Source organism: Paenarthrobacter sp. NPDC089307 (assembly GCF_040685055.1).
Taxonomy (GTDB): Bacteria; Actinomycetota; Actinomycetes; order Actinomycetales; family Micrococcaceae; genus Arthrobacter.
This window is the reverse complement of sequence record NZ_JBFBHE010000008.1, coordinates 1-57,671: the sequence shown is the minus strand read 5'-3', so window position 1 is coordinate 57,671 and position 57,671 is coordinate 1. Positions and strand designations below refer to the sequence as shown.

General features: G+C 59.6%; 48 protein-coding genes and 3 pseudogenes. 30 read left to right on the top strand and 21 right to left on the bottom strand.

What is annotated here, in order from left to right:
* Positions 1–799: 799 nt before the first annotated feature.
* Positions 800–1,612 carry a hypothetical protein gene (locus AB0N72_RS18870; RefSeq protein ID WP_363933935.1) on the bottom strand — a complete coding sequence of 271 codons (813 nt, stop codon included), beginning with the start codon at positions 1,610–1,612 and terminating at the stop codon, positions 800–802.
* Positions 1,613–2,057: 445 nt separating this feature from the next.
* Here AB0N72_RS18870 and AB0N72_RS18865 point away from each other — a divergent pair, with 445 nt between their 5' ends.
* The 4 genes from AB0N72_RS18865 (at position 2,058) to AB0N72_RS18850 (ending at position 5,692) form a co-directional block, all read left to right on the top strand.
* Entirely contained in the window at positions 2,058–3,407 is a 1,350-nt protein-coding gene (locus AB0N72_RS18865) for a ParB/RepB/Spo0J family partition protein (RefSeq protein ID WP_363933933.1), read from the top strand.
* An 856-nt stretch (positions 3,408–4,263) separates the two neighbouring features.
* On the top strand, positions 4,264–4,521 hold the full coding sequence (locus tag AB0N72_RS18860) for a glutaredoxin family protein (RefSeq protein ID WP_363933931.1): 258 nt from the start codon (positions 4,264–4,266) through the stop codon (positions 4,519–4,521).
* Positions 4,522–4,526: 5 nt separating this feature from the next.
* Positions 4,527–5,381: a single-stranded DNA-binding protein gene (locus AB0N72_RS18855; RefSeq protein ID WP_363933929.1), complete on the top strand. Its 855-nt coding sequence runs from the start codon at positions 4,527–4,529 to the stop codon at positions 5,379–5,381.
* A gap of 47 nt (positions 5,382–5,428) precedes the next feature.
* Positions 5,429–5,692, top strand: a complete 264-nt coding sequence (locus AB0N72_RS18850; RefSeq protein ID WP_363933927.1) for a hypothetical protein — start codon at positions 5,429–5,431, stop codon at positions 5,690–5,692.
* Positions 5,693–6,363: 671 nt separating this feature from the next.
* Here AB0N72_RS18850 and AB0N72_RS18845 read toward each other — a convergent pair.
* Complete coding sequence (locus AB0N72_RS18845; RefSeq protein ID WP_363933925.1) at positions 6,364–6,588, bottom strand: hypothetical protein; 225 nt, start codon at positions 6,586–6,588, stop codon at positions 6,364–6,366.
* 476 nt (positions 6,589–7,064) lie between these two features.
* The gene (locus AB0N72_RS18840) at positions 7,065–9,035 is read right to left on the bottom strand and encodes an SIR2 family protein (protein WP_363933923.1); all 1,971 of its coding nucleotides are present in this window, start codon (positions 9,033–9,035) and stop codon (positions 7,065–7,067) included.
* Positions 9,036–9,117: 82 nt separating this feature from the next.
* Between AB0N72_RS18840 and AB0N72_RS18835 the strand changes: the two genes are divergently transcribed.
* Positions 9,118–10,365 carry an ATP-binding protein gene (locus AB0N72_RS18835; protein WP_363933921.1) on the top strand — a complete coding sequence of 416 codons (1,248 nt, stop codon included), beginning with the start codon at positions 9,118–9,120 and terminating at the stop codon, positions 10,363–10,365.
* On the opposite strand, the pseudogene AB0N72_RS18830 reads toward AB0N72_RS18835, so the two are convergent.
* Positions 10,313–10,777 (bottom strand): annotated as a pseudogene (locus AB0N72_RS18830) (recombinase family protein); the annotation flags it as partial. The gene AB0N72_RS18835 and the pseudogene AB0N72_RS18830 sit on opposite strands and share 53 nt — an antisense overlap.
* A gap of 286 nt (positions 10,778–11,063) precedes the next feature.
* Positions 11,064–12,182 carry a hypothetical protein gene (locus AB0N72_RS18825; RefSeq protein ID WP_363933919.1) on the bottom strand — a complete coding sequence of 373 codons (1,119 nt, stop codon included), beginning with the start codon at positions 12,180–12,182 and terminating at the stop codon, positions 11,064–11,066.
* Positions 12,183–12,486: 304 nt separating this feature from the next.
* Here AB0N72_RS18825 and AB0N72_RS18820 point away from each other — a divergent pair, with 304 nt between their 5' ends.
* From AB0N72_RS18820 to AB0N72_RS18800, 5 genes are all read left to right on the top strand, one after another.
* Entirely contained in the window at positions 12,487–12,660 is a 174-nt protein-coding gene (locus AB0N72_RS18820; RefSeq protein ID WP_363933918.1) for a hypothetical protein, read from the top strand.
* 111 nt (positions 12,661–12,771) lie between these two features.
* Entirely contained in the window at positions 12,772–13,434 is a 663-nt protein-coding gene (locus tag AB0N72_RS18815; protein WP_363933916.1) for a hypothetical protein, read from the top strand.
* Positions 13,435–14,011: 577 nt separating this feature from the next.
* Positions 14,012–14,866 (top strand): nucleotidyl transferase AbiEii/AbiGii toxin family protein, encoded by an 855-nt coding sequence (locus AB0N72_RS18810; RefSeq protein WP_363933914.1) that lies wholly within the window; start codon positions 14,012–14,014, stop codon positions 14,864–14,866.
* Positions 14,863–15,435, top strand: a complete 573-nt coding sequence (locus tag AB0N72_RS18805) for a recombinase family protein (protein ID WP_363933913.1) — start codon at positions 14,863–14,865, stop codon at positions 15,433–15,435. Before AB0N72_RS18810 ends, AB0N72_RS18805 begins: the two co-directional genes overlap by 4 nt.
* A 190-nt stretch (positions 15,436–15,625) precedes the next feature.
* Positions 15,626–16,165, top strand: coding sequence for a hypothetical protein (locus AB0N72_RS18800; protein ID WP_363933911.1), 540 nt, complete (start codon positions 15,626–15,628; stop codon positions 16,163–16,165).
* Between the two features lie 437 nt (positions 16,166–16,602).
* Here the strand turns inward: AB0N72_RS18800 and AB0N72_RS18795 are convergent, their stop codons facing one another.
* Both AB0N72_RS18795 and AB0N72_RS18790 read right to left on the bottom strand, forming a co-directional pair.
* Positions 16,603–16,902: a hypothetical protein gene (locus AB0N72_RS18795; RefSeq protein WP_363933909.1), complete on the bottom strand. Its 300-nt coding sequence runs from the start codon at positions 16,900–16,902 to the stop codon at positions 16,603–16,605.
* A gap of 30 nt (positions 16,903–16,932) precedes the next feature.
* Positions 16,933–17,649, bottom strand: coding sequence for a hypothetical protein (locus AB0N72_RS18790; protein WP_363933908.1), 717 nt, complete (start codon positions 17,647–17,649; stop codon positions 16,933–16,935).
* 231 nt (positions 17,650–17,880) lie between these two features.
* Here AB0N72_RS18790 and mobC point away from each other — a divergent pair, with 231 nt between their 5' ends.
* The 3 genes from mobC to AB0N72_RS18775 are packed head-to-tail and all read left to right on the top strand — an operon-like array spanning position 17,881 to position 21,164.
* A complete protein-coding gene (mobC, locus tag AB0N72_RS18785) occupies positions 17,881–18,273 on the top strand; it encodes a plasmid mobilization relaxosome protein MobC (RefSeq protein WP_363933906.1) in 393 nt (130 codons plus the stop codon).
* Between the two features lie 3 nt (positions 18,274–18,276).
* Positions 18,277–19,905, top strand: coding sequence for a relaxase/mobilization nuclease domain-containing protein (locus AB0N72_RS18780; protein ID WP_363933904.1), 1,629 nt, complete (start codon positions 18,277–18,279; stop codon positions 19,903–19,905).
* 29 nt (positions 19,906–19,934) lie between these two features.
* Positions 19,935–21,164 carry a hypothetical protein gene (locus tag AB0N72_RS18775; RefSeq protein ID WP_363933903.1) on the top strand — a complete coding sequence of 410 codons (1,230 nt, stop codon included), beginning with the start codon at positions 19,935–19,937 and terminating at the stop codon, positions 21,162–21,164.
* A gap of 468 nt (positions 21,165–21,632) precedes the next feature.
* Here the strand turns inward: AB0N72_RS18775 and AB0N72_RS18770 are convergent, their stop codons facing one another.
* Positions 21,633–24,209, bottom strand: coding sequence for a cutinase family protein (locus AB0N72_RS18770; protein WP_363933901.1), 2,577 nt, complete (start codon positions 24,207–24,209; stop codon positions 21,633–21,635).
* Positions 24,210–24,555: 346 nt separating this feature from the next.
* Between AB0N72_RS18770 and AB0N72_RS18765 the strand changes: the two genes are divergently transcribed.
* Genes AB0N72_RS18765 through AB0N72_RS18755 form a run of 3 tightly spaced genes read left to right on the top strand, consistent with a single transcriptional unit; the run spans position 24,556 to position 27,421 of the window.
* Positions 24,556–25,233, top strand: coding sequence for a LuxR C-terminal-related transcriptional regulator (locus AB0N72_RS18765; RefSeq protein WP_363933900.1), 678 nt, complete (start codon positions 24,556–24,558; stop codon positions 25,231–25,233).
* A complete protein-coding gene (locus tag AB0N72_RS18760) occupies positions 25,230–26,429 on the top strand; it encodes an ATP-binding protein (protein WP_363933898.1) in 1,200 nt (399 codons plus the stop codon). The genes AB0N72_RS18765 and AB0N72_RS18760 overlap by 4 nt, the downstream gene beginning before the upstream one ends.
* A gap of 23 nt (positions 26,430–26,452) precedes the next feature.
* A complete protein-coding gene (locus AB0N72_RS18755) occupies positions 26,453–27,421 on the top strand; it encodes a hypothetical protein (RefSeq protein ID WP_363933896.1) in 969 nt (322 codons plus the stop codon).
* A gap of 32 nt (positions 27,422–27,453) precedes the next feature.
* On the opposite strand, the gene AB0N72_RS18750 is transcribed toward AB0N72_RS18755, so the two are convergent.
* The 3 genes from AB0N72_RS18750 to AB0N72_RS18740 all read right to left on the bottom strand — a co-directional run bounded on the left by AB0N72_RS18750 (position 27,454) and on the right by AB0N72_RS18740 (position 31,106).
* Positions 27,454–28,305, bottom strand: coding sequence for a hypothetical protein (locus tag AB0N72_RS18750; RefSeq protein WP_363933895.1), 852 nt, complete (start codon positions 28,303–28,305; stop codon positions 27,454–27,456).
* Positions 28,302–29,333, bottom strand: coding sequence for a hypothetical protein (locus AB0N72_RS18745; protein ID WP_363933893.1), 1,032 nt, complete (start codon positions 29,331–29,333; stop codon positions 28,302–28,304). The genes AB0N72_RS18750 and AB0N72_RS18745 overlap by 4 nt, the downstream gene beginning before the upstream one ends.
* Positions 29,334–29,714: 381 nt before the next feature.
* Positions 29,715–31,106 carry a radical SAM protein gene (locus AB0N72_RS18740; protein ID WP_363933892.1) on the bottom strand — a complete coding sequence of 464 codons (1,392 nt, stop codon included), beginning with the start codon at positions 31,104–31,106 and terminating at the stop codon, positions 29,715–29,717.
* A gap of 937 nt (positions 31,107–32,043) precedes the next feature.
* Between AB0N72_RS18740 and AB0N72_RS18735 the strand changes: the two genes are divergently transcribed.
* From AB0N72_RS18735 to AB0N72_RS18715, 5 genes are all read left to right on the top strand, one after another.
* Positions 32,044–32,478 carry a hypothetical protein gene (locus tag AB0N72_RS18735; RefSeq protein WP_363933890.1) on the top strand — a complete coding sequence of 145 codons (435 nt, stop codon included), beginning with the start codon at positions 32,044–32,046 and terminating at the stop codon, positions 32,476–32,478.
* A 45-nt stretch (positions 32,479–32,523) separates the two neighbouring features.
* Complete coding sequence (locus AB0N72_RS18730) at positions 32,524–32,790, top strand: NINE protein (protein ID WP_363933888.1); 267 nt, start codon at positions 32,524–32,526, stop codon at positions 32,788–32,790.
* A 14-nt stretch (positions 32,791–32,804) separates the two neighbouring features.
* Positions 32,805–33,176: a PH domain-containing protein gene (locus AB0N72_RS18725; protein ID WP_363933886.1), complete on the top strand. Its 372-nt coding sequence runs from the start codon at positions 32,805–32,807 to the stop codon at positions 33,174–33,176.
* Between the two features lie 78 nt (positions 33,177–33,254).
* Entirely contained in the window at positions 33,255–33,695 is a 441-nt protein-coding gene (locus AB0N72_RS18720) for a hypothetical protein (RefSeq protein WP_363933884.1), read from the top strand.
* A gap of 433 nt (positions 33,696–34,128) precedes the next feature.
* A complete protein-coding gene (locus tag AB0N72_RS18715; protein ID WP_363933882.1) occupies positions 34,129–34,662 on the top strand; it encodes a hypothetical protein in 534 nt (177 codons plus the stop codon).
* Positions 34,663–34,798: 136 nt separating this feature from the next.
* On the opposite strand, the gene AB0N72_RS18710 is transcribed toward AB0N72_RS18715, so the two are convergent.
* The 3 genes from AB0N72_RS18710 to AB0N72_RS18700 are packed head-to-tail and all read right to left on the bottom strand — an operon-like array spanning position 34,799 to position 42,506.
* Positions 34,799–37,264, bottom strand: a complete 2,466-nt coding sequence (locus AB0N72_RS18710) for a hypothetical protein (RefSeq protein WP_363933881.1) — start codon at positions 37,262–37,264, stop codon at positions 34,799–34,801.
* Positions 37,261–39,867, bottom strand: a complete 2,607-nt coding sequence (locus AB0N72_RS18705; protein WP_363934165.1) for a toll/interleukin-1 receptor domain-containing protein — start codon at positions 39,865–39,867, stop codon at positions 37,261–37,263. Before AB0N72_RS18705 ends, AB0N72_RS18710 begins: the two co-directional genes overlap by 4 nt.
* 11 nt (positions 39,868–39,878) lie before the next feature.
* Positions 39,879–42,506 carry a hypothetical protein gene (locus AB0N72_RS18700; RefSeq protein WP_363933879.1) on the bottom strand — a complete coding sequence of 876 codons (2,628 nt, stop codon included), beginning with the start codon at positions 42,504–42,506 and terminating at the stop codon, positions 39,879–39,881.
* Between the two features lie 483 nt (positions 42,507–42,989).
* Between AB0N72_RS18700 and AB0N72_RS18695 the strand changes: the two genes are divergently transcribed.
* The 3 genes from AB0N72_RS18695 (at position 42,990) to AB0N72_RS18685 (ending at position 46,676) form a co-directional block, all read left to right on the top strand.
* Positions 42,990–45,167, top strand: coding sequence for an ATP-binding domain-containing protein (locus AB0N72_RS18695; protein ID WP_363933878.1), 2,178 nt, complete (start codon positions 42,990–42,992; stop codon positions 45,165–45,167).
* On the top strand, positions 45,160–45,834 hold the full coding sequence (locus AB0N72_RS18690; RefSeq protein ID WP_363933876.1) for a DUF2290 domain-containing protein: 675 nt from the start codon (positions 45,160–45,162) through the stop codon (positions 45,832–45,834). The genes AB0N72_RS18695 and AB0N72_RS18690 overlap by 8 nt, the downstream gene beginning before the upstream one ends.
* A 278-nt stretch (positions 45,835–46,112) precedes the next feature.
* On the top strand, positions 46,113–46,676 hold the full coding sequence (locus tag AB0N72_RS18685; protein ID WP_363933874.1) for a hypothetical protein: 564 nt from the start codon (positions 46,113–46,115) through the stop codon (positions 46,674–46,676).
* A 142-nt stretch (positions 46,677–46,818) separates the two neighbouring features.
* Here the strand turns inward: AB0N72_RS18685 and AB0N72_RS18680 are convergent, their stop codons facing one another.
* Both AB0N72_RS18680 and AB0N72_RS18675 read right to left on the bottom strand, forming a co-directional pair.
* Entirely contained in the window at positions 46,819–47,187 is a 369-nt protein-coding gene (locus AB0N72_RS18680; RefSeq protein ID WP_363933872.1) for a type II toxin-antitoxin system death-on-curing family toxin, read from the bottom strand.
* Positions 47,184–47,390 (bottom strand): ribbon-helix-helix protein, CopG family, encoded by a 207-nt coding sequence (locus AB0N72_RS18675; RefSeq protein ID WP_363933870.1) that lies wholly within the window; start codon positions 47,388–47,390, stop codon positions 47,184–47,186. Before AB0N72_RS18675 ends, AB0N72_RS18680 begins: the two co-directional genes overlap by 4 nt.
* 202 nt (positions 47,391–47,592) lie before the next feature.
* Here AB0N72_RS18675 and AB0N72_RS18670 point away from each other — a divergent pair.
* Positions 47,593–47,757, top strand: a pseudogene (locus AB0N72_RS18670) (DUF4304 domain-containing protein); the annotation flags it as partial.
* Between the two features lie 90 nt (positions 47,758–47,847).
* Positions 47,848–48,123, top strand: coding sequence for a hypothetical protein (locus AB0N72_RS18665; RefSeq protein WP_363934173.1), 276 nt, complete (start codon positions 47,848–47,850; stop codon positions 48,121–48,123).
* A 576-nt stretch (positions 48,124–48,699) separates the two neighbouring features.
* On the opposite strand, the gene AB0N72_RS18660 is transcribed toward AB0N72_RS18665, so the two are convergent.
* From AB0N72_RS18660 to AB0N72_RS18645, 4 genes are read right to left on the bottom strand one after another with little or no spacing between them, the layout of a single operon-like run.
* Positions 48,700–48,930 carry a hypothetical protein gene (locus tag AB0N72_RS18660; protein WP_363933869.1) on the bottom strand — a complete coding sequence of 77 codons (231 nt, stop codon included), beginning with the start codon at positions 48,928–48,930 and terminating at the stop codon, positions 48,700–48,702.
* Complete coding sequence (locus AB0N72_RS18655; RefSeq protein WP_363933867.1) at positions 48,923–50,485, bottom strand: recombinase XerD; 1,563 nt, start codon at positions 50,483–50,485, stop codon at positions 48,923–48,925. Before AB0N72_RS18655 ends, AB0N72_RS18660 begins: the two co-directional genes overlap by 8 nt.
* Positions 50,475–50,813: a helix-turn-helix transcriptional regulator gene (locus AB0N72_RS18650; RefSeq protein ID WP_363933865.1), complete on the bottom strand. Its 339-nt coding sequence runs from the start codon at positions 50,811–50,813 to the stop codon at positions 50,475–50,477. Before AB0N72_RS18650 ends, AB0N72_RS18655 begins: the two co-directional genes overlap by 11 nt.
* On the bottom strand, positions 50,807–51,913 hold the full coding sequence (locus tag AB0N72_RS18645) for a site-specific integrase (RefSeq protein WP_363933863.1): 1,107 nt from the start codon (positions 51,911–51,913) through the stop codon (positions 50,807–50,809). The genes AB0N72_RS18650 and AB0N72_RS18645 overlap by 7 nt, the downstream gene beginning before the upstream one ends.
* A gap of 683 nt (positions 51,914–52,596) precedes the next feature.
* Here AB0N72_RS18645 and AB0N72_RS18640 point away from each other — a divergent pair.
* Positions 52,597–53,013, top strand: a pseudogene (locus tag AB0N72_RS18640) (trehalase-like domain-containing protein); the annotation flags it as partial.
* A gap of 66 nt (positions 53,014–53,079) precedes the next feature.
* Entirely contained in the window at positions 53,080–54,459 is a 1,380-nt protein-coding gene (locus tag AB0N72_RS18635) for a glycoside hydrolase family 15 protein (RefSeq protein ID WP_364081402.1), read from the top strand.
* A gap of 51 nt (positions 54,460–54,510) precedes the next feature.
* Here the strand turns inward: AB0N72_RS18635 and AB0N72_RS18630 are convergent, their stop codons facing one another.
* On the bottom strand, positions 54,511–55,557 hold the full coding sequence (locus tag AB0N72_RS18630; protein ID WP_363933861.1) for an MBL fold metallo-hydrolase: 1,047 nt from the start codon (positions 55,555–55,557) through the stop codon (positions 54,511–54,513).
* Between the two features lie 380 nt (positions 55,558–55,937).
* On the opposite strand from AB0N72_RS18630, the gene AB0N72_RS18625 reads away from it, so the two are divergent.
* Positions 55,938–56,570: a GntR family transcriptional regulator gene (locus AB0N72_RS18625; RefSeq protein ID WP_364081389.1), complete on the top strand. Its 633-nt coding sequence runs from the start codon at positions 55,938–55,940 to the stop codon at positions 56,568–56,570.
* Positions 56,571–56,592: 22 nt separating this feature from the next.
* The coding region (locus tag AB0N72_RS18620) for an MmgE/PrpD family protein (RefSeq protein WP_364081386.1) at positions 56,593–57,671 on the top strand (1,079 nt) is incomplete at its 3' end.

Below are 57,671 nucleotides of genomic sequence, written 5' to 3'. Positions count from 1 at the left end.
AGGGAAAACAGGAAGAGCCGTCACCACTTGGTGGCGGCTCTTCCGCCATTCCGGGGCCGGACGGTCTGCCGCAGGTGGCCGGCTCATGGCGGTGTTGCGGCGGCGGACCGCCGTTCCTGCGACAGGCCCGTTGCCGCTCACTTGGTGCGCGCGGCTAGCCCGCGCCTGCATTGACCTTGGAGCGGAGGGGACCAGATAAAAGCCAGCTCGCAGGGCTCGCACCCATAAGGGCGTCCTCTCCGCTTCGCTGCGTGGCCAGCTGTTGGGGCCAGGCCGTTTCGTCGCAGAGCTCCTGCACGCCCTGACCCTTGTTGTGTCTACGACGTTTTGGCTGCTGTCCTTCGGATTGTACGTACCCGCTCCGACCCGTCTAGCCCCTCCTTCGTCGGGGCCTGCGTGCCGTGAATTTCCCTTCGGCGCTCCTTCGTCACTAGGCCCAATCCCAAGGCAGCGGGGGACGGGCAGCCCGTCCGCCGACTCAGCACAGACTCGCGGGGCTCGCTCTGGTTTCCGCTGCGCTTCAACCAGTTGATGGGCGTCCACTTCGTGGCCGGCTGTTGGGTCCAGGGCGCGCGCCGTCGCAGGGCTCCGGACACCCTAGCCTTTTGTGTCTACGACGTTCTTGGCTGCTGTCCTTCGGATTGTACGTGTCCGCTCCACCGCCTGGGTCTAACCACCCCGAGAGATCTGGCGGCAGTATGCGTCTTGAAACCCTTGGGTTTCGAGGCAAGGAGGTTTCAAGTCACCCAGGTGAGGAGGAGTCGTCGCCCGGGGCGGTACCGCCTATCGCATCAGAGCGTCACTTGTCGGATCTGAACACGATCGAGTCGAAAACGGCGCGTGCCTCTCTTGTCAGCTCTGGATTGATGGGTGCGTGGACTGCCACCCACTCCTCTCTCGTCAGCTCCGCTTGGGCGGGTGGGTGGAATTGGGCCACCCAGAACATAGCGCGTTGGCCGTTCAGGTCGACCACCCGGTAGGTTTCGCGTTCATCCTGACTCGAGTACCAGCGAGTGCATTGGTACAACGTTTCTGAGTGGACGCAGAACTTGCCGCTATCGCAGGCTGTGATGTCCACGTCGCCCTTGACGGAGTGGTCGAACTCGAAGCCGGAATAATCGCCCACCACGACCTTAACGGGAGGTGTGCTCGCCGTGGACTTCTGCGCCGTCAGTGCCTCGACGAAGGCCTCAGCCGACGGATTGACCCCGACGAGTGCGTCCTGCCACGCGCATGCATCCGTCGGCACATGATCGGAGGGCCACCAACCCACGTAGACCGCCGCTTTACCCGGCCGATCCGGGTCCTCCTTGCCTACGCCGAGTTCGCCGCCCGACCAGCCGTCCGGGACGGTGATCTCGAAAGGCTTCGTGAAGCTGGTGACGAGGTATGTGCCGGCGGCGACGACGCCGATCTCAGGGAGCGGTGGGATGCCGCTGGCATCCGTAGTCTGAAAACTGGCTTTCGTGGTCGGAATACTGGCGGAGGGGAGGGGGATGTCGTCGGGTTCATACTCGCACCCGCCGAGACTTGCGACCAGTGCGATAACCACCAGCGGCAAGAGATGGCGCGACCGTTGATGGGTCAGTTCGAGGTGTTTCAAGGAGCTCATCAATCCTCCAAGCCGCTACAAGGTCCTCTGGGGCCCCGCAGCGGAGTGGCCCCGCGGGCAGCCCGAGATGATAGGCCGTCGCCTCAAGTCTCCTCCGGCGCAGTACCCGTGACAATGACGAGTAAAACGGTCCTCGCTTCGCTCGGGCTGTAGAAGTGCATTTCCTGTTTTGGCTGCTGTCCTGACGGATTGTACGTGTCCGCTCCACCCCGTCTAGCCCCTCCGCAAGCTCCGGGGCCTGCGGTGCATGAATTTCCCTACGGCGCTCCTGCGTCGCTTATTTCCTCCGGGAATTTCCCACACCTTGCCCAAGGGTAGACAGGCCTCCGCCGGCCACAGCTCCGCAAGCTTCGCCAGCAGCCAAAAACAACGGGGGAGAGGGGAAGCTGGCCGGTCACCACTGCCGCCCCACCCACCAACTTCTCGGACAAGAAGGAGCAACACCATGAACGCAGCACCTACGCTCGAAATGATCGACCCCACCACCTTGACGGTGGACATCAACGTCCGCAAAGACGCGGTCCTGACAGCTGACTTCATCGCCAGCATCAAGGAACACGGAGTGATGGAACCGGTGATCGCGCACCGCAAGGACGACGGGACGGTGCACGTCCTCATGGGACAGCGCCGCACCCTCGGAGCCATCGAAGCCCATCGGCCCCTGATCCCGGTGATGATCATCAGCAGCCCGGAAGAGGCCGAACGCATCGTCACACAGGTGGTGGAGAACATCCAGCGCGCCGAACTGACCGAAGCGGACGAAGCCGACGCCTACCACCAGCTGTCCCTGATCGGCGTTTCAGCCGCAGCGATCGCCAAGAAGACCGGACGGAAAAAGGCCGCCGTCGAAGGAGCTTTGAAAGCCAAAGCATCCGTGGCCGGGACCGCCGCCCTGGACAGAGGATGGAGCATCGAAACGGCCCTGATCATGGCCGAGTTCGAAAGCGACGAGGAAGCCACGGCCGACCTTGAATCAGTCCTCATGGACGAACCCGACCAGCTGTTCCACGTCGCCCAGCAAATCCGGGACGACCGGGCACGCCAAGCGGCCCTTACCGCGTTGATCGAGGGGCTGAAAGCTGAGGGCAAGACCATCGTCGACTACGCCGGGCACTACGGCGACGAAGAAAACCTTTTCGTCTCCGCAGCCAAGCGGGCAGACGGCGAACCGGCCACCGACGAGGACGCGAACGCTGCCTTTGTTTCCACCGACTACCGGGGCGAGCACACGGCCAAGCCTGTGATCACCGGTTGGAAGGCACTGGGATTTACGCCCAAGTATGAACGCTACGACGGCGGCAGTAACGTCCAGAAAGGCCCGATGACCGAGGAGCAGAAGGCCGAACGGAAAACCCTGATCGCCAACAACAAAGCCGCCGAATCAGCCACGACCGTGCGTCGGGAGTTCGTCAAAACCTTGTTGGCGAAGAAACAGGCACCGAAGGGTTGGCAGTACTTCACCGCGCATGCGCTCACGCACCACACCGACATCGCCCGGACCTACGACGGAGAAGTAGCCGCTGACATGGTTGGTGCGAAGGCGGACGGCGAGAAGTCATGGGGATGGAACCCTTTGCGGGATCACGTCGCCAAGACCACTGCCCGGCCTGAGTTCTCACTGATCGCACTGGTGTGCGCCGGGTACGAGAAGACCCTTGCCAAGGACTCATGGCGGTCGCCGTCGCAAACCCACCGCGATTACCTGAACCAGTTGGTCGCATGGGGGTACACCGCAAGCGAGACCGAACAAATGATCCTCGACAGCGGTAAGCCAGCCGAGGAAGAAGCAGCATAAGAACCCCTTGCCGGGCGGAAATCCACCGCCCGGCAAGCCCCCCGGCCACCCACCACGAGCAGGGCAGGGAACCTTCCACACGGCGGGCGGTCCGCCGCCCAGGGCGAACCACAGCAACCACTCACCAGCGGCGGACCGCCAATCAACGCCACCAGGCACCTGCCCACCGAAAGCCGCGCCGGACCCATACCCGGCTACTCCATCGACCCACCACGCGGGAGTAGTCAACATGACCAAGCCACCAGTACCCGACAACTGATCACCGGCGGAATCGGCGCTCGTCGTCGGCCTACTCCTTTGGGGATCGGCACGCCGCAAACCCAGCGAACACCAGTCTGGCAACGCCGGCAGGATCGGCTAAACTGACCACAGATTTCCTTTGTCCGAGGAGAGCGAAGCAGGACCGGCCCGCGCCGGTCCTGCTTTGTTTAACCCAAAACCCGCGCCCTTTCCCCATGGGCCAAGCCACCCGCCGCCGGCCCACCACCGCTGGGGAACAGTTCTTTTCAGCCGGGACGACACACTGGGGAATCCTTTGGGAACCACGCAAGGGCACAGGAACCCCAACGCCCAGGGGCAGCTTTCAAAGAGGTCGGGGGAGTTCCATAGGGCTACTACCCGCGATCTTCCAAAACACACCAGCCGCCGAAATCACCAAAAAAAGTTACCAAAACAAGGTAAGAGTTCCCTAGAATACGCGGAAAAACCCTAGTTATTCAGGTGAATAAGCGTTAGAATAGTAGTAGCAAGTCAGCCAGACGAACCTAACCAAACTGATACGAAACCGAGGACTGAAAATGACTACTACCCGCACCGCAGGCACCGTTGTTTACCTCCTCGTTCTGGGGCAAAAGTAATGACCACCGCGTACACGGTCTACACCAAGCCTCAGTGCCCCAACTGCGACCGGACGAAGGAATACTTCGACTCCAAGGGCATCACGTACACGGCCGTGGACATCACCGAAGTGCCGGCAGCGCTGGAATACATCACCACCGAGCTGGGCTACTCCCAGGCACCGGTTGTCGTCAACAATGCCGATGACCAGGACCACTGGTCCGGACTGCGCCGTGACAAGCTCGTCCAAGCAGCCATGACCCACAAGGCAGCGTAAGGACCATGACCACCCCGCACCCGGTGGACGGGTTCACGATCAGCCCCCGGATCCCGTTGGAAGTGGACCTGTTCCGGCAGGGAAACCCCAGCGGCACGATCAACCCAGACCCGATAGAACCCGAAGTCATCGACCTGTATGACGGCTTCTACGCCGCCCCCTACAAAGAAGGCGACGACCGGTACCTGGAAGCGATCAACCACGCCCCCATCGGCCCCGGTGGCCTTTGGGACGAACACACCGCAGACCAGCACCAGCCCAACGACCTCACCCACGACCAAGCAGTCCACACCGAGCCTCAGAACGAAACCACACCACACACCGAGAACACCAGCAGCGCACGAGGAAAAGGAACCATCATGGCCGGCGAAACCACGATCACAGTCATCGGAAACCTGACATCAGACCCAGAGCTGCGTTTCACCCCGTCGGGATCCGCCGTCGCGAACTTCACGATCGCTTCAACGCCCAGGACTTTCGACCGGCAGTCCAACGAATGGAAGGACGGCGAGAAGCTTTTCCTCCGCGCAAGTGTGTGGCGGGAAGCGGCCGAGAACGTTGCCGAGTCCCTGACCAAGGGCACCCGCGTCATCGTCTCGGGCCGGTTGAAGTCTCGGTCATACGAAACCAAAGAGGGCGAAAAGCGCACCGTCATTGAACTCGAGGTAGACGAGATCGGCCCGAGCTTGCGTTACGCAAATGCGAAAGTAAACCGCAACCAGGGCGGCGGAAACGGGGGAGGATTCGGCAACCAGGGCAACACCGGCCAGCCCGCCCGGCAGGACGACCCGTGGGCCACGAACCCGTCAGCCAACGCCGGTTCCTGGGGCAACGGCCCCGACTCCGAACCACCGTTCTAAACCGATGTCATGCACTACCGGAAGCTGTGAAGGGACGATGGCCAGCCATGACTAGGTCGAAGGGTAGGGAAAAGGGCTCCTACTTCACCGAAGAGGACCTGAAGCAGATCCGCGCCGCTGTCGCTGCCGTTGGCGCCGAGGAAGGTTACGTGTCCATCGCTGACTTCGTTGAAGCAGCTGCCCGCAGGGAACTGCGACGGCTCCAACGCAAGTACAACGAAGGCCGGAAATGGCCAGGTGTCGAACCTGGCGAACTTCGCCCAGGCCGACGCACCCGCGCCGAAACCGCCGCAAAAGAGGACCACCGATGATCTGCCGTTCATCAGGGAACGCCCAGATACCCAAAAACCACCAGCGGAGGCAGCTGGGGCAACGGCCCGGACGCCGAGTCACCTTTCTAAACCCTTATGGTGTCGGAGCCAATTACTAAGCTGACGCCGACACCACCTATGGAAAGACGATAACTGACGATGAAGAAGCAAGTGGACACACGGCTGCGAGGACTCCTGACACCAGCTGCAGGGGAACTGTATGACTACGTGCAGACGCGACATGCTCGCTACGAATCACCGTTCTTTGCCAGACGTGGAAGCGCCAGGGATGATTCATTCAGGATGCTCATCCGAGAGGTTTGCACCGCGGATGGACCGGCAGGCCGGAACGCACCTTCCTGGAACGACACAGAGGTAGCCAAAGCTGCCAATGATGCCGAAATTCGCAGGCAGGCATGGGAGCAAATAGCCGACACGTCTTCTACCGGGTGGGGCCAACGCATGGCTCGCAGGAACCGGACAGATCACGTGATCGAGATCGTTGCGGGTGTCGTCATTATCGCGGTCGCCGTGGGGTTCTTCCTCATGAACCGCTAGCACCGCTAATCCAAAAACGCGAGGCGGAGGAAGACGCCGATGGCGACTGACGAGCACCGAACGCCGGCTACGGACGTCGCTACACGAAAGCGGCGCTGGCGCGGAAACCTGAATTATGTGCGCGCCTGTTTGGATACTCGCCAAAGCACCACTGCTGCCAGAGCGTTGAGGCACGCGATGAACAGGTCACCTACAGGTGGGCGGCCGATCAACAGATCCGTAGCGACCAGCACGAGCGACCCAGCTGCGGCAATACTGAACACGACAGCCAGCAACCGCAGCCACCTGTGCCTGTGATGGCCACGGTTTCCGTGTCCGGGCGATGCTGGTGGATTCATTTCCTCACCTTACTCAGGAGGATGTGCACGGAATCGTTCCTTTTCGTGCATGCGAGCTAAGCCTTCGGTGCACCTTCGGTTCCGCTTCGACGATTCTGTTTGCTGCCGCGGGCGCCACGATGGCTGAGCATCCGCCAGACCACCCTAAGTGGCGGCCGGAGCCGTGCGTGAAGCGAAGGCCTGACAGCATTCATCAGTGCAATATCCGCAGAATACGAACAAGCGGAGGCAGGGCGGAAACCTGCCCCGTGTCAGTTATCGGGCCGGATCACTCAGCGGCACAGGTATGGTCCTCACCGTGTACTACAAGATTTTCATGGACGGACACAGGTCCCCGATCATGAAGCCCGACGGCGTTGATCACCCTCAATTGCGACCTATCAGCGATCTATGAACCGCCGCCCAGCACCCCTACGCGCAGGACCGTCATCCGCCCTTCTGTCCATCGCCAATGGGTCAGGCGGGCGTGGCCCAGCTCAAGGTGCGCCGGCCCTGTAGTGCTCGGCGTTTTCCTGAGCTGTCATGCCGGTGTCAATCCAAAGTTCGTCTGGCAGGAAGCCTGCTCCCACCCGGTTTCCTCCGACGTGAAGTCGTTTCCAAGTCAGCTCGTTAGCAATGTGCCCTGCGAACGAGCTCACTCCCCGGATTGCGTCGGCTAGCTCGTGCGCATTTGGTCCCAGCTCAGCCCGGACCAGAGGATGCGCATTGCCTTGGGCATTAAGTTCTTTGATGATTTGCTGAGCAACTGGGACATGCCACCGTTCGTTTAGGCGCCTATCGACGGCGTACAGGTGTACGTTCCAAATGTCGCCCATCTGGCCAATCCATTGCAGTCTTTCATCTCGTGTTCTCAGTGTCTCTGCTTGCACCGCGCCGACGTCGCTGTGCTCGAAGCCAAGATCACTTTCTACCTCCGAGAGCGCTGCCAACGCATCGGGGAACCTCTTGTTGGCCATTACAATTTTGGCGTTTCGAAGTATTTCAAACTGCTGCCAGGCATCCTCCAGGGCTTCGGAGCTGATGGCTAGAGCTTCGAGAAGTATTGGACGGAGAAATCTGTAGAGTCTCGGAGACGCGTTTTCCAGAGCCCGATCCGTGCCGAAAATGCTTGCCAGCAGCTCATCCTCATTCCTTTGATGGCTCGGCACCTCCCGCGATAGTAAGCGTCGTAGCAGGACATAGCGCTTGGAAGCGACGGTTGCAATACCCGCGGCGTAATACAGGATAGAGCCTGCTATGCGGTTCATTCGAAGTAGTTTTACTAGGCCGGATGCTCTCTGTTGATGTGAGAATCGATCAAGCTCTTCGAGCCACCAGCCGTCCGTGTCATCGCCTCCCCAATATGCAAGGGTTGCAGTCAAAACAGCCGGTACTTTGCAGGCCTCTTCTACCCTGGCGACCATAGCCAGGTAACCATCCTCCGCCTCGGTTGGATTGTCCCCCAAATTGAGCTCGGGGACGCGGCGAAGCCTGTCGAACTCTTGAGACAGTGTGTCGTGTAAACGGATTGCAACCCAGCGTCCGGACAGTTCTCTCTTGGCTGTCTCCGCAGCTACGGAGATAGTAAGGGGGTGACGCGAGGCACGAGTCGTTAGGGCGGCAAGGGAATCTGCGATGCGCCCGAAAGCCGTGTCGGCATCAAGGGGCACCAGGTAGCCGTTCATTAGCTGCCGGAATTCTGCCGCTAATGGGGACTGATAGCCGGGCTCAACCCACATCATGGTGTACCGGGAAGGATAATTCGCTTTGATGGCGTCCACTAGCGCGGGATCATAGGTAGCTGACCAGCCGGCGATAATCAGTCCGTAGTCGCGAAGGATGCGCCGGAGGAGCTCGAACATTTCCGGTTCATAGACATCGAGCTCTGCTGTCGTATTCAGCATGGAAGTCGGGTTGAGGTAGTCCCCGTGGAGATGGACGATGCAGCATTCCAAGGTGTGAAGGGGAGCCAGCCCCGCTACGTCGCCCGCTGACGAAACGATTGTTGGCTCAATGCCTTCTTCTCTGATGGCCTGCTCTAGGAGCCTGTCGAAGTTAAGTGTGACCAGCACCCGCAGGGTCCCGGCTTTGACTAGCTTGGCGATCGACCTGTGTGCCAACGTCGGCCTTCTAGCCTCTGATTCATCGTCAGGATCGGCCGGTTCGAAGTATTCACGCAACAGCCGTTGTCGCTCAAGCTGTGAGGGCGCCAGTTTTTCCAGTAAATTCTCGTACCGGGCTTTTTCACCAAAACGAGCTTCGTACCAAGCTGCAGGATCCTGAGGTTCGTCTTCTCCTATAAGGACGGCAACCCTAGAAATCAGATCGGTCACTACACCCCAGGCAGTGAGGATTCCGCTCGGGGCAGAAACTCCAGCGCCAAGGAGCACTGCGTATGCCCCTGGGTTTGCTTTCAGGGAAAAGGCAAGTGACAGCAGTATGTCCTCGTCAACGGTGGTGGTCGTCATGGAATCACCATAGCTAGGCATAGGAGCGCGGAACCACACCAACAAAACGTGTCCCGCACCTGCACCCTCATATCCTTGGGGGATGGACTTCACTTCTCTCCACCGGGCCATAGGCGTCGGTCCACAGCCCGTGACCGATGCACTGTTGGATAAGGCAGCAGAACTCGGGACAGCCGAGACGCATGACCTCGACTGGAAGTCACAACTACCGGCTAAGAAGGCATTGCCGCAAAGTGACTTCCCAAAAGATGTGGCCGCCATGGCAAATAACGGTGGTGGCTTGATCGTTTACGGCATGAACGAGACACAGAAGGCTGCAACTGAGCGCACCGATGTAGGTGACTTTGATGAGGGCTACGAAAGAGCCTTACGTAGCGCTGCCATAACCGCAATCACACCGCCGATGTTCGGTTTGAAGATGTACCGCCTCGGTACTGAATCCGCGAAGAACCGTGCCGTAGTCGTTGAAGTTCCCGCCAGCACTGACGGCCCACATCTGATCTACAGCAACTACCTCTTTGGTGCTCCAATCCGCAATGACGCTGACACAGTGTGGATGAAGGAACGACAGATCGAAGTGATGTACCGGGCACGGTTCGATCAGCGGCGGCACGCATCCGAGGCCTTGGAAGCGCTGTTCGACGAAGCGGCGGCCGGAAGGAAAACCACTGGAAGGGCCTGGATTATAGCCGTCGCCCACCCACGCGTTCCCAGGTTCTTAGGACGAATGGATCTTGAAGATGCCCGCCTCATCCTCAAGAACGCCGAACCATTAGCCCTAAGTTATGCGGGCAGCAACGGCATCCATCCATTAGAAAGCGTTGATCGCCTGAACCCCCGCCCAGGACTCCGCAGGTGGGTCGCGGTTAATACGGCAACAGATGATCGCGCGCTGTGGAAACAGGCGTGGGTCAGCATCCACCACGACGGATCGGTGACTCTGGCAGCCACAGTTGGAGGGCACCGGGTGACCAGCGGCGACTACTTCGAGGGTCACCAAGTCGAAAGCCGCGGTATAGAAGCATCCATCGCAGATTTCATGGCGCTCATCAGGTCGACAGCAGATTCAACAGGAAACGACGAGTATGACGTTAGAGTCGGGATCGAATGGGCAGGATCCAGACCGCTGGAAATCCTCACCCGCGACAACTCAGGTTTCATTTACGCAGATGCGACTATCCCGTTGCACCGATTCACTCCGGTGGAGACCACGGTAGCCGCACGGGAACCGGACAACGACTTTCACGAGCATACCTACGAGCTCGCCAGGGACTGCGTCAACCAGGGCGGAATTTCCAATCTCCACTTGATCGAGCGGCCAGGATCTTAGCCTGCCCGTTTATTAAGTGGCGGTTGTGCAGCGCGCGGCGTTGGAGTTCGCGGTATACGGTGGTCCGGGAGATGCCGAAGAGTTCCGCCAACTCGGCTTGGGTGTACTCCCCCGCATCATGAAGCATAAGAAGGTGTTTCCGCTGCGTCTTGGACAGTTTCGGCTGCTTGCCCTGGTGCCGCCCTTTGGCTTTCGCTACGGCCATTCCTTCACGGGTACGCATCCGGATCAGGTCCGCCTCGAATTCCGCAACCATGCCCAGAACGTTGAATAGCAACTTACCGACCGGGTCCTTCGGATCATGAGTGCTGCCGCCAAGGCTAAGAACAACGCCCTTTGCCGTCAGCTGGTCGGCGATGTCCCTGGCATCGGCAAGGGACCGCGCCAGGCGGTCGAGTTTGGTTACTACCACTTTCGGGCCCAGGCGACGCTGGCTGGGTTACAGAGGGAGTGCGCCTTCTGCGCCAGGTTCGCCTTGCGCTGGGAGCTGGCTACAGCGTCGTAGTCACTGAGCCTTGGTGGGGAGAGGCCCCAGTCTGAGATTGCGTGCAGTGCTCGCACAATTCAGCGCATGCAACTCCCGGTCCCGACTGTCCGATCAACGATCCCTGAGCGTACAAGGACAGTTCAGGGATCCTCGTCAGGGGGCGCTGCCAAAACTCACTGTCTTGTCCTTTGCTGGCCGCATATGAGCCTAGCTAATCCAAATTGATCTGTGTGCCAGCGTCTTTGCAGGCGTCAATGACAGAGTTCTGTTGCAGGAAGAAGGCCCTGCCGTTGTCTTCCGTTTGAGATGCTTGATAGGTGGCCGCGTACCTATACGACTCCTGCATCTCCACTAAAACATCCCCGTGAGCCATGTCGGCGGCCGCCTTGATGCGTGCTGGCAATCCTTTGAATTCGGCGCGAACGTCCGCTTGGCTTAGGATTCCTGCCTTCTGGCTTTCAATGGCAGATGTTAGATCGTTGTTCGCCTTTTCGTACAGGGTGCAAGCGTCTGCATTGGCTCCCTGCTGAGAGAAGACACTCCCGAGCAATAGGCCTGCGAAAATCAAAACTGCCGCCACGCCTCCGATGGCCCACCACCACGGGGCGCTTATACGGCTCCGACCTGCAGCTGCCGGCAATTGGAAGGGTGCAGGCCCGCCGGAACGTTCAGGGAGCCGCGGTGCGGTAGCGCGCGGCGCTTCGGGAGGAAGAGCGTAAGCGTTTGGTGTGTGGGGCGCTGGAGTCGGCGCGTATGTCTCAGGTGCATGTTTGTAGGGTCCTGCAGGGAAATGGAGGGCTCGGTGCGGGGTTACCAAGCGTTTTTGTTTGGCAAGGTCCGACCCCAGAAGGAGCGCGATGGGAATCGCGAGGGGCAAAGTGATGATGAGCAGCGCGAAGTTGAATAGATCAAGCAACGGGCCGATAATTCCGAGCATGACAGCCGTCCCTGACGTACTCAACAGGGTCACTGGGGCCCACTTGGTCCTAGCACCAAACTTGACCAGTATCAGAATGCCCACCGTGATGTTGCCGAACGCCGTTAGGAATATCAGTAAGGCCATGAAGCCTAAGTGCGTATCCTCGAGCATCACCAAGGCTGGAAGGAGAAACAAAACACCCAATATGATTCCAACAATCCCTGCCGCCTTTCTGCGGCCCGGCACCTTCATGTCGGGGAGACCCGGGCGTGGCGCGGGTGCGTACTGTGGCGCGAATCGCTGCGGGTATGGCTGCTGGCCATAAACGGCCGGCACATAAGGACCTTGCTCTGGTGCCTGGTTCGAGTTGGTCGTGGGAGCCGGCGAAGTTGGCGGTATGTTTTCGGTCAAGAGGGTCCCCCAATGAGTGATGATTGATGCCAATGCCAGATTACATGTGGGGTGGGTCCTGACTTTGCGCATATGAATTGACCAGTACTTAGTTACCTGTATACTTGTTAACAAGTTATCGAGTATGTGAGTTAAGGGAGTATTTGTGCTGCAGATCAAGTTGGGCCACAAGCAGGATGTACAGAACGACCCTCTTGGGCGGACCTGGGTAGGGGCCAGGCCGAACATGAGTGAACGTGACGCGTGGGAAGCGGGTCGCGGGTGTTGGGTGATGAAGGCCAGCAGAGCTATTGAGGAGGACGAAGTGCGCATAGTCGATCCCTCTGGCACCATCCTTGCCCTAGCAACAATGCGGGGTCTGATCAAGCACGGCAATCGCTTGGAGGTAGTGGGCGACCTTTTGGAAGGCGATCCCCGCGTCGGAGGCAAGGTGGAGCTGGGCAAGTCCCAAAACCCCATCTCATACCACCAGAGCTGATCCTAGTCAGGCGACATGGCAAGGGCGGGCAATCTGCCAGCCCTTGCCATATTCGGCTTCTTTTGGGCTAGAGGCGCGTCTGCGGTCGAAAGCGCCAGATATGATCCGGGCATGACTGAATTGGATCTCCTCATGAAGGCCATCGCTGAGGATCTCGGCGATCCTTCCGGTTGGAGTGCCCCGGTGGAGTTTTGCGACTCTCTTGCGCTTTGTGCCCTGAACTCCGCCTATTCCCTGCGGGCTAGTTCGGCCGCGGCGACGAATGTGCTTGCCCGGTACCGGGCGTTTCGCCCAACGGCAGACACCGACAGTGGCACAGACCTAATGAAGGCCATGGACAGTGCTGGCGGTCCTGCAGACTTCGCCCGTGACGTCCTGCGCAACGAAAGCAAGCTGCCGAGTACAAGCCGGTTGCGGACTGATGGCATTTACGAGGGCCTCGCCCAACTCGCAGCCTTGGACACTCCAATAACGAGTACCGAAGAACTCCGAACCGCCGCGACCAACGGAAGTGCCTCCGCAAAGACAGCCTGGCTTTCAGTCAAAGGTTTTGGCGCGCTTGCCTGGTCATACCTGATCATGAATGCAGGAGTCAGTGCCGAGACAAAACCGGACGTGATGGTGCAGCGCTACCTCACCCGGGTCCTCGGTGATGACAGCAAACTGACTCCCGCGCGAACGCGGCAGCTCCTCGAGCTAGCAGCCGCGAAGCTGAACGTTGAACCGCGGGACTTGGACCGAGCAATATGGCTGCACGAGAGTGCGTCGAAGTAGCCGCTCGGCAAAGATCTTTATTCGTTCGTATTCGTGCACCTGGCAAACGCTCCGAGCCGGGATCATCGGCTTCGCGTCATTTAGCAGAATCCCACCAGCGCCTTTTGCACGAAACGCTGCACGAAACTGGAACATGAACAATGCCGAACTGTATTGAGTTTCGTGCACTCTTGCTACGCTGAGCGCAGCGGCAACATCCGCCGCGCCAAAAGGAGAGACCAATGCCTACCCTCAAGCCCCGGCAGGCGGGGGACCACTCCAAGGAGCCAAGGGTCCTGATACAGGACGTGATCCCTTACGAAGTGCCGGAGCGACTGGAAGATCTTCACGGCCCAGCGGAAGGCATTTTGACCCTGCCGCTGCGGATTTATTGGGGACCAAGGGCTGAGTGTGACTTAGGGGAGCCGGAGGACGTTATCAAGGCTTACCAGGCCATCTTGCGGGAAGCCGCACGACAGGACCAGGAAGAACTTCTCAATGCTGCCCTTCTTGTCCGGATGTGGAGTCAGTTAATGCTTCCTGTCCGTTGCAGGGACCTGTGGGCGAACAGGTTTCCCCAGCTGGCGCAGCAGGCGTAATGGCGGAGCTTGATTACCAGCGCGAAGTCACCCGTCTGGCTTTGGACTCCCTGGCGGGGGGAGGGTTCGCTTTGGCTGGCTCCGGTGCCATCCGCGAACACGGCATCATCGACCGCCCTACACAGGACATCGATCTCTTCACATCTGTAACCAGCCCAGAGGCTTTTGCCGAATCCACCAAGAGGCTCGCCGCCACCCTGCGGGAGCGTGGGTTCGAAGTCCAGGAAGACCGCAATGCCCCGCAGTATGCGAAGTTCACTGTCACATCGTCAGCCGGCCAAAGGGTCGAAGTCGACCTTGCCGTTGACTGGCGCTCAGAAGAGCCAGTGACGCTGTCCATAGGCCCGGTTCTGAGTCTTCCCGATGCCGTTGCAAGCAAGGTTTCGGCCGTCTACAGCCGGGCCGAAGTCCGCGACTACCTCGACCTGGACGCCATCAGGGAATCGGGGCCTTTCAGTGATGACGAGATCCTCGAACTTGCCGTGGATCGTGATCCGGGTTTCGACGTGCAGATGTTCGCTGGGCAGCTCGATCAAATCAATCGGCTGGGCAGCGCACGACGAGTGGAGGAATATGGTGTCGGAGAGCAGGAACTGGCACAGCTGAAGTCCCGGCTCAGCGGATGGGCGGAGCAGCTGCGCACGAAACCCCCGACACTTGGACAGCACCCGGTCCAGAAGAACCAGGAACAGACGGCCGTCGTGGATCCCCGTATGGAAAAAGTCTTGAAACTGGTGCACGCCTCCTACCCGGGATCGCCACGTGAGGCCCTGCGGCCACCATCCCAAGCCCCTGCAGCCGCAGCAACAAAGCAGGCCAACGGGCGAGGCGTCGAACAGGACAAATCGAGGTGACCGCGAATCTCATCGGGTACGCCCGCGTCAGTACCGCCGAGCAAAACCCTCAGCTGCAGCACGACGCCCTGAACCGGGCCGGAGTCATTCGCACCTTCACGGACTACGCCTCCGGTTCCACGCAGGAACGTCCCGAGTGGCAGCGGTGCCTGGACTTCCTCCAGCCCGGAAACGTCTTGGTGGTTTGGAAGCTGGACCGTGTGGGTCGCTCCACCGCGGACCTCGCGCGCATCGTGACCGAACTGGACCAACGAGGCATCCAGTTCAAGTCCCTCACCGAGAGCTTCCTCGACACCACCACCGCAGACGGCCGGCTGATCTTCCACATTTTCTCCGCGCTGGCAGAACACGAACGCAGCAGGATGCTTGAACGCACCCGGGCCGGACTCGAAGCAGCCCGTGCTCGCGGCCGCGTAGGTGGCCGGCCCTCCACCATGACCGCAGCTCAGGTGAACGCCGCACGCACCATGCACGCGGAGAAGACACCCATCACGGAAATCGCACAGGTACTCGGTGTTGGTCGGATGAGCGTCAGCCGAGCCCTGCGAAAGCAGCAGACAGCAGGCTAAGCAGAATACTCACCAGGGGTGAGCGGTGGCCGGCGATAGCGCTTGGTGCTGCCCCTTTCTGCGTATCCTCTTCCAACCCCGTAGTGGGCGCGTCCCAAAGACGAGTACAGGCAAGTGTTGCCCGCGGGTTCGGCTGCATGCGAGCGTAAATGCACCAAAGCAAGACCACATTTTGGATTGGGGGCAGCTCGTGGAGGAGCAGCACAGCGGGCAGCAAATGAGCGACCACGCCCTGGGGCCGAAGGCCCCTTGGCAGCCTCCGTTGCCGCCCTACCCACCCGCACCCATAGATGAGGACCCGGCTCAGCCGCGGACCCAGAGCAAGCCACGGCGGATCCTTGCGATAGTGCTGCTGGCATCTCTCGCGCTGGTCGCCCTGGGAACGGTTACTGGGACGACCATCGGTTACAACAACGGGTACGGCGCCGCCTCCTCCGAGGCGTCGGCCAGGCCGATTCCGACCGTGACGACGACCCAGACCGTCACCCAGACCAAGACTGTGGTCCAGACTCCCTACCCATGTACTCAGGCCCTCCAGTATGCCGACCAAATCATCGTCCTGGCTGTCCAGACCATCGACGCGCTCTCCGATACCCACAAGGCGCTGAGCGCCGGGGACACTGCAGCCATTGTGGCCGCCACTGCCCGGATGCAGTCTCTCCAGACTCAGCTCAAAGGGCTGGATGGGCTCCGAACCAACTATTTGATAGCCAAGGCCCAGTGCCACTGACAGCCACTGACGATCCCTAAAGGGCGCTTGGAGTGTCCGCAGAGCCACTGTCTTCCGGACGCGGTGGAGGGACAAAGAAACCCTTCTTAGTGAGGTCGGAAGCGACTCGGTCATGCCGGTTCATGGGTCCCTTTTGTCGTTCCCGGTGTGGGCTGACTGGCGGGTCTTGGGTGATCGCTGGGAGTACCCTTACGTGAATCCCCCTGCCGCTTTGAGAACCCTTCCCGCGCTCACGGTTCCTGTGCCTTGTCTACACTGGCCCCGCGCGCCAAGTGTGTGTCGTCAGGGCTGAAAAGAAGCCAGCCCCGTCGACACGGTTCGACGGCAACGCGACGTCTTGGACCATGGGAAACGGAGCCGGTTGGTCCCGTCGTCCACGTGTGTGCGGGAAAAGCCCGAAGGATTTAGCTTTTGCCGTGCCCATGTGGGCGAGGGGTTTAGTTGCTGCTGGGTTCCTCGGATGTGGGTACCGGCGTGGGGTCTTGTGCCTTGTTTTGTGCTTTGCGGCGTCGTGTTGCTGCGGCGGGTTCGAGGCCGAGCTTTTTGAGTTCGTCGGCGTTCCATCCGTCGCGGGTGGCTTTGACGTAGGCACGCTTGTCGTCGCGTTCGGCGTCGGCAAGTCGTTCTTTGAGGTCGTTTACTCGTTGACGGGCTTTGACGAGTTCTTCGACTGATTTGATGCGTGAGTTCAGGAGAGCTCGTGCTTGTTCTTTGGTTTGTTCGATGTCGATGGGCATGGGTGGTGGTGCCTTTCTGGTGTGGTGGCTTTAGCGTTCTTGTCCGGCCTGCCGGTGCACAGCCTGACTGGTGTTGCTGGGCGTAGCTTCGGGAGTCGCCGTGATAGGAGCCAAGGCCGCTGAGGGGTGCGCCGGGAAAGAGCTGCGGAGTGTCTTCAACGGGTCCCGCAGCGTTGCTGTTGTCGCAGACTCTGTAGGCTCCTGCCGCAACTGAAGGGGCTGCTTGTTGTTCGTGAATTCCTGGACAGCGTCGGCAACCGTGGTGCGCTGAAAGGCGGCGGTCACTTCGTTTTGACTGGGAATCTGAGCGACCGCGTGCGCGGCTATGGAGTCAGCACGAGCGTGGAGTTCCTGCGGCAACACGGCGCGTATGGCCGTTCGCAGTCCGGGCAGCAGCGCCCCCTGGTGTGGGGCCAGCTCCGGGGAACGGGGCGTGGCTTTGTCGGCGTCGACGCCGTCCAGGGGCAGCGGTATGTAGAGGTGTATCTGCTTGGCATCGTTGGCGATCAGCGCCGGCGAATTCGTCTGCTCTTGCAGGTGTCGTGTTACCGCCCTGTCGATCATGAGCATGGCGGTGTAGGGATCGCCGTCGAGTTGTGTGGTGGCCTCGTTCCAGAGGTCCCAGCTTGATGGTTGCCGATCGGCTTGAAGCGCGATCATCAAGGTGCCCTGGTCTGTGCCGTTAGTGGGCTGGTAGGTGACGCTGTTGTTTGGAAGGTCGATTGCCTGGCTAATGTCGTGACGCATTGTCTCCCCCTGGAAAGTCGTCGATCGTGCCATCACCCTAGCCCACACCGGCTAACTTCCCGTGAAGACACGCTGGCGCATGCCATCCAACCATTCAGGCGGAGCAAGCTATACATTTACACGGGTGTAAATGGTGTGTCGCTCGCGGACTCTAACGAGTTCGTGAGCGACACTGGCTTGTGTGGTCCCCGGGTCCGGGGTCGCTGCTCTGGGCTTTTGAGGGGGATTCGAATGACGGACGAGGAAAGCTTGAACCGTCCGAACCCTGCCCGTCGTCGCCGGGCGAACAGCCCGGCGGGATCCAAGAAGCGCCGTGAGGTGTGGGTCACGGCCGAGGAAGAAGCGGCCCTGATCGCTAGGGCCGAGCGTGAGAAAGTGACGGTCCCGAACCTGCTGGTCTCCGCAGCGTTGTCGGCGACCACGAATTCGCCGACGGAACGCCGGGCGGTCATTGCCGAGCTCATGCAGCTGCACAACCTGTTGGCCCGGTCGTCGAACAACATCAACCAGCTCGCCCGACACGCGAACGCGACGGGGGAGTACCCCGCCGAAACCGATGAAGCGCTCAAGCACATTCGCTCGGTGGCGATGCGCATTGACCGGGCCATTGAGGGGTTGATGTAACCGGTGATTCCGAACATCACCCGCGGTTCGCGGATGGCCGGCCTGATGGTTTACCTAGTCTCCACCGATGTCGACAAGACGAAAAATTCGCATACCGAACCACACCTTGTCGCCGGCGACGCTGCGGTCATGGCGTGGTACGACGACGGTGTCCTGGATGCTGAGGACGCGGCCGCGATCGCGAAGCACCTGGACCAGCCACGCAAGGCTTACGGTGTCGAGGTCAAGGTCAAGGACTTCGTCTGGGACGCGGCCAAGAAGGAACGGGTCCATGTCGGGTACAAGGACGCAAGTGTGTGGCATTGTTCGCTGAGTCTGCGGGCCGAAGAGGGGGCACTGACGGATCAGCAGTGGGGCGATATCGCCAACGATTTCGTCGATGCCATGGGCTTCACCGCGGCCAGCGGAAAAGCCCAGTGTCGGTGGGCGGCGATCAACCACGGTACGAGTGAGAACGGCAACCATCACATCCACATCGCAGTGTCCCTGGTCCGCGAAGACGGCACCAAAGCCTCCACCCACGGGGACTACAAGAAGGCTCAGCAGACCTGCCGGGAACTGGAAGTGAAGTACGGCCTGGAACCGCTCTCCACCGTGTACGCCACACGTGGGTATGACCGGGCAGAGAAGGCCACAGCCGACCGTGACGAACGGGAAATGCACCGCGCATCACTCGCTCGGAAAGTCCGTGCCAGCGCCAGCGCGTCAGCAACCGAAGGGGAGTTCGTCCGCCGCGCCCGCGACACCGGCATGCTGCTCCGACCGCGCTACGCGAAGAACACCACCGATGTCATCGTCGGGTACTCCGTCGCCGAACGACCCAAGCCATGGGAGAGGCCCATCTGGTTCGGCGGCGGCACCCTCGCCTCCGACCTGAAACTCGGTGCACTGCGCGAGGGATGGATGGACTCACCGCAAACGGCGACCGAAGCAGCAGCCGAATGGAACGCCGCAGCACGCAACAAACGCACAGTCACCCGGACCGGACCCGAGAAGGCTACACCGTCGCCTCAGGTGTGGGTGGAGTACACCCGCAACGCGACCACGCTTGCCCAGCAACTGCGCTCCATCCCTCTGGACGATCACGCGACATGGGCGAAAGCCGCGCGGGAAGTTTCCGGAGCGTTCGCTGCATGGTCACACCGCCTCGAACCCACGCCCGGACCCTTGGCCGCTACCGCGGCTGAACTATCCCGCACCGCGCAGCTGCGCGTACCAGGGGAACACAGCAAACCCGTGGCTCTGCCGTCCATTGCCGGCACGGCAATGCTGTTCCTTGCGGTATCCAGCAAGAACAAGACAGCCGCCCAGGCTGCGCTCATGGTGCAGCTCGCGAACATGGCGGCCGCCATCTACGACATGCACCGGCAATCCGGCCGGGCACGCGAAGCCGAACGGATCCGGACCGTCGTCGCAACCCAGCTGAAGCCCTTCGCGGGCACCATGCCACGACCGACCACCGTGGGCGCGCCGGATCAGGTGTCAGTGCACGGTCAGGGACGAAACCCGGTGGAGCTTGGCCTGCGCGGCATGTCGCCCATCCGCCCTGGCTCAGCTGTCCCGACGACGGCAACACCGGCAAAGACACCCACTCGGACAGGGCCAGGTTCCGGGCCTCTACTTGACCGATAACAAACACCACTAGTGCGAGGGGAATACCAATGAGTGAATCGGACGGAATGGACGACCTGGTGGACGGGGGGCTGCGGCAATCGCTGACGGTCGCGGCCCGGATCGCCGAAACGCTGGCCCGCCAACGGCAGGAAGTCCAGCGCCAACTAGAACACCACGACACCCAGGCAGCGCACCAAGCCCGGGCACGCCTTGCAGCCGAGGTCAGCGCGGCCCACGCGGCGCTGGCCGCGGTGGATAAAGACCAATGGTGGGACAAAGCCCAGCCCTCCGACATGGCCTTCGCGTACACCGTCGCCGAAGCCTGGAGGGACCACGATCCGACAGCCCTTGCGGCGTCGGAGAAGATCCGTCATGAAGTCCTGACACGGTACGGCATCGACACCCGCGACGTGGGGCCCGACGCCGCGTACCTCGAATCAGGAATCCACACCATCGCCACCGAAAAGGCTCGGCAGGAAGCGCTTGACCGGAGCCAGGAAGAGTCCCGTAAAGCTGCCGCCGAACACGACAAGGGCATGCAGCTGCTCGTGGCCGCTCAGGTCGAAGAACTCCGCGCCCAGGCCGCGAAACTCGCACCCGAAATGGAACGGCATCAAGTACCTGTGGAGTACCTTGCTAATCCCGAACTGGCACAAGCGCTTCAGCGGGCGCACAACGCGAAAACCCCGAAAGCGCTGGAAGCCGCAGACGGCGCAATAAAAGAGCGCCTGTTCCTCATCGGCAAAGACGGCATCAACGGACCCGGCATCGACCAACTGAGGCAGGAAACCATCGCGAACGTCAACGGGGCGGGGGAGGAACACTTCAAGGACCCGTCTTTCGTGGCCGCCGCCAAGAACCTGCACGAAGCGAAACTGCTCGCAGAAGGTGGGTTCACAGGCGACAAGTGGTCCACTCAGGAGCAGCGGTACGAGCGGGCAGAGCGGGAACTCTTCGCCCGCATGGACAGTGTCGCCCGCGAGATTGAGGACCGCGTCACCGGTAACCACGGCAGTCGTCTAAAGGTCCAAGGCCTAAATGCCGAGAGGGCTGCGCAAGCCGGCTACGGATCCGCCGAACACCACGCCAAATTCGCGGAGACACTGGCCGACACCGGCGCCAACGAAACTCAGATACGCGGACGCGTCGCAGCGGCGCGCAGCGAAGGTACCCACCCCAACGCGGCGCTAACCACGGTGAAAGCGGCCAAAACCAGAAGGGCCCCTGGGGCGGCAGCATTGGGCACCGAGAGAGGTAGGAACGATCTCAGCAGGTAGACGGCGAAGCCAACTTTCTCAGTGTTCTTTGTAGCTCGCAGTCTTCACACGGGCCACAGACTTTGGAGCGGCGGTGTGATAATGAATAACGCCACGAACGAAGCCAAGAAATAGCTAATTGCGCCAGCTAGAAGGCTTAGTGCGATCCACAGGGCCACTTTGCCTGCTGGGGTGTTCCGGTCGCGCGACTTTCTGGAGCCTGGAAGGTACGTAATGGCCCTTCGTGCGATGGGAAGGGCGGTAAGCAGGGCGGCCCCCAGGCAGAAAACCTCGGAACCCAGAGCTGTGAGACCGTTGCCTACCACACCCTCCCACGGACCAAGACGATCTGGAAGTGGCTGACCAAGGGCAATCATCCGGTTGGAGATGAATTGGAAGATCGGCCACGTGAAAACGGTGACGGCACTCAACGCCAACATGCTCCAGGCGAATGCCGAAATAGAACGACGAGCGACGATGTCTCCTTAGTTACGCGTGGTGGCCGGTCCTGCGGCGCCGCTGAACCGATAGGACGAACAGCAACCCTATGAGAAGGGATGCCAAGCCTACAGTAACTGCGAATCCGAAGTTTGAGCCGGTTATTGGAAGGTTCGAGGTAGTCCCGGCCACGTTGACATCTCCCGGGGACGCTGCGCCGCCTACTGCGGCTGTAGAGGTTGGCGGAGTGGAGATGTTGCCCGGGTCCGAGGGAGAAGGGCTGGGCGCGCCACCCTGCTCCGAGGGCGACGGTGTGGACGGTGAAGGCTGCGAAGTTTCGCTGGGTGATTGTGTTGGTGTTCCCGATCCAGCAGGTCCGACTTTCAGCGCCAATTTCGCGTGCCGGCCTTGGTCGGTGACGACAAGAACGAGGTAGTCCCCAGGGGGTGTTTCGGCAGGAATGCTCAGCGAGTTACTGGCTGTCAACGTGGAAGGTGCGGAGAAGGGGCCGAAGGTGGTTTGAGGACTGGCGAACCATGAGTTGGCATCATCTGCGGCTACCAGTCTGGCCCCGTGAAGTTCCCCGTCCTGGAGGTTCGAGACCTGCAGCGTCGTGGTGGAACCAGCCGCGACTTCGCTCGGTGCGAGTGTAGCGCCGGCCAGATCCAAGGCGGGGTTGGCTGGGTCGTATTTGCCATCGAGAACGGCGGCCGGTAGGACGTCCACCACTACGGAGGCTGTGGCGCTGCGACCTGATGAGTCGGTTACTTTCACGGATACAGTTTGAGGACCCGGAGACGGGAACACATGTTCCAGAACTCCATCCGGTGATGGGGTCTCAAAGGTTCCGTCACCATCGGTGTCGAAGACGTAATTTGCGGGACCTTCATAAGCGACGCTGTCGACGGCCGAAAGAGTGGTGGGTGAGCCCGCAATTGTGATTGACGAAACTCTGATGGCCGCCTCGGGCGCGGCCGCAGCGTTGTCTACAGACTCGAGAATTTTGTTCTCCACTTGGGTTGGATCCGAAATATCCAAGGACAAGCCGCCAGTTGCGTCGGCAATCGGCGCCAGCTGAGCAGTGAGCTTCGAATCCGCACTGAGCGCGTATAGGGAAACGGGCGGTGCGATAGTTGGCTCATCTTCAGCGACATCAACCGCCAGCGGTACTGCACGATCCTGTGCGGTCAGCGAGATATCGGTGGCGGCGGCATGGGGCGCCTGGCTCATGAGAGCCTCTGTGGAGGCGTCACGGTTATCCACCGGGCCACGTGCAGGGGCGGCAGGCACGGAAATGAGGGCCGTTCCCTTGAAGTACTTCAGCAATTGAGATGCTGTGTAGCCGGTAACGTTCTCTGGGTCATGTGCGGGCGCATCACCTATGAGGATGACGGATCGTGAAGCAGTGGAGCTCCAGTTGGCCCGAAGAGCCTCTACCAGGCCCGAATACACAGCTTCCGGTGTATCCCCTCCTCCGTAGGCCCCTAGCGATTGCAGGCCCCTTTCGAAGTCGCCGATGCTGCTTGTAAGGGGGACAACCTGTTGGGCGACCAGGTCGTCACCGTGATCTTTGTACTGGACGAGTCCGACCCTTCCGGTTCCGGCGGATGTAAGTACACGTTGGGCGACCGTCCGTGCGTTGGCTACAGCCTGGTTGATGTACGGGCTCATGGAGCCGGTCGTGTCGATGGCAAACATGACGTCAAGACCCTTGCGGGTTGGTTTTGGAGGTTCAGGAGCGGATACGTAGCCGTGAACTACATCGGCGAGTTCTTTGCCCTTTGCGCTGGCTTCGCTGCTGCTATCGAAATAGTTCGTGTGAGGCTCGATGTTTTTGAGGAGGGCTCCCGGTCCAAACAGCCAGCTGTAGCTGCAGATTGGATCGCCCTGATGACAGAAGGCGCTCTTTGCAGCGGGAAGGTCGTAGAACTTGTCCAGATGGGCTTGGAGGTCTTTAGTGCTCCAGTGACGAACAATGCCGTTCCCGTCGGAGCCCTCGCCTGTGGTACCGGGAGAGTTGGGCTTTTGGAATGGGTCGCCGAAGTCGACGACGCCTACTACCCGGGAGGATGCTTCAGCTGTTTGACGGGCGGCCATGGCTCCTTGGGAGTAGCCCACAGCGATGAACTTGGTGTTGCATCCGCTGGGCTGGCTTTTCAAGAACGATGCCATCACGGAGGAGGCATACAGCGAGCCCTTACCGGCGGACTTAATAAGGTTTCTGAAAATGTCGGTATTTAGATTGTCTTCGACTTTTATGGCGGGGAAGCCGGTGGTTCCGTCGTAGCCTATCCCGAGGACTGGCACCGACTCCGGGTCAAACCCATCGCCGAAACTGGTTCCGGCGTATGCATCGAACAACTGCTGTAATTTGGGTCCCTCCCATCCATTCGTGAACAGCTTCCCGTCCCCGTAGCTGTGAGTCTTTCCGGCAAGCGTACTGGCCGTGGAATCGATGTTCTTCTCGCCACTGCCGCGGAAGGCCAGTATCGCCACCGGTTCGCAGTCAGCGGCAGCGGCCCGCGGTGCGGGCGCGAAGGACGTCAAGGCGACCGCGGTCAGTACCGCTGCGCCGAACAAGCTCGTTCCGCGATGGCGCAAGATGGTGTTAGTTCGGACCCAAGCCATGTTTCCCCATTTTCGGCCGTACTAACGGCATGTTCTGTTTTTAGTTCTGACGATCGTGTGACTTGCAGGAATTGATGTCAGGGTATAACGGCGCCCGAGGCAATCATTCGTGTCGGCGCAAATGTGACAACGGGTTCGCACGCACGACGGATCGACGGGTTAACCCGATGCTAGGCAGGCGACCGGGAGCTAACGTCTGTAATGCATTTCGTGTCGGTATTTGTCGCCTGAAGGGATGACAAAGCTACTGCGCAAGACGATAGTGCGCTGTCCTACTTGGAAGTAGTTTCCGTCGTGTGGAAACTGATCGTTTATACGGGCAGTCCATCGTCAAAGGTAGCGATACATGAGTTCAGGTTTTGTTCTTGCAGGAGTTATCGACGACCACGAATCGGCGATGGTCGGCCTCTTGGGCGGGATCAACAGGTATGCGACGTTAGGTGATCCACCGGTCAAACTCATGAGAATGGAAACAACGGTCGATGCTTTCCTGAGGGCTGACAGGCGCGTCTGCCAGGTAGTGGCACTGGATATGCAGCTTGCGGATGGTTCTTCGGTAGCCAACAACACGGCACGACTTGTCGCGGCGGGATACAAAGTGCTGGTCTTCAGCGCTGGCGTGGACGTGAGGCATTTGCAGCAGGCGTTGGCCAATGGCGCCTTGGGGGTGTCCCTCAAATCCGAGCCGTTGTTGGAAACCATCGATAAGCTCCGCCGTGTAGCTGCCGGGGAAACCATAGCCAGTCTTGACTTGGCGGCAGCCATTGAGACTGATGTCGCGTTCGTGGAAACGAGCCTTTCGGACCGTGAAGCTGAATGTTTGGCTCTCTATGCCACCGGTTACGGACTTGGCCAGGTTGCCACAAAAATGGGTGTCAAAGAAAGCACCGTCAAGAAGTTCGTCGCCAGAATCCGAGAGAAGTATGAAGAAGCAGACCGGCCAGCCGGCACGAAAGTCGATCTGTTGAAGCGCGCCGTTGAAGACGGAATTCTGCCGCCTATCCTGCCGCTGGTCAAGGAATGACGGTCCTGACGCCGGCCCCCATCGGAGTGTCGGCAAAGGCAACGCACCGGCTCATGGGCCGGGGCATTTCGGCGTTCGCGTTGCTTCTTCTGCTGCAGGCGAGCGGAAGCATCGTGCGGCAATCCCTCTGGGCCTCACCTTGGTGGAATGCTGTTTTCCTCTGGGGATTCCTGGCTGTCGTTGTAGTGTTCACCGCCGCATCAGTTCGCGGTCGAGGGCTTACCGCGTCCAGCGGCGTCCTTGCGTCCCTGGTGTTCTGTGGTCTCGCGCTATGGCCGGTGGCAGTGCCCACAACCGTGCCCCCAGACATCGGAACGCCGTGGTTGTGGGCAATGATCAACGTCGGCGCAGCGTGGAGTGCTTTTGCATTCGGTTCAGTTATCGGCTGCGCCTATACGGTTGCCGTGGGCATTCTTTTCGCCGTTGTAAGGACGCTGCCCCAATCCAGTTCCGCTCCTTTGTCTATCGCCATCCAGGACGCAGCTTTTGCGACCATTCTGGGCGTCATCATCTGCCTTACCATCGGAATCCTCAGGCAAGCGGCCACAAGCGTTGACGTGGCTGCTGAGGCCGCAATTGCCAAGTACCGGGACGCGGCCGCCGAAACGGCGCTGAGTAACGAACGGTTGCGAATGGACGGGTTGTTGCACGACAGCGTGATGACGGCCCTTCTAACCGCCGCGCAGTCCGGCTCAGCACGGGAACGCCAGGCCAGCGCCGAACTTGCCGCCAGTGCGATGGACAGGCTGGACGTCCAGGGACTCGACCGCATGGAAGCTGCACCGGCCTCGTTGACTGAACTGGCCGCCCGTATCCGCTTCACCACCGCAGATGACACCGACATGCTGGTAGGAGTCCACTGCGACGTATCGTCCCCGTTTAGGCTTCCGGGCCCGGTCGTCAGGGCTGTCTTTGAGGCCAGCACTGAGGCGGTCATGAACGCGGCCAGGCACTCACAAGCCAACTCTTGCGAGGTGCGAATCACCGGTCACCGGTCAGGAAACATTGCGACCGTAGCAGTGTCGATAAAGGACAACGGCAAAGGTTTCCAGCCCGAGCTGGTCTCTGACCGCCGACTGGGGATCAAAGTGTCCATCCAGGGGCGCATGCGAACGATCGGCGGCGAAGCGGACATAAACTCAACTATCGGATCAGGCACTGACATCAAACTCTCATGGTCCGGTGGTGTGGCATGATCCGCGCGATTTCAATCCGTACGATGACCGTCCTCTGCTCCGTCTTTTGCGTGTTGCATGTCGTGCTCGGCGTCCTTTCCCTGGATATGGTGACCCCAGTCTGGGCTCCGATTCTTGCCATGGTGCTGGATCTGATAGCAGTCGTTATAGTCCTGAGTCCGACGCCCGGCAGGCTTTCCCTTCGTCGTACCATGGCTGTCCTCGTCGCTGTGACCGCCATGACGCTGCTGGTCAACAGTGCTCTGCCGACAGACACTTGGCCCGGCTACGCTTCGTGGCATCTGGCCGCTACCTACACTTTGCTCGTCGTCGTGAACCTACGCGGAAGAGTGGCCCTCTCTTGGATTGGCGCTGCAATATCCGTTGGCCTTATGACCTGGTGGGCGTCAGGTACCACCCTAGGATTCATCAATGGTTTGCTGATGAATGTGGCAACCGTGGGATGGCTGACCATAGCGACTCTTATTGGCAGGCTGCTGCGCAGCAATGATCGCCAGGTTGATGAGTATTCGGCGGACGCCCGGGCAGCGGCGGACTGGTACGCAGCGGAGCGTGCCATTAACGTCTCACGGACCGACTGGTTGGCCCACGTCAAGACATTGGCCTATCCGGCCCTGACACTGATCGCCGATCAGGCCCATGTCCTCACCTCATCTGAGCGTCAGGAATTACGCCTGATCGAAGCACAGTTCCGAGACGAAATAAGGGGCCGTGTCTTGGCTACCGACGAAGTGGTGCAAGCCGCCCGGCGGGCGAGGGAACGAGGCGTAACCGTTCAAATTATCGACGACCGTCGGGAAGAGCTGGAACCCCTGACTTTGGCTGCAGCCTCCGAACGGATGGTCAGTATCCTCAACCACGCGCGCGGCGGTACCATCACTGCACGGGCGAGGCCGCAAGGAGGCGCCAATGCCGTCACCATCCTGACCACCCCTTCGGACACGGAAGCTGAGTCTGTCCTGGTCGTATTCCCTGACGCAGGGACGCAGTGAATCCACGGTGGCAACCGTGATCCTGGGGCGAATCAGGTGCTGGCAGGAACGGTAAGGGTGCGCAGGAGCGCCCCGGTGTCGCGCAGGGTCATGAATGCCCGCTCCTTGACTTGCTCAATGGCAGGTGAATTCGGCAATTGCGTGGAGAGCAGGTCAACCGATCTGAGGACAGACCGAGCATGACGGGCGACCGTTTCACGGAGGAGTTGACGGTCTGCGTCGTAATCCGCCTCGGGCCCGCCTGAGAGGAAGTCGGGGGTTACCAGTGTGCTCTTTTTTCGGGAATTGGGACTGAAGGCGGTGCGCTCTGTAATGCCATGGAGTACTCCCATACTTCCTGTGAACTCCTGAACGACCGCTGCTGCTTCTTCGCGGCAGCCTTCGGAGCTCGCAATGGCGGCACCCACAAGGGCGTAAGGGTGGCCGGCCAAGCCGTGAAGGTAACGTTCCAACGACATGTCGCCTGAAAGGCAGCCGGCTTGGTAGCCCTTGGCCTTCACCAGAAGGGGGTGGAAATATTCGTTCCCGGCGGCCAGTCTCTCCGCGGCGGCAATAAGGTCATGGACCCAGGGATCGTTCTGCGTGCGGCGATCCTCGGCGAGTCCACGGCTGACGCGGCATGCTGCGATGACGGCGTCCGCCTTCTCCGCATGCAACTGGGAGTTGTTCGATAAGGCCCGGCTCAGGATACGCAGGGCGCCCTCTGAGGCAGTTCCCCAGCCCAGTGACCCGACCGCCAGCCTTTGGACCCCTGTCAAGGCAGACGCACTGAACCCGGCTTCCTCGAGCAGTGCGAACCGCCGGGACTTGGCGTCCCGGGGAAACAGTGACTCATCGGTACCGAACTTGCCGCCGGCCAGCGGAATAAGAATGGGATCTTTCATGATTTCCTCCGTAGAACTGCTGAAAGAGTGGCGCCAATTCCTATAACGGCGATGACCGCGCTTCCTCCCAGAAGCATTAGATGCCACAACAGGTCCTCGCGTTGCTGGCCCGCTTCGTGAAGTCCTGCGGCTAGCTTCAAAGCCCACAGGGCCGCCAAGATCATCCAGGCGACACCCAGCAGGGCTTGCGTTCGGACGGCCCTGACCGGCGGCCGAGCGACAACGCTCACAGATCCGCCCCTGAGCGTTCGCAGGAATTCTGCAGGGTGGTGCAACCAGAACGACCGGTCGAAGTGTTTCCAGAAATCGGTGAGCAGCCATGATAAGTCGCTGTGGATCCAAGGGTTGAAGCTGAACAGCAGTGCCGAGACTCCGAAGCCCAAGGCGATGTCAGCAACGACGTCGCCGCCGACAACTCGGGCAGAAACGACGATGAGGGCAATCAGCGCGGCCTCGTGAGCTAGGCCGGCCATGTCCACGCGCCGTCGATGCGTTGCCGGTTCCGAAATCACCGTGGACAGCTCCACGTATAGAACCACAGAGAAGAGATAAACGCCGACCCCGGCCCGTAGGGGAACGCGTCCAAGGCGTTTCATCGCGGATGCGTGCCCTGCTTCATGCCAGAGGACCAGAAGGAACGTCACGGGAAGGATGAAAAATCCTCCCCAGACAGGCAGCTGCGCCGCGGATAACGCCAGCCGCGTCGGATCAACCGTCATAGCGAACCAGAGGAGCACGAGGACAGCTGCAGCGAGTATCGGGTACTCCAACGGGCGACGTTTCAGGATGCTCCATTTTGCTATGGCGTTGATCAGCCACAGAAGCACTGTGGAGTCGCGTTTGACGTGAACGGCCAGCGCATCCAGAGGTTTTTCGGCCGGCTCGGGCAATGTGATCCCGCTAATTCGGATCAGACCTGCATCATGAAGCTGACGCAGATCCCGTCGCAGGTCCGGTTCGCTTAGTTCCAGGCCGATGCTGAGGGGATAGTGTTCAAGCACCAGATCGTCGTCCAAGATGGCGGCCACTGTGCTTCCCACTCCTACTGCAGACAGAATCGCTGACGCACGGCTGTCGACGAGGAACCGCTGATTGCCGCTAAGGACAATTCCCTCCTTGAGACGTAAGTCGAGCTGGGATGACGGTTGAACCCTTGACGTTAGATCCATGTGGCTCGGCCTCACTCTGTTCAGGTTTCCTGCTGGGACCGGGGGGACGAGGTTTCCTCATCCCCCCGGTTTTGGGTTAGCCGCCGTAACTCCAGCAACCGCACATCTTGCCGAGCTTGCCCAGTTCTTCACGAACTTCGATTTCCTGGATCAGGTCGACGGTTTCTTTCTCGTCCATTGGTCCACCTCCTTTCATGTGTTGGTCCGGCCGCGGAAGGGCACCCGCAGGGTTTGAGGCGGTTAGCACGAAGCCGCCGCAAGTTCGTGGATGTTTGGGGCACCGTCAGTCAGGTACACGCGCCTGATGGATTCCGCGAAGGTGTTGGCAAAGTTGTCGCAGTTGCTGGCCAGGGGTTCTCCATCCAGATCGACACGGGCAGCGCAGCCCCCGGCGCAGGTCGTGACGAACGGGCACTTTGAGCAGCGTGACAGGTGGTCGGCGCGGCGTCCCTGCCATAGCTGGGCCCGCCCGTTGTACACGATTCCGTGGTCTGTATACCGACCGATGGACAATTCAACCCGGCCACTTGTCTCATGGCAGTTGTAGAGCTCATTGTCCGGCCCAAAATATGTGTTGCCCTGGACTGCGCCGCAGTGCCGGGAAGCCTTTTGTGGGTACTTCTCACGAACCCACGTCGCGAAAGTCTCGATATCAGAAGGTGCCGCTACCCGGGCAAGGTTGGGACGGGAAGCCATTTGCTCAGTTAGTCGCGTCTCGATGTCAGACCAGGCGAGGGCGACATCGGCGTGCCCGTCTGCTGATTCAAAGTCAGGAACCACCCTTGCGTATCTCAATGAGAGGCCGGGGTGCTCGAGGTAGCCCTCTTCTGCAACGAAGTCAACGAGGTCGGCGAAGGAGTCGAGGTTGCGTTGGTCCAAATTGGCGCGAAGATCGACCCGAGCACCTCGCTCCAGTGCCAGCACCACGTTCTTCCAGATGCCCGAAAACGTGGGTTTGCCGTTGACGGGTATCCTCCGGCGGTCGTGCGCTGCCGCATCACCGTCCAGGGAGACTTGCATGTGGGAGATTCCATCAGGCCCCAACAGCTCTTCGAATAAGTGCAAAAAGACGCCGTTGGTTGTCGCCGAAACCTTGAAGCCCATGCGCCGGCACTCACTGACGATCAGTTCTACGACGTCCCGTTGGTTCGGCAACAACGGTTCCCCGCCAAAGAGGAGAACTGGATTGGTCTGTTCAGGATCGACCCGGCCAGACGCCACGTCAGCATCCATCACCGCCAACCCTGCCCTGGCTTGGTCGAGGGTGAGCATTCTGTTGGTCACAATTCGGGCCGTCTCGTTGCTCTGGAAACAATAGGAACATGCCAAATTGCACCGATACGAGGTGATGAAGCAGTAACTCCTGACGGCTCCACTGCCTTCAAGGCCGGCCTCGATAGCGTCCATTTTGCGCGACAACCACGCAATCTCGGTGTCAGAATCTTCGTCGGTGAGGTAACCCTTTTCGAACAGTCTGTTTCTGGTGTCGTCGCTTAACTGCTCCAGCTGACCTGAGCGCACGGCCTCTGCCACCCGTACCGAGACGAAATCGAGGATGTTCCGGGGATGGTTCATCAACAGGGATCTCTCAGCGGTGAGATTGATTGCCGTGGTGTAGTGGCTTACGCGCATCTCAAGTCCTGTTCGTGTACAGAGGCCAGATCCGCGGGGGCGGCGGCCAATTCAGGGACACCCGGAGCAGTTGCTCCCCGGGTTCATTTCGCACTCGTGGGGCTGTGAACTGGTCACGACGTTATCGACCACGACCAGCAGAGATATGGTCAATAGCCTTAAGGGAGCATTTTGTCGCCCGAAGGGATGACATCCCGGTGGCGAGGCGTGAGACCCAGCTATCAAACAATCGTGAAGACGGGCAGCAATTTGACTCGGCGCTTTGCATGCATGATGCGAGCTGGACAAGGGCGTGTATGCGAACGTCACGACCGAATGGTCCAACTAAATTCCAGGGCAGAGCCACAGGTAAACATGACAGTCCGGCCGCGACAGGCAACCACCAAAGCCTTGGTGTAGATTTCCGCCCGGAAAATTGCCTACCAGGTGCGAGAGACACGCTTCGTATAAGTGGCGCCAACCTCGCTCATCAGTCTGTCTGACTGGATGTGTTCATGCTGGACGCTCGGGGGAGTGGCCGCGCGGAGAGTCTTCAGAAGGCATCGTGGGGCCTCAGCCAGGTTCCTCGACTCGTAGAGAGCACAGGCGTCTTGCCTGTCGTTTGCCTTGAGTGGCCTGCCCTTGTTGCGTGGCTGGTCCCGGAGCCCAAGTGCCCTAGACCTCGAAGCGGGGCGTGAGAGCCATATGGGCCCGCGTCGTTCCGCGACGGGTTCGTGGTCGCGCCTGTGGTTCTTGGTTTCCAATTCTGCGATGCATGATGCCCGATGCCGGAAGGTGAAGGTCTGGGCCTGGGCGCCGCGGTTTTCTGACACCACGATCTCGGGCGACTCGTCAAATTCACCCGACATTCCATGGCAGCTCCGAACCTCGACATCTGTGCGACGTCATATATTGGGTTGGACCGTCCGATGGGGACGCAATCATTTTTGGGGGAATAGTGTTTCTTGATGATCCGACCCAGGCGGGGTTCTATGGTGCATTGGTGGTCGATGTTGCTGCTTACATGCAGTTCGTAGCGACGTTTCCTGAGGAAGCAGAAGAGGCATCTCCTGCGACTCTTGCTCAGGTTTATGGGTTTTTGGCGCTATTCGTTGGAGCGGGTTTGGTTGCAGCCGCCTTGGCTCCGGCGGCCATAAGTGTAGATGTCGTTACGGCCCTTGTTGGCATCATGCTCATCGGCTTGATTGGGACTATTTTGGGGCTGAGATGGCTCCGCTGGCGGCAGAGGAAATACCTAGAGAGGATCTCGCAACTCCCGGCCACCAAGGGGACCGCTGCTAGGGCGGGTGGTGGGAAGACCGCCGCCGTCGTCTTCTTGATGGTGCTGCTGGTAGCAATGTTCCGAAAAGATCGCAGTGATTTCGAGACGTAACGGCCGGGGTGAAAGTTGCTGTAGATGACGGGATAACTTGGGGTAATGCTCCCGAACCCGGCCTACGGTTACCCGCAGCCCAAGTCAAAGGTGGCAGCTGGGCTACTGGGAATCTTTCTGGGTGGGCTAGGCATTTACCGCTTCTACCTCGGCTACACGAGCATTGCGATCATCCAACCCGTACTTACGCTGGTCCCTGGCATCTTCACTTTCGGGCTAATCGGTCTCTGCGGTGTCGTCGAGGGCATCATGATTCTTGCCGGTGCCCCTTACTTTCAGCGGGACGCTCACGGCGTTCCCCTTCGCGACTAGGGGGGGAGCGACCGATGACGGACATCATTCATGACAGGCCCGAGCAGTTGGAACAGATCCGGGCAGGACTGCTTCAAGGAGAAATCGTCTACGCCGTTTACGACTGCATTGGTGTCGGAACAGGCTTTGTAGGCATCACCAACATGCGCGTGATCCTTCGGGACAAAAGCTTTGTCGGAAATAACCTCGCAGTCGTCTCCATCCCGTACAAGAACATCCGGTCAGTTTCGATGCTCTCGAACAAATCGATGATGGGTAGGTTCGCGTCGACTTCCAATATTGGCATCGACACCGGCGGGACTGTCAAGGAAGCGGACTTCCGCGGTGATGACAAGGCAAGGCACGCCCACGACCTGATCCTTTGGAACATCCTTACCAACAAGTAACGAATTCCCGGGCGTGGGGGCGGCAGATCATGCCTCACCGCCTCCACAGATGACGTACGCAACCGAAACGGAGCTTCAATGAGCGCATACATCACCGACCCAACGGACGAGGAAACCAAAATGAGTCCGTACGACAAGCAAGTATGGGAGGGCCTCAACAAATACTGGCAACATCGCAACGACGGACGCGGGTTGCCGAATTGGGCAAGCAACACCCTGGCGAACACGGGCAGCGCGGTTGGCAGCGCAGCAACCGCGTTCGCAGGCGCCGTGCCCGAGCGCGTGAAGGAGCCTACCCGCCGGCTAGGGAACGCTGTCGCTGATAAGACCTCACGCCCAACGTTGGAAGGGGCCGCAGCGCTGCTCGAGCTGGTCAACGGCACAAGGGTTCCGGTGCAGAGCCTCGCCAAGGCTCTACCGTTCCTCGGCGTCCTGAACGGCGCAAGCACAAACTCGATAGTGCTTGGCGGCGTGGCAGCAGACGCCCGACGATACTGTCAGACCCCGCTTCCTGTGTGAAAAGTACGGGCTGGCACTACCCGCAGCGCGGACGACCGACCCCGACGATGAATTCAAACCTGAGCCTGCCGTCATCGTCTAGACACTTGCCATGCATTGGACGTTCTGCCTGTGCCTCACAGTGAAGACTGGGGAGGGGCTCTAGGCCTTTGATGCTCTTCCATGCAAGTACCGACCTTCGCTGAAGGCCCAGCGCTCGACTAATATACTGTTCCCTCACCCAGGGCGAAGCAACAAAGCGCATGTCAGGATGCAAAGCGAACAAACACTTAGAATCGTTTCGAAGAAAAGCAGGAGTGGCATGAAACTTGAGGGACCGTCCCGGACGCGACGTCAGCGTCCTCGGCTTGGCGCGCTTATCCTCGTATCGTCGTTGGTCCTGACCTCTTGCAGCGGATCAGCCGAACCTCCGACGCTTTCGACCACTTCATCGGTGCCCGAACTTGAAACGTTCATCGATCCAGAAATGGCGATCAGCTTCTCGCATCCTGCGAAGTGGTCGGTGACAAAGCCGTCGGACCCTCAGATAAAAACTGGCGTACGGATCCAAGATTCGGCGGGAAAGGAAGTCGCCGCCCTGAACTTCAATACTGTATTTGACTTTCAGCCGTGTGCCGTTCCAAAGCCCTACCAACTTCTGGACTCCATGCCCGTCAATATTCCGGGCATGGACACCTCAGCTGCGCCGACGACCATCAAAACTGAGGTGGTAAACGTCGGTTCGGATAGTACTTACTACCCTGACAGGAAGCCTTTACGGTTGGGCATCTCATTGTATTCAGGGCCTGGTCAGCCCGTAGGGACAACAGAAGTCTGCAATCTCGCGGCCTTTTTCCAAGCAGACGGTAAATTTGGTTTCTTCTCAGCCGACATAGGTTTCGACACAGTGCAGGAAGCAACTGCTTTCACCGCGACCACGGAGTGCGGAGAGATCAAGGAGATGCTCGGTTCGCTCCGCTTCCTTTAATTTGATGCTGCGCTACGCCCAGCAGGTATTCAATTCTAGTGCCTGCTATCGTTCCGAGGTCTCACGCCGAGAAGATGACCGGCTGATACCGGCGGCCGCTTTGTGCGTCCCTGCCTAAGTCACCTGTCCCGATCACTCACTCTGTCACAATGGAGGGTTTGTACAGTTTGCTAAATTCGCTTTGGGGGACAGGCCAGGAGTTTCCCCTATCATCGGTTACGATCCAATCACCTACGCCGACCAAGGCCTCGCCTTCTAGAGTGACAATAATGTCCTCGATTTGGGCTTGACGGGCCGTAACCTCGCCAACGCGTTCGTATTGTCCTTCAAAATTGGGGGATTCAGGGTGGTAGAGGCTAGCAAATTCCTTTGCTGCAACTCCGCGCCCGTCCGGGTTGTTGGTGTCGGTTACCCACCAGTCTCCGCGGGCTGCTGTGAGCGTACTTCCATCGGACGTTTTCCAAGTTCGGGGCTGATCTAGAATCATCGCGTGAGCCCTCCCGCTGCGCCGGAAGCGGTGCCCACTGGGTTGGGCGGGGGCGATGCCGAAAATCCACAGACGATGAAGCAGGCGGCGAATCGATTCCTTGTTCCACTCTTGAAGCATCGTGGTGTCGCTTCTTTGTAGGAGACTCATATGTCTGGCCTCAAGGGGCTCGCCCGATTGCCAGTCCACAAGGTTCTTGTTCCGGAGGCGACTTTCGGCTTCAACCGGGTCCGTCTCTGAGGGGTCAGCGGTGCTCCATCCATGGCGGAGGCGCATCGAGCACCATCGTTTGTGTTCTGCTTGCGCCAGCCACAGGATGACGGCGTCACCAATTGGCGCGCCCGTTTCACCGGCGGACACCTGAGCCCATCCTGTGCCTTGGTTGGCGGGTGAGCGCTTGACGCCCCATTGGTGGGCCTCGTGTATTTTGGTCATAAGTTGTCGCTGTTGGCGCAGAGTGTCCTCCCTGAAGAACAACGGTAGCGGTTCGTCCCCGTCCCAGTGCCGCCTTGCTTTTGCTTTCGACGGTGGGCTGCTCGCAACGTATACCTCATGAGTTTGTCGGGCGATGGTGGTCCAAGAGTCTTCCGGGACGTGCTGTCCCATGAGAAGGGTGAGGCCGTACCCATTGAGCCGGTGAGGCTGGGGGGCGTGGATATCTTCGGCGAGTCCAACTACGCCGGGTTCGGGAACGAATATGCTGCAGTCCGGAAATAGGATGCTAAGGCGGGTAGCTCGCGCCCGCATGTCACTTGTTGGTTCCCCTACGATGACAACAGCAGTGGGTGCTTGCGCCGGCCGAGACTTAAGGAGCTGTTCCCATGATTCTCCATGCGCGGTGACGGCAAGAGGGGTTGGCAAGTCCGAAGCAGGAGCACGGTTTCTTGTCCATTCGTCTACGGTGTGTTGTGCCAGCGGATGGCAAACAAGTACACGGTCCACGCTGAACGGTTTGGGCGGCGGGCTAACGTGGTGGCTTTCCACTTCGGCGAGTTCGTGGCGGAACGCGCGTTCGGTTGCCAGCTCGAATAGGAGGGCGCTGGTGAGTGCTGTGTCGCCGAGAATGATGACCTCTTCGGCGCGTTCCTTCCATATGCGCTGGACTAACGCTCGTGCAGTGAGTTCTTCTTGAGTTATGGCATCGACGAAGCACTGTGCCGCCCCGAGGTTCGCGAGGCGCCACTGTCGGGCCCTTCGAGGGTCATCGTATCGAGCGATGAGGCGCGGTATGTGAAGTCCGGGCTGCGAAGCTGAGTGCAGTTCGACCAGCGCTTTGGCCGCTATTACGATGCGGGTGTTCTCTGTCTCTGAGGGAGTAAGTGCGAACAGGCGGTGCACAGTGGGCCGGCCGCGCGTCAGAAGGAGGTCCCTGAGAAAACGGTTGGAAGTGAGGTCGCCGACCACGATTCGGCACCCATGCCTGCGGAGCTCCTCTATTGCGGGGTGAGATTGGGTTGAATGGACCACCACGACGCCATGCGCCGCCCATCGGCGAAGCCTGGAGGGATTGTCGTTTTTACGGTCACGAATGAGGGCTTTGGCTAGATCCACTGCATGCTGGTCGAGACCGACGACTACGTCAACGTCTTTGGCACGTGAAAGCCAGAAGCGGTCAAGGCGCCCACGGGCCATGGTCAGGACCACACTGCCGGCGACGGTAAACAGCGTGGCCAGCCCACAGAATCTGGCGAGCTGGAATGAAAGCGGAAATACGCTCTGGGGGCCCGGGTCGACGACGCCAACGAAGAGGCCCAGCGTCCAGACAAGCCAAGTCGCGACCGAATTCTCACCAAGTGTTGAGGCGAAATATGTGCCTCCCCAAATAACTGTCAGCACCGAACTGCCGACCAGCCAGAGGCGTCGGTGCCTAGCCGGGCCTGGGAGTGCAAGTTTTAAAGCCAGCGCACTGAGTAACAGAGCCAGCACAGCAATAACATGATTGCCGGGGGCTGGACGAAAATATGGAGGCAACGAATCGAAGATCGGGTGCCACCATCCAGCCCCATAGACAGCGATAGTTAGATCGATCGCCACCGCGGTGCACAGGACGACGAATGTCGTTGCCAGACGTAAGACCCTGCCTAGGGTCAATACCTGGTGTTGCTGAAATTTCACAAGTTGGTCCTCACAATTCGCGCTGGGTCGCTGGATGATGCGGCGCCTGGGAGGAGCTGCACCACAGTGCGACCATCGGCGCTGATGTTTACAAGACGAACATCAGGGGTCTTCGTGGCGACTTTAGCGATCGGCTGTAGAGTCACCGCGTCCACTGCCCATACCGAGAAGTTGCCCGTAAGTGCCACTAGCAGCTTGCTGCCATCCTGAGAGAGCTGAAGCCCAGCTGCCATGGGTCCGAACATATTAGAGCTCAGTATTTGCAGATCGGGCGTGTATTTGTTGAGCCGGCCGTCGCCGCCGGCAACAACAATGCTGTGATCCGGTAGGACGCGGGCGTGGGTGATTCCGGCGACCCCTGTGGACGTGCGAGCTATTATCTTTCCGGTTTCATCGGTAACGAGGACGCTTCCATAGTTTGTCGCCACGATCTGCCGTGCTGAGTCGGTGACTGCTGAAGTGATTGCCTCCCCGTTCGGCAGCGCAGGTGGGTTTAAGCGCTGCGGGGGACCCGCCAGGTCCGTACCGATTCTCCCAATGTAATCCCCGGCAGAGACAGTAAGGGACGTTCCCTGATCGGAAAGGGTCATGACGCCGACGGCGCTCGGCAGCGGCGAAGATGCTTTCATGCCGGCCATGGTGATTGCGAAAACTTTGTCTCCGGCCGCTACAAATGCAGTGTCGGGCAGTGCGGCTGTCCACGGAGAAGGTGGCGCTCCGAGGTTACCAAGCACGGTGCTGGCCCCATTTGACTGCACCTGGACTTCCCCAGTGCCATCTACAGTGACGACACCATCCCGGATAGGCACGGCTACGACTGCACCGTTCGCTGCCGCCACCCATTGAGCGGACGCGACGGTCAGAACATCGACTCGGCCATCAGAGTGGACGACTACGGTATGACTGCCGTTGGGAGAATTGGCGACTACCACCCGCGTCTGTTGGTCTCTTTCATCAATCACGTTGGCCGGAAATGTGCCGTCGCGGGGAAGGGCGAAGGCGCGGCTATACAGCATTGGAACACCCCACGCGCGACCGTCGGGAGAGCATCCTATGCCAACCAGTTCTGTGGTTACGGACCGTTGGCCGATAGGGTCACCCACCAATGAAAAGGTGACGTGCGCGCTTGCGTTGAGCGGAGAATTGAAGCCAGCTATTACGTGAACTAGGTTCCCGCACTTTATTAGTCTGTTCGTGGTGGTGGGATCAGGGGTGTCCGTCGACCTCAAATTTCCTTCCTCAGGATCGACGTTCTGGAGAAGGGTCTCTTTGAGGGGCGGCCCGATTTCGCCGCCGGGCGGAGGTAGTAGTCGTGTCTGGACGACTCCGGTTGTCGTCAGCGTAAAAATGGTCGCAGGGGAACCCGCGACGAGAAACGCAGTCACTGAGCTTAGCCCTCTGGCCACGGCAGGGGTTGGCTTTGTAGGGCATGCGGCAGAGCTAAAGAGATCACCGTTGGCATCGAGCCACCATAAAGTGCCGCCCTCGTTCACGCTGATTGCTACGACCCTAGACTGCACTGCCTCCGTGACATGCCGCTCCTGTACGTCGACACAGCTGAGAGCACCTGATGCGTCAACCCAGTAGCCCGTCCGGCCGTCTGGGCCTATTATCAAACGGCGTGACGAGCCCGACTTGAGTTGAAGGGTCGTGACCTGGCCGGCTGCGGCATCGGTGATGTGAAGTGAGGAACCTTGAATGACAAGGGCGACGCGGCCATCGTCTGAAACGGCAGCGGACGAGGACGTGCCCGAAGGTATGACGGTTGTGGAACGGAAGGAGCTCGACTCCACTGCCTTCAAGGCCGCACGGGTGGCATCGTTGCTGTTTAGGGAGAGGCCACGCTGCGCCAGCTGGAGGGCTTCCACTGTGGTCTGCGCCTGTATTGCTTGTTGCGCTAACTGCAATGAAGCCGCGTAGTCGGCGCGCTCAGCGGCGGCGCTACTGCTTTCTGAAGCCTGTTTGTTCGCCAACGTTGCTATAGCACTCAATGCCAGGAGAAGAGAGATAACAATAGCAGTGGCACCGCGAAGCCAGCGCTGTCGTTTCTGACCAGCCCGTAATAGGGCCGCAACCCTATCTCTGAGCTCGCGATTCATGGTCAAGCCAAGTTGCGGCAAGGGGGCGGTAGACAAAAGCTCAGCATCCTTAACCTGCTGGCGTCCGATGCGAGTTCGTGGATTCTGCGTAAGTTCGCTCACGAGTCGAGCGTGGGTGCTAGCCGCGTCATTGCCCTCAGCGAGCTGGGGTAAGAGGCCTGAGGGGTTACTTGCAGGTGCGCGTGCGATAGCGCCGAGTTCCACACCGTCGGATGGTTCTCCGAGGGCCGCGATGCGTTTGCCCACGTCCTGAGCGTATTGATGTTCCCGGAGGCAGTACTCGGACTTATGCCAGGCTTCGGTCTCCAGAACGAGGAAAGTAGAAGCTTCGTCAATTGCAGCCTTAATGGTTGCCCAGTGTTGCTGGCCGCCGGGGATGCCCGGCAGGACGAGTCCTCCATGGTCGTCGGTTGACGTGTCCATCCACACGCTGTGACCGCATGACCTCAACGTATCCGCCACAAGTTGAGCTTGATCCCGGTCCGACGACGTGTAAGAGATCATGAAGTCGGCCATCAGTCGGCTCCCAGTGTCGTGACCACGGTGGCTAGTGAGTTGCTTTCCTCGGTAGAAAGTGCGCGTGGGGTCTCGTGATCGAGGGTGTCCAAAAGCTGGGCCTCTGATGTGAGATCAACTTTAAGGAAGCCACCGTCTGCCCGAGACTCCCACACAGTACCGCCAGCTATGGCAACGTCACGGATAACGGCGTGGCGATCATCCTGAGGAGTGAGATCGAGCCGTACGCCCCCGTCGGTGGCATTTACTACTATCCCAGCCCCAGCGCCAAGTACAGCGATTAGCGAACCGTCTGGTGAGACACGTATGGCGAACGCTCCGATGCCGGTGCTCAGGCGGGTGATGATGCGCAGATTTCCCTCCGACGCCTCCGCCAAGGTTCCGTTCGTACCGACCAACAAGATTGATCCTCGTGGTCCCGCTGCGGCGGCAGCAACCGGAGATCCTAGACCCGATACCGATACTGGAGGGACTCCTTCGCGGTAGATGGTCCCCTGACTCAGGACCACTGTCATGTCAGTATCCGTGATGCTCATCCAAACCGGAGTGCCGGTCGATTCGAATTCGGTCATATGTGATGCCCCGTCCGATGCTACCGACACCATAGCTTTGGAAGTAGCGAATCCAACCCGGGTGCCTGCGTCGTTTGCCGCGGCGATGATCGGTTTTAGTGAAGTGCTCAGACTGGAGCGCCAGACCACCTGCGACTTTTCGATATCGATCACGGAGAAGCTTTGATCTGGTACGTGATGGAAGAAGAGCTTGCTGGGCAACGGCACTGTTGCCGACGGACTGTTACCTACGAAGCGTCCCGCGTTCTTTCCGAAGTCAGATGAGTTGAGTATGGTGGCCGTACCTTGCGCAGAGTTCGAAACAGCCAAGGAGTTTCCGTCGTTGGAAAGAACCATTTGTGGCCGGTAGAGCACTCTGCTTGATGGGGCTCCTCGGGAAAACAGATCTGTGCGAAGCTGGTCGCCACCGTCGGGGTATGCGACAGCGTCTGGTGGAGACCATAGTCGGAGGTAGCCGTCCGCGCCGGATGTTGCAGTTCGGCCTCCTGGCAGCGCTGCGATTCCGCTGATAGGTCCACGGTGGGACAGATAGCTGTCGATGATAGTCCCCGATGCGATTCCCACTTGGGTGGTAGGCCGCACGTTGTCTCCCACTGCCCATGTCGTGCCATTACTAACGACGAGGTTACCGGTCCCGCGAACGTCCACGGGTTTGAGATTTGTAGCAGTTCGTTGAAAGCCTTTCGAGCCTCCTGGGAGTGCGACGTAAGCCATGGAGCCATCGTCGCTGGTTGCGATGTCGGCTGCGCCGGAATTCTCGACCGTCTGAGGTGGAAGTGCCGTGCCTTTATCGAGGTCCACGGACAAGACGTCGTTTCCGTCTAGTATGGTCGCGATGGGTGCCTTCGCGGCTACAGAGCACGCTACTTTGCTTGGACTGGTTATCGAAATCTGTGTTGGAGTGGCCGTTCCTGATGTGATGTCGTTTAGTACGAGCTTGCCTTCGTTGACTGTCATGGCAGTTCTTGCGCTCGTCCAGCCGCAAATGCTGCCGGGGAGTGTTGTGATGGTCTGGCCAGTTGAGACATTTACCAAGCGTTGTCCAATAGCGAGGACCTTCCCGCCTGGCGCTATTGCGACTCCGCTAGTATCGGTTGGCTCCGCTGTGAAGGACTGGACTAGCTGACCGTCGACTCCGCTGCGGACCTCGGTATTTCCTTCGACATATCTCACGGCGATTGTTCCCGTGGTTGGATCTGATGCCAGTGAACGTGGAAGGGCCGGCAGGCGGATGCTCGTGTGCGAGGGTGTGCTCTGAACTACGCGGCGGGCAGCAGCTATTGCCTCAGGGGTGTTGCTCCGATGCAGGCCTTGGGCGGCGAGTAGCCAAGGGAGATCCGGGTCGGTACCTATGAGGCTGGTAGCGAGCCCTGCCAGGCGTACACTCTCCGCTGCCGCGGAGCGTGTTTGGGCAAGAGAGCTTGCGGCATTCGCCTCCTGTTGTTGAAGGAATGCCACCGTCGATCCGGAAGCTAAGGCAATGACAACTACGCCGGAGACAGCTCCTTGCAACCGGTTTCTGCGTCGCCGTCCGTCCACGCTGGCCTTAACGTAATGATTTGCATTCCGTGTCGCAATGGCCGACGCCGCGCTGAGTGTTTTCGTCGCATCATCGATCGCTTGCCCGCGTAGAAGATGGCTGGTCGCACCGCTAGCCTCATTCCACTGGTGGGCCCTCGCTTCTAGCCGAGCTAAGGATGCAAGGGTACTGCCTCCGATGGTTGCTAGTAGGGCGATGCGGTCGGCCACCTCCGCAACTGAGAGCTTCCCCAGGAAGAGTTGTGACAGATCGTTGAGGATCGGCGACGAGACTGTTCCCTCAACGACTGGAACGAGGCGATCCCGCCACGGGTCCAGATCGTCCTTCACTTTTTCGGGAACGACCGAGTTTTCAAGGGGAATTGCAACGACCACGACGTCAACGGTCGAAGTGGGCAAGTCCTTGGTTGGCCCGAAGACGGATGCGCCACGGACTGAAAGCTCGTGAGCGAGCTGCTCGAAAATAACAGCTGGTTGGTCCACGCTGTAAATCCAAATTGACTCCTGCTCGGGCATAGGCACAGAGTACTCATGAATTGTATGGCGGCATTTGCGTTACCTCGTGTCGTGGAAATATGAAGTGGCGAACCCGCCAGATCCCCGCTCAGTGTGGGCAATTTCAACAGCGTGGGTCAAACAGCCCAGTGAGGTTCTTCCTGCGCGCGGGCACCCCGCCACCGTCGGTCTAGGGCCTTGGACCTAGACCGCCGTTCGTCATCTATCCAGCCCCGGCAGCCTATTCTCACGTTCGTTGTAGACACTTCTGTTGTCACCCTGAGGTGTAGCTTGATCTGATCGGCAATGCCCCCGCCTGCCTTCTCGCGGACGACTCGTTTTGGTAGCGTGGCATCAGTACCTGCCGTCAGGGAAGACAGAGGCGCTGCAGCCTTTATGCTACTGCCCAGGCAACGGCAGCAAGCCTGCCGTCTACATCACCGGCCTAGATGCTGGACAGACATCTAGATGACCAATCATAGAAATTCCGGATAGCATTCGCAGGTGAGCATCGAGATCATCCGAAGTTTAATGAGTAAGCCAGCTGCAATGGAACGTCTAGTCAGCGCGTTTGAAGCGACAGACTTGTCAGAGGGTACGCTTTGGGTCGGGTTCCCGCTCCTAAGCGACTCGGAATCTTCATTCTCGGTAGATGCCCTGTTCCTGTCTCGGACCCACGGCATTGTGGTGTTCGATGTCATTGAAGGAACGGATTTAGGTGATTTCGCTGCGCGGCAAGATGATCTGTCGAGGCTTGTCCAAGCCAAACTCTTGCGAGAAAAGACCTTGTCCCGCAAAGGTCGGCTACTTGTTCGGATCAGCACATGCACTTTTGCTCCGGCTCTGCTGGGGTCAGACACAAAGGATGCCCGTGAGTCAGAACCTGACTACGACCTATTAACTGTCAACGATGTCCGCTCGTATCTGGCGGAACTCGCCGAAAACCCGGTCGATCAGGCCCTAGTCGACCGGGCCAAGTCCTCACTTCAAAATATGTCAAATCTGCGGAAACGCTCTTTCCGTCGTGCCGTGGAGCGGACGGACTCTCGGGGGGCCAAACTTCAAAGGCTTGAAGAATCCATCGCAACCCTGGACAAGAGCCAGACTGAGGCAGTCCTGCAGGTGCCCGACGGTGTGCAGAGAATCCGGGGCTTGGCAGGTTCGGGGAAGACCGTCGTGCTTGCCCGCAAGGCTGCGCATTTACATGCGCTCCACCCTGATTGGCGGATCGCCGTTACTTTCAACGTCCGCGCCCTAAAGCAACAGTTCCTCTCCCTTATAGAGGAGTTTGTCATCGGTGAGATCGGTGAAGCTCCTGACTGGAATAAGGTCCAGGTGATCAACTCGTGGGGATCCGCCTCTAGTAGGACCGGGACAGGCATATACGCCGAGTTCTGCAAGGCCAATGGAGTCGAATTTCAGGACTTCCGTAGGGCCGAGGCAATGTACGGCGGCCAGAGCGCTTTCGACGAGATCTGCAAACTAGCGCTCGGGCAGGTAAGCGCGCCTGTTCCTGTATACGACGCAATATTGGTTGATGAGGCTCAAGACTTCAGCCCTAGCTTCCTGCGGCTTTGCTATGAGCTTCTCGATGACAGAAAACGTCTCGTCTATGCGTACGACGAGTTGCAAAACCTATCGAGCAGGGGGATGCCCTCACCTGAGGAGATATTTGGTCACGATGACGCGGGGAAGCCACGCGTTAACTTCAATGAGATAGGCCGCACATCGGCCAGACGAGATATTCTGTTGGAGCGCTGTTACCGAAACTCCCGCCCACTTCTATCAACAGCTCATGCTTTCGGGTTCGGTATCTACCGCCAGACGCCGACCAATGCGAGTACCGGCCTTGTTCAGATGTTCGACCAACCTTCTTTATGGAGGGATATCGGCTATGAGGTATTTGACGGTCGGCTCGAGGATGATGCCGAGGTGACCCTTTCGAGAACTGAACACTCCAGTCCGTTGTTTCTCGAGAACCATTCTCCCCTCTCCGATTTGATATCAATCCGTCCTTTCCAAACGATGGATGACCAGTATGATTGGGTAGCGGAGCAGATACGAATAAATCTCTTTGAGGACGAACTTCAGCCCAACGACATAATGATTGTCAATCCGGATCCAATAAGTGCACGAAAGAATTTTGGACCTCTCCGGAATCGGTTATTAGACCTCGGAATTAATACGCATCTTGCTGGGGTCGACACCTCCAGTGATAGTTTCTTCAGCGCTGACGAAAAGTCGGTGACTTGTACCGGCATATATCGTGCGAAGGGCAACGAAGCCGGGATGGTCTATGTCGTGAACGCCCACGAAGGGCAGGCAAGCACGTACAACCTAGCAATGATCCGAAATCGACTGTTTACGGCCATTACGAGATCGAAGGCGTGGGTGCGTGTCTCGGGGGTGGCGCCGAACATGGAAATCCTGACCGGAGAATTTAGCAAAATTCAAGAAGCAGATTTTGCTTTGCGTTTTCGCTATCCGACTCCTGGTGAACGCGAAAAGCTGCGAATTGTGCATAGGGAGTTGACGGGCCACGAGCAGAAGGCCGTGAAGTCATCTGACAGGACCGCCCGGGAACTCTTAAAGAGCCTGACGGAGGGCGACGTTCATGTCGAGGACCTGGATGATTCTGTAAGGCAAAGACTGATGCAAATACTCGGCGAAGCAGATGCCTAGCCTCCCCAACGCGCAGAAGGTTCTGAAGGATCTGAAGGTAGTAGTTCGTCACTTCAACACACTGGGGATAGCTGACCAGTCATTCGACCCGATCCTGCTCAATACCGGCAAAAATCAACTGGTGCAGTCGCCGGTCACGGCGAATTCTGCAGCCCTGGAGAACATTCCATATGACGAGCTCTACCAAGGACTTGATACCAAGCAGGCGTTCCTAATAAAGCTCATAGATGGTGGTCTCATGCAGTTTGACTACTGCTTCGACCAGCACGGACGGCGGCTTGAAAAACATCGGCTAGCCTACTTGCCTGCTCCTCACCTAGACCCGTACATGTCTCTCGAGAACGACTACTGGGAGGGTCGGGCGTTCCTTGAAGTCGTTGGGCATCAGGTCGTTCCGGTCCCACTCCGGGTGGACTACGATAGCCGCCCTGATGTTGCCGTATCTGTTATTCATCCGGCCGCGCATCTGACTCTCGGACAGTACAAGCACTGTAGAATTCCGATCAGCTCGCCGATGCTCCCAATGGCCTTCGCGGTCTTCATTGGAACACATTTCTATTCGCAGCCCGGAGCTTCGGGATTTTCGAGTCTCGGGAGCTCGATACCGGGGGAGTTTGCGGACTCAATCACAGAGGAAGAAATGCTTATGACCCACATCAGAGTGTGAATGAGTTCTTAATCCAACCATCCGAATCTGTGCGCTGGTATTCGTGTAGGAGTGACTATGAGAAGTTGACCGAACCTCTCAAACGTCATTCAGTCCACATCAATGTCATCTCAAACAGCTGAAGAATCATAGGCCCTGATTTGTTCTCGCGCCCGATGAGGCGGCGTTCGAACGCTTTAATGCACTCCGGGTCGAAGCCGATAGATCCGAAGCGGTGGGGAGGTCACTCTCGCGTGCCCGGGGCACACGACGCCGCCGGACACGATAAGACTTGGCAGATGGATATGCCGTTCGGCGAGATTTATCGGGTCCGCCTGAGGTCGCTGGAGTGGGCAGCAGCGATGTTGCGGGAGCTTAGACATTCCGCCGACGCCGATGCGGTGTCAATTTCAGTCAACTGGGCACTCGACGGTGTCTATGATCTGTGGGAGGCCTACCGGCTGGCCTCAAGCTCTCGCGACAAACTGCCGGCTCAGGATGAGCTGCTCATTCAGCAGTCCGGGATGAAGGTCGGCGCCCTTCTATTCATACGCGGAGAAAAGACGCATCGCGCGAAGCGTGTCGATGGTCCAAACCCATTTAGGGGACTGCAGTACGACTTCGCGGATCTCACCCACTGGGCGTGGGCTGACGTGACCTCGGATACACCAGCTTTCCAGCAACGAGCCACCTGGTGCAACCAGTTTGTTCGCCATCGCCCACTTTGGGTGCCGCTCGAAGAAGCTTGGTATTGGTTCCTAACCAACAGCCCCATCAAGATTATTGGGCAGGACCCGCGCGAAGTGCCTGGGTGGGTTCACCACATTAGTCTTGTCCAAGCTAATAACCTCCCTGCGTTGTAGTCATCCGACTCTGGGGCCAGAGGCACCGTCCTGCTCCCTCCGCAGCCGATGGGTCCCTCCCGGGTCTAGTGCACCCGAGTCTACGCTGATACGGAATTGTGGGTCGAGGTTGTGTGGTTGCCGCCTTGGGCCCAAGCAAAACCTAGCGCTGGATCATGTGCTGGGAAATACGGCGGTCAGCGTCCCGCAGGTCAATGGTGCCCGCGGCGACACCGACCACGAGTTCGAAGCCCTGATCCGTGGTGAAGTCGTGCCGGTATCCGTTGACCCAGAGCAGCAGCACCATGAGGGTCCATGCGGTTCGTTTGTTCCCGTCAAGAAGTGGGTGGAACCGGGCGACGGACTCCAGCAGCGCAGCTGCCTTCAGTGAAAGTTCGGGATAAGCTTCTGCGCCCATGACAGTTGTGGCTGGCCTGGCCAGTGCCGAGGCCAGCAAGCCAACGTCCCGAATGTGGAAGCCGTACCGGTCAACGACCTGGAGTGCATCCTCGACATCCAGGTATGCTGTCACGCGTCCTCAAGCCGCGTCAGCAGTTCAGCATCATGGCTCAGGACGTAGTCGAGGCCTTGGCCGATCTCGCGTCGGCGGGCATGCCGTTGCAGAACCAATTCGGCCCCTTGCAGCAGGAGCGCGGATTTGGACGTGTGTTCCTCGGCGGCCAGCTTCTCCAGTCGTCGATCGAGGTCTTCCGGTACACGCAGATTCATAGCCATACACCCATGGTACCAAAACGGTACTAGTGGAATCAGATGAAGCGGTTCCTAGATCCGGCTGGACGGGGTGCCCAACAGGTGGGTTCAGCCCGAGCTCCTGGAAGCGGGGCGATCGTGGGGGACGCAAAACAGGGTCTTAGTGGCGTCCCTGCGGATTGAATGTGGACGTATTCGACTGGTTCAGGCTGACCCGTGGGGCAGAATGGCCCATGTGGAAAGAACGAAATTGGTCGAGTCGGCCTTCGCTGATGCTTTCAAGTTGCGCGGGTTCCGGAAACGGGGACGGAACTGGTTCAGGACGACATCGGCCGGTGAGTATCAGGTGGTTAATCTTCAAAAGTCCCCGTGGGGGAGCGGAGACTTTTATCTGAACCTGGGTTGGGACTCATCGGTCCCTAGTGGGGAGTTCCGTTCAGAAAATTTCTGCCTTCTGAGTCTTCGAGCAGAAGAAACAGACGTGATTCCGCCGATTGATTTTGCTCGACCTGATGGCTTGGTTGCGCGGGACCTTCCGGGAACCATCCTGCTCGACGCTGAAATGGGTGGTCGCATCCCCGAGGATGCGTTCCTCGAACAGCTCACTGATGTCATCATTAACCCGGTCGCAGACTTCATGGACAGGACCCCGACTGTGGTCGATCTGGTTCCCCTGCTTTCTGCCAAGCCTCAGTTCGCTTTTGTTCCCGTGCGGGAAGAGCTTAGCCGCCGAGGATACGAGCTCCCCGAGCATTAGGAATCCTCTGAGCACTAGCAGGGCCAAGATCTTTCGGAAAGGCGGCGCGCTTCTTCGCGTATCAGAGCACTCAGCTGAGGCCTTTCGACGCCTCTGGGCGGGTCATCCCACTCGCTTAGCCAGCCAATGAGTGGCCGAAGTCGCTCGGGCTGGCCCAATTGTTTCCAACCTTGGCTCCATATCAAGAACCCGGCAATGTCAGGGGCTGCTGTTTCGTTGGCGATCGCTTCACAGAGCCAGCGGACCAGCCGCCAGCGCTCACCTGGAGTTTCCGCGGGGAGAGGCGGAGCGATACCCAATTCCTCGGAGACTGCCCGAAACAGGTCTTGAGCCTCGGCTTCTTCCCGCCTGGACAGGCCAGCGAGGAGTGGAAGTGATGGAGACTCCACACCGTCAAGGAGAGCCTGTAATGCCGTGTCAATGAGAACATTTGCTCCGACGGTCTCGTCACCGGCGGTTCGGATTGCCAGCTCCTGAAGTTCCCTCAACGTGTTCATGAAACGAGTCTCGCAGGTTTCGCCCCTTTCACTATTCCGCTGGAGTGATCCGACCTGTTGAGCGACGGATAGCAAACGGCTAGGTCCTCAGCAGGGGCAGCGGCACGACGTAGTATTCCTTTGCCTTGCTGTTAGTTACGAAGGTGCGGCATCGGGACTGTGCATCTTCTTCAGAATTGAACCGCAGTGCCTGATTTTCCCTGGGCGTCCATTCGTCGCCGGGCCGGTTGGGATGCAGGTAGTAGTACAACGTCGCTCCCGTATCCAGGCGCACGACGATGCCCCACGCGGCGGGTTTACGCTTACCCATTCCGCTCCTTTCGTCTGTTGTCTTTCAGCTTTTCCGGAGTGTGGCTTGTTCGCCGGTTGACGTAGCGTGACCAGGCGTCGCCGGCGTTGTCGGCGTGGATGAACGCTACTTGGTGGCTGTAGCCGAGTGCGTCGGCGACCAGCGGCGGTGGTGTGATGGTGAGGAGTTCATCGAGGGCGGTGTTTCGGGCGCCGCGGAGGTCGATGCCGAGGCCCCGTAGCCTGTCCATGATGGTGTTTGGGTGAAGGTGTTGTCCTGCGCGGGTTCCTGGGAAGAGCCATGGGCTTTGGGTGTTGGATCCGGTTCTGAGGTTGGGCCTGCTTGCCAGGTGCTGTCGGATGAGGTCTGCTACGGGTGCTGGGACGGGCACTGGGTGGAGGCCTAGGGTGATTCTCATGTTGCCGGTGGTTTCGTTGGTCTGGATGGTGTCGGTACGGAGTTTGGCGACTCTCACGAGCGGTTGGGCGTAGAGAAGGAGAAGGGCGCCGGCGACCCGGTAGGGTAGGGATTCGCTGGTGCCGGTGAGGAGTTCCCGCAGCCAGGCCAGGCGCTGGTCCTGGGTGATGGTGGGTCGTGTTTTCGGGGTGTAGTAGCCCATTGCAACGCGGTGGTTTGTGCCGGTGTTCTTGATGAAGACGACGAAGGTGCGGATCTGCTTTCTTGTTGTGGGTCCGGCGGCGAGCCAGGCTTCGATGTCTTGCTGGGTGCAGGTCGCTGCTGCTCGTTGGTGCGTTTCCCAGAGCCAGGCCAGGAATTTGATGGTTTCGGTGATCTCATGTTTGGCCGAGTGCACCGGGCCGCGGGCGTTCTTTTCCGGTGTTGTGGTGGTCCGGATGCGTCGGAGGTGGTGCCAGGTTGCGAAGTGCTCGACTGGTTTGGCAACCTCCTCGGGCAAGGGGTCGAGCTTGTCTTTGATCCAGGCTTCGAATCGGGTCAGGTAGGGGTCCTGGTAGGGGAGCAGCCCGTGGTGGACGAGCAGGGCCCGTAGGTGGTTTGTTGCTCGTTCGGCCGTTTCGGCGTAGTTATCGAGGCCTTCGTGGGTCAGGGGCGTTGTTCCGTTGGTGAGGGATATCAGGAGTGCTTGGACTGTGGGGGACCGTTTCCAGGTGATGATGCTTTCGGGTCGCTCGGCTTGGCTGAGGACCTCGATGATTCTGGACGCGGTTGATGGATCGGCGGGGTTTGTGGGGAGTAGCTGGGTGAGGTCGTCGCGGAGGGCGCAGCGGGCGCAGATGCCCTTTCGGTAGAACTCGCCTTCGTGGTTGCAGCGGGTGCAGTGGAAGTCGTGGGTGATTCCGGCGCAGGGTGCGCATCGTGGTCCGCCGCTGGTTTCGGGTGGGCCTGGCAGGAGCCGGTGTTGTCCGCAATCGGGGCAGGTCCCGTGGGTGCGTGTTGCTGTGGTGAAGCAGGGGCCGCAGATTTTCCCTTCGGGCCAGGTGGCGCGTGTTCGTCCGGCGCTGCGGCTGCAGCGGGCGCAGGTGGCGGTGCCGGTGGTGCGTGGCCTGCCGCGGGTGGTGTTCCGGGCCGTCAGGCCTGCGGGCCTGTCAGTTGTCATCGTCGATGATGCGGGCCCGGCGTGGGCGGACGCTGCGGTTCAGGTCGACGACGTTGGGGGAGTTGGTGCCGGTTTTGCGGGCGCGGATGTCTGCGGCGGTGACGGTGATGAGGTCCTCGGGTCCGCAGGAGAAGATGTCGCAGATCGCTGCGATGACCTGGAGGGCGACGCGTTCGGGTTTCTGGTTGACCAACCGATAGACCTGGGGCCGGGACAAGGTGATGCCGCGTTCGGCGAGCAGGGGGATGAGGTCGGTGGTGTTGTGCAGTCCTCGTGCTGCCATGAGCTCGGCGAGCCGCCATTTGTATTCGACTTCCCGTTTCACCATTGGCCTCGTATCTGCAGGCCGAGGACGTCATTCATGGTGCCGTCCAGGGCTGCCCGAAGGGCGGTGTTGCGGAAGTCGTCGCTGACGAATTGGTAGATCCCGGTGGTGGAGGCGTGTTCGTGGCCCATTTGATATTGCACGAATCTAGAATCCCACCCATCCTCGAGCAGGTGCGTCGCATAGGAGCGCCGGAGCGAGTGAAGGTCCAGTCCGTCCATGGGCATGCCCAGTTCTTTCAGGTAACGCCGTAGCCGGCGCAGCAGGGTCGATTCGCAGATCACCCCGCCTCGCTCGCTGGGGAACAGGTCGAGGGTGTCGAGGGTTCCGCGGCCGTTGGCCAGCCAGTCTTCGATGACGCCTGAGGTCCAGTCGAACACGGTCAGGACGCTGCGGGATTTGTGGGTAGAGCCCTTGAGGGACTTGCCGAAACGGACTTTGCAGATTCCGGTTTTCCCGAACCGTCGTGCCTGTGGATTGGTCGAGAAATCGACTGTCTGCAGATGCCGGAGCTCGTTGAACCGGAGTCCGTACGAGTAGGTGACTTTCAGCATGACAGCGTCCCGGTAGGCCGCTTGCCAGCCCTTCTTGCCGGAGGCGGAGATGAGTTCAACCTGGTCATCGGCGTGGTCAAAAAGCCGCTGCAGCTCAGCCCTGGTGAACGGTCTCTTCGAGGGCCGGCCTTCGTATTCCTGGGTGTGGGAGGCGGTGTTCCAGTCGAAGAAAACCTGGGCCGGGTGGGTGCCGAAACGTTCCTCGCAGACCCGGTCCCAGCCATAGTCCGGGTTGGAAACGTAAGAGCAGAACCGGCGCAGGGAGGACTGGTAACCGCGGATGGTGGACTGCTTCAACTGATAGATCGAGCGCAGGTCACCGAAATACTCCTCGACATGCTCCGGCCCCCAGTTCCACGGGAACTCGTTCACATGGTCCACGAACCTCTTGACGCAGGCGATGCCCTTATCGATCGTGTCGAACTGCAGGTTCCTGGAGAGCTGCTGGTTGCGCCACCCGGAAAACATGTCCTCAAGCGTCTGCTCCTCGGGATGCAACAGGCGAACAGCACTCAGCTGCAGCACACGCCCGGACTTATCAACCGCCATCATCCGCCCCTAAACCACCCGAGAAACCTGCCAAAACTTGAATCAATGATTCATCAAATGCATCATCAGGACAAAACCGCAGGTCAGAGGCGCTTCTCATGCCGTCATCCACGCGCAAAGCATCACACCAGCGCATCAGCAGGACCTCCCAGCGAGGCCAACCGGCCGCCGAGATTCCGCGGAATCACGCAGCGATCTGGCGGATCCCGGCAGGATCAGGGGATCGGGCGGATTGATTCATCTGATGAGATACGCAGAGCATTACTTTACATAACATCCGTTATCGGTGTTTGAGGTACGGGAGTAGAAGTAGCTGCGAGAACCCCAGCCCGCGACGTTTTTGGCGCTTTCGCAGGTGCATTAGATTCGATTCAAGGTGGTGCTGCGATGCCGAGCAGGGCGCTCCTATGCGAACAGGGTTGCGTCGCAAGGCTGGCAGTTGAAGAACCGAGGTTGTTCAACCGGGGCAAACGGGACTATCAGCCACTCGTTTCCATAGCGCTCCACATAAGAGTCGGACGGGCAGCGGACGTACGCTTCTTCGCGGGTCATATCTGATCTCCAGATCTGATGTTTAATATAAAATATATATTACTCTTTATCATCTCCCGCATCTAGCCATGCATGCAACCGGGTTTCCGTTGATTCTCGAAGGAGTTGGCTGTGGGCCAATCTAATGTGGGATGCCTCGGGGTCTGCCACGAAGTTGCTTGTCGTGCTTAAGTAGAACCATGGCGGAGCCGATAGAGGATTATGCGTTCTTGTCAGACTTGGCTACGGGGGCGCTCGTCTCCCGGCGCGGGAGCGTTGACTGGCTCTGCTTCCCTCGTTTTGACTCTCCTGCCGTTTTCGCTGCTCTTCTGGGTACCGCGAAGCACGGGCGGTGGCTAATTGCCCCGGCCGGATCGGCTGCGGTCGTCGCCAACCGTCAGTACCAGGAGTCGACCTTCGTCCTTGAAACAACGTGGAAGACTACGGGGGGGCAGATCGTCGTAACGGACTTCATGCCAGTCGTACGTGGCCGGTCTTCGCTTTTGCGGCGGGTTACCGGGATCCAAGGGACCGTATCCCTGCGTCATGAGTTTTTTCTACGCCCCCTCTACGGAGCAGTCACGCCGTGGGCGAGCCGTGTGCGCCGTGGTCCCGCCGGGGAAACGCTGCTGGCCATGGCGGGGCCCGATGCCTGGGCCCTATACGGCAGGCGGCTGCCTGAGGCCCATGACCAGGGACATATCGGTGAATTCGCAGTTTCCGCCGGCGAGACGGTGGACTTCGAGCTGACTTGGTTCCCGTCGCATCGGGAGGTCCCGCCGACGCTGGATTTTGATGCAGCTCTCAGCAACACGGTTGACTATTGGACCCGCTGGGGTGGGCATTGCCGGCAGGACGGGAACTATGAGGCTGAAGTAAAGCGATCCCTGCTCGTGTTGCGTGCTCTTACCCATTATGAGACCGGAGGGATCGTCGCCGCGCCAACGACTTCCCTGCCGGAGGATTTCGGGGGATCGCGTAACTGGGACTACCGCTATTGCTGGCTTCGGGATGCCGCGCTGACCCTGGAGGCTATGCTCACGCATGGATATGAATCGGAGGGATTAAAGTGGCGCAACTGGCTGCTTCGCGCCCTTGCCGGCGACCCCGAGGACATCCAGATCATGTACGGGGTCGCCGGTGAACGAGGACTGCCAGAGAGGGTGGTGGACCACCTCCCCGGGTACCAGGATGCAAGACCAGTGCGGATCGGAAACGCTGCCGTCGCCCAATATCAGGCGGATGTCGTTGGCGAAGTCATGGTGGCTCTTGAGAGACTGCGCCTGGCCGGCGGCAAAGAAGACACCTTTTCCTGGGCGCTCCAGCGGGCACTGCTGGGCTATGTGGAGAAACACATCGAAGATAAAGACTGCGGCCTCTGGGAGATTAGGGGCACCCCCGAGTACTTCACGCATTCCCGGGTCATGATGTGGGCGGCCTTCGACTGCGGAGTCAGGGCGATCCGTGACCACGGTCTTCCGGGGCCGGTCGAGCGCTGGGACGAACTGCGTGGACGGCTAAGGGCGGAGATCATGGACTACGGATTCAACAAAAAGCTGAAGTCTTTTACGCAAACGTACGGCAGTCAGCAGGTAGACGCCGCCTTGCTGACGCTGCCCCAAGTGGGTTTCCTCGCCTATGACGACGAGAACATGCTTGGCACTGTGGCACAGCTGGAAAGGGAGCTTATGACTGGGCACGGCCTCCTGCTGCGCTACCGGACTGAAACTGGTATCGATGGGCTGGAACCCGGGGAGCACCCCTTTCTTGCCTGCTCCTTTTGGCTGGTGGAGCAGTACGCCCGCACGAATAGACGGACTGAAGCCAAGGCGCTCATGGATACCCTCGTGGGGTATGCCAATGAACTGGGCCTGCTCAGCGAAGAGTTCGCCCCGGACGAACAGCGGATGGCAGGCAACTACCCCCAAGCTTTTTCCCACTTGGCCCTTATACGCGCAGCCGACGCGATGCATGGAGTTGACCCGCTGAGCCTTGCCGTGAATCGGGATTCGTAAGAAGGAAAGTGCCGGGTCACAATTAGATTCGGAGTAGTCTCGTGTAAATCTTCAGCGAAGTGCGGCCGGGAGCGAATCTGCACCTGGGAGCTCATGCCCCTGCGAGCCCAAGTACACTACGTGACTGGCTGTTTCGGAGAGCGCAAGGCGCAGCGAAAAGGACTGCAGGGACTCCCAGCCGCGGGACCACGTCAAGCGTCGGGCAATGTCCCATATGGTTCGGGGACCGTACTTGTCTACCACCCTGAGAACCTCGGCGGAGCGCTGTTGATTGTGCTCGATCAGCTGGGCCACTCGCCGGTGCATACCAATGAACCGGTACTCGTGTGCAGGGCAAACCTCCATCTCGTCCTCGAAAGCGATAAGTCCTAGGGAGTCGTAGTAGTCCGCAAGCGGGTTTGGCGGCCCGGGTATCTCGAGCGGTATGTGCGGAGAGATACGGGGCAGTACGTGATCCCCGCTGAATATGAGGCCATGCGACTCATCTATGAGACAGATGTGTCCTGGTGAATGGCCTGGTGTCGTAACCACGCGTAAGTTGAGGCCTTTGGCCGGCACCAGGCTGCCGTGTTTGAGCCGGAGATCTGGATCCGCGAGAGTCTGCAGATGCTTGAGGGTACTGTAATCCATGGCCACTTCAGCCAGTCTGTCCACCGGAACGCCCCAGAATCTTAACTGCTCGCGGTCGTCGTGCAGGACAAGATGGAGATTCTCCGCGGCGGTGAGACGGCGCACTTCCCTGTCCCCCAGGGCAACCCAGGCTGCCGATGCCTCACGCAGGCGGCGAGCCATTCCCAAATGGTCGGAGTGATAATGAGTGGCCACAACACCCGTTATGTCGGTGGGACCAAGGCCCGCCCGCCGCAGGCCGGCAGTCAAATGCTCCATCCCTGCATCACTTTCCCAGCCCGGATCGACCAGGACTGCATCGCCGTCGCCCATCAGCAGGTAGCTCAGCGTGTAGCGCATGGGGTTGCCGGGGAACGGAATAGGAATGGACCATACGCCCCTGCCGATCTGCTCCACGGGAGGTAGCACTTTCTTTTGCCATGCTTCTTTTTGGGCGTGACCTGTGAGGGTAATTGAGGGCAGGCTCATCAGTTCCTCTCGAGGGTGATGAATAAGCCCCTTTGACAGCGGGCAAGCGGCAGCCGGGGCGCAAGATTTTGGAGCTGCACTTACTGAAAGCCGGAAGCAGATCCGATTAATCGGTTCCAGCCTGGTTGGAGTATATAAAATATTGTACGTGTATATTTACATCTGAGTCCAGTGCCGCAATCGCCCGGGGTCACCATTCGGCGATGCAGGGTTGGGCGCCGGCTCCGGACCACTCCCCTAGCCGTGTGAGCAGCGACACAAATAGTTCCATCAATTCTTCAGTTGTGTATACATAGAGCGCAACTCAACGTGGCAGTTTATGGGGATTTAGCGAGAGATCCAGCGTTACGTATACACAAGCTGTTGAACCAGGAGGCAGGATGCGGGCCAGCGACGAGGCGTATGCCGCCCTGCGGGACGACATCATCGAATGGCGGCTGGCTCCTGGGACCGTCCTTGCGGAGGTGGAACAGTCCGAACGGCTGGGCATCTCACGCAGCCCGCTCCGGGAGGCGCTGAGCCGGCTCACCGCTGAAGGATTGACGACGACGGCTGGCGCCCGGGGCGTCGTCGTCACCGATATCTCGCTGGAGGGCATCGACGAACTTTTGCCCGAGACCCTTGAGGGCAAGGCCGCGGCGCTGGCTGCCGAGCGGGGCGACGCATGGACGTTCGGGCAGTTGCAGCGTGAACTCCTCCACGCACCGGAGCTGATCTGCGGGCCCGAACCGGCCGTGCACGACTACTACGAGCTGGTGCCGGCTCGACACTGCCATCGAGGCCGCCTCTCCAACTCCTATCTGGCCCAGGCCATGCGGAGCCTGCGCGTTCACTTGGTCCGCATACGGCGCCTTGCTGCCGACGACTCAGCCCGGCTCCGCGCCGCCGCAGCGGAACACGCCGCCATTGCCGAAGCCATTGCGGCCGGCAATCCACGGTTGGCCGAAGCTGCCACGACTCTCCACCTGCACCGCAGCCTGACCCACCTCAAAGCCGCTCAAACAGCTGGCTGAACGTCCCACCAGAAGGAGCACCATGGTCAAGAACCATCACGTCCGTGTCTACAAGTCCGAAGAGAACCTCCCCCGCGAGGAACAGTTGGCGCACAAGATCGCCGTGGTCGCCGCTGACCCTGTCGAGGTAACCCCCGAAGTGACGGACATGGTGATCAACCGGATCATCGACAACGCCTCGGTGGCCATCGCCTCGCTGAATCGGGCGCCCATCGTCGCGGCCCGGGCCCAGGCCCTGACCCACGCCCCGTCCGCCAACGGCAAAGGCGCCCGCGTGTTCGGCATCGAAGAGCGCGTCTCCCCCGAATGGGCCGCCTGGGCCAACGGTGTAGCCGTGCGTGAACTGGATTACCACGACACTTTCCTGGCCGCTGACTACTCGCACCCCGGGGACAACATCCCGCCGATCCTGGCGGTAGCCCAGCATGTCGGAGCCAACGGCGCCGACCTGGTCCGTGCCATCGCTACCGGGTACGAGATCCAGGTGAACCTGGTCAAGGCCATCTGCCTGCACAAGCACAAGATCGACCACGTCGCCCACCTCGGACCCTCCGCCGCTGCCGGCATCGGCACGTTGTTGGGCTTGGATGTTGAGACGATCTTCCAGTCCGTGGGCCAGGCCCTGCACACCACCACCGCCACCCGGCAGTCCCGCAAGGGCGAGATTTCCACCTGGAAGGCACATGCCCCCGCGTTCGCGGGCAAGATGGCAGTCGAGGCCGTGGACCGTTCCATGCGGGGACAGACTTCCCCCGTGCCGATCTACGAAGGCGAAGACGGCGTGATCGCCTGGATGCTGGACGGCCCGGACGCCTCCTACGAGGTCCCACTGCCGCTGCCCGGTGAGGCCAAGCGCGCCATCCTGGACACCTACACCAAGGAACACTCCGCCGAATACCAGGCCCAGGCCTGGATCGACCTCGCCCGCAAACTGAACCGCGAGCACCCCGAAACCACGGACCCGGCGAACGTGGCCTCGGTGCTGATCAAGACCAGCCACCACACCCACTACGTGATCGGCTCGGGCGCGAACGACCCCCAGAAATACTCCCCCACCGCGTCCCGGGAAACCCTGGACCACTCCATCCCGTACATCTTCAC

Coding starts and splice junctions, on each gene's coding strand:
- AB0N72_RS18870 (WP_363933935.1), bottom strand. CDS start 1,612: ATGAGCTCCTTGAAACACCTCGAACTGACCCATCAACGGTCGCGCCAT.
- AB0N72_RS18865 (WP_363933933.1), top strand. CDS start 2,058: ATGAACGCAGCACCTACGCTCGAAATGATCGACCCCACCACCTTGACG.
- AB0N72_RS18860 (WP_363933931.1), top strand. CDS start 4,264: ATGACCACCGCGTACACGGTCTACACCAAGCCTCAGTGCCCCAACTGC.
- AB0N72_RS18855 (WP_363933929.1), top strand. CDS start 4,527: ATGACCACCCCGCACCCGGTGGACGGGTTCACGATCAGCCCCCGGATC.
- AB0N72_RS18850 (WP_363933927.1), top strand. CDS start 5,429: ATGACTAGGTCGAAGGGTAGGGAAAAGGGCTCCTACTTCACCGAAGAG.
- AB0N72_RS18845 (WP_363933925.1), bottom strand. CDS start 6,588: ATGAATCCACCAGCATCGCCCGGACACGGAAACCGTGGCCATCACAGG.
- AB0N72_RS18840 (WP_363933923.1), bottom strand. CDS start 9,035: ATGACGACCACCACCGTTGACGAGGACATACTGCTGTCACTTGCCTTT.
- AB0N72_RS18835 (WP_363933921.1), top strand. CDS start 9,118: ATGGACTTCACTTCTCTCCACCGGGCCATAGGCGTCGGTCCACAGCCC.
- AB0N72_RS18815 (WP_363933916.1), top strand. CDS start 12,772: ATGACTGAATTGGATCTCCTCATGAAGGCCATCGCTGAGGATCTCGGC.
- AB0N72_RS18810 (WP_363933914.1), top strand. CDS start 14,012: ATGGCGGAGCTTGATTACCAGCGCGAAGTCACCCGTCTGGCTTTGGAC.
- AB0N72_RS18795 (WP_363933909.1), bottom strand. CDS start 16,902: ATGCCCATCGACATCGAACAAACCAAAGAACAAGCACGAGCTCTCCTG.
- AB0N72_RS18790 (WP_363933908.1), bottom strand. CDS start 17,649: ATGCGTCACGACATTAGCCAGGCAATCGACCTTCCAAACAACAGCGTC.
- mobC (WP_363933906.1), top strand. CDS start 17,881: ATGACGGACGAGGAAAGCTTGAACCGTCCGAACCCTGCCCGTCGTCGC.
- AB0N72_RS18775 (WP_363933903.1), top strand. CDS start 19,935: ATGAGTGAATCGGACGGAATGGACGACCTGGTGGACGGGGGGCTGCGG.
- AB0N72_RS18770 (WP_363933901.1), bottom strand. CDS start 24,209: ATGGCTTGGGTCCGAACTAACACCATCTTGCGCCATCGCGGAACGAGC.
- AB0N72_RS18765 (WP_363933900.1), top strand. CDS start 24,556: ATGAGTTCAGGTTTTGTTCTTGCAGGAGTTATCGACGACCACGAATCG.
- AB0N72_RS18760 (WP_363933898.1), top strand. CDS start 25,230: ATGACGGTCCTGACGCCGGCCCCCATCGGAGTGTCGGCAAAGGCAACG.
- AB0N72_RS18755 (WP_363933896.1), top strand. CDS start 26,453: ATGACCGTCCTCTGCTCCGTCTTTTGCGTGTTGCATGTCGTGCTCGGC.
- AB0N72_RS18750 (WP_363933895.1), bottom strand. CDS start 28,305: ATGAAAGATCCCATTCTTATTCCGCTGGCCGGCGGCAAGTTCGGTACC.
- AB0N72_RS18740 (WP_363933892.1), bottom strand. CDS start 31,106: ATGCGCGTAAGCCACTACACCACGGCAATCAATCTCACCGCTGAGAGA.
- AB0N72_RS18730 (WP_363933888.1), top strand. CDS start 32,524: ATGCTCCCGAACCCGGCCTACGGTTACCCGCAGCCCAAGTCAAAGGTG.
- AB0N72_RS18725 (WP_363933886.1), top strand. CDS start 32,805: ATGACGGACATCATTCATGACAGGCCCGAGCAGTTGGAACAGATCCGG.
- AB0N72_RS18720 (WP_363933884.1), top strand. CDS start 33,255: ATGAGCGCATACATCACCGACCCAACGGACGAGGAAACCAAAATGAGT.
- AB0N72_RS18705 (WP_363934165.1), bottom strand. CDS start 39,867: ATGATCTCTTACACGTCGTCGGACCGGGATCAAGCTCAACTTGTGGCG.
- AB0N72_RS18700 (WP_363933879.1), bottom strand. CDS start 42,506: ATGCCCGAGCAGGAGTCAATTTGGATTTACAGCGTGGACCAACCAGCT.
- AB0N72_RS18690 (WP_363933876.1), top strand. CDS start 45,160: ATGCCTAGCCTCCCCAACGCGCAGAAGGTTCTGAAGGATCTGAAGGTA.
- AB0N72_RS18685 (WP_363933874.1), top strand. CDS start 46,113: ATGGATATGCCGTTCGGCGAGATTTATCGGGTCCGCCTGAGGTCGCTG.
- AB0N72_RS18675 (WP_363933870.1), bottom strand. CDS start 47,390: ATGGCTATGAATCTGCGTGTACCGGAAGACCTCGATCGACGACTGGAG.
- AB0N72_RS18660 (WP_363933869.1), bottom strand. CDS start 48,930: ATGGGTAAGCGTAAACCCGCCGCGTGGGGCATCGTCGTGCGCCTGGAT.
- AB0N72_RS18655 (WP_363933867.1), bottom strand. CDS start 50,485: ATGACAACTGACAGGCCCGCAGGCCTGACGGCCCGGAACACCACCCGC.
- AB0N72_RS18650 (WP_363933865.1), bottom strand. CDS start 50,813: ATGGTGAAACGGGAAGTCGAATACAAATGGCGGCTCGCCGAGCTCATG.
- AB0N72_RS18645 (WP_363933863.1), bottom strand. CDS start 51,913: ATGGCGGTTGATAAGTCCGGGCGTGTGCTGCAGCTGAGTGCTGTTCGC.
- AB0N72_RS18635 (WP_364081402.1), top strand. CDS start 53,080: ATGGCGGGGCCCGATGCCTGGGCCCTATACGGCAGGCGGCTGCCTGAG.
- AB0N72_RS18630 (WP_363933861.1), bottom strand. CDS start 55,557: ATGAGCCTGCCCTCAATTACCCTCACAGGTCACGCCCAAAAAGAAGCA.
- AB0N72_RS18625 (WP_364081389.1), top strand. CDS start 55,938: ATGCGGGCCAGCGACGAGGCGTATGCCGCCCTGCGGGACGACATCATC.